Annotated in this window: 57 protein-coding genes and 1 tRNA gene (1 of these 58 cut by a window edge); 32 read left to right on the top strand and 26 right to left on the bottom strand. The window is 63.2% G+C overall.

Going from position 1 to position 55,663, the window contains the following annotated elements; all coding sequences use genetic code 11:
- On the bottom strand, positions 1-1,811 hold the 5' portion of the coding sequence (gene uvrA / locus VMA74_RS00520) for an excinuclease ABC subunit UvrA (protein WP_325363727.1). The gene continues 1,087 nt to the left of window position 1, outside the view; the window shows 1,811 of its 2,898 coding nt (coding positions 1-1,811); its start codon is at positions 1,809-1,811; the stop codon falls past the left edge of the window.
- A 173-nt stretch (positions 1,812-1,984) separates the two neighbouring features.
- Here uvrA and VMA74_RS00515 point away from each other — a divergent pair, with 173 nt between their 5' ends.
- The 10 genes from VMA74_RS00515 to VMA74_RS00470 all read left to right on the top strand — a co-directional run bounded on the left by VMA74_RS00515 (position 1,985) and on the right by VMA74_RS00470 (position 13,349).
- Positions 1,985-2,470: a DUF2059 domain-containing protein gene (locus tag VMA74_RS00515; RefSeq protein WP_325363725.1), complete on the top strand. Its 486-nt coding sequence runs from the start codon at positions 1,985-1,987 to the stop codon at positions 2,468-2,470.
- A 276-nt stretch (positions 2,471-2,746) separates the two neighbouring features.
- Positions 2,747-3,061 (top strand): 50S ribosomal protein L21, encoded by a 315-nt coding sequence (gene rplU / locus VMA74_RS00510; protein WP_325363723.1) that lies wholly within the window; start codon positions 2,747-2,749, stop codon positions 3,059-3,061.
- Between the two features lie 25 nt (positions 3,062-3,086).
- Positions 3,087-3,344 (top strand): 50S ribosomal protein L27, encoded by a 258-nt coding sequence (rpmA, locus tag VMA74_RS00505; RefSeq protein ID WP_192674984.1) that lies wholly within the window; start codon positions 3,087-3,089, stop codon positions 3,342-3,344.
- A 147-nt stretch (positions 3,345-3,491) separates the two neighbouring features.
- Entirely contained in the window at positions 3,492-4,562 is a 1,071-nt protein-coding gene (gene cgtA / locus VMA74_RS00500) for an Obg family GTPase CgtA (RefSeq protein ID WP_325363720.1), read from the top strand.
- Positions 4,563-4,737: 175 nt separating this feature from the next.
- Entirely contained in the window at positions 4,738-6,207 is a 1,470-nt protein-coding gene (locus tag VMA74_RS00495) for a DUF3375 domain-containing protein (RefSeq protein WP_325363718.1), read from the top strand.
- On the top strand, positions 6,194-6,868 hold the full coding sequence (locus VMA74_RS00490) for a DUF4194 domain-containing protein (RefSeq protein WP_325363716.1): 675 nt from the start codon (positions 6,194-6,196) through the stop codon (positions 6,866-6,868). The genes VMA74_RS00495 and VMA74_RS00490 overlap by 14 nt, the downstream gene beginning before the upstream one ends.
- A complete protein-coding gene (locus VMA74_RS00485; protein WP_325363714.1) occupies positions 6,858-10,268 on the top strand; it encodes an ATP-binding protein in 3,411 nt (1,136 codons plus the stop codon). The genes VMA74_RS00490 and VMA74_RS00485 overlap by 11 nt, the downstream gene beginning before the upstream one ends.
- Complete coding sequence (locus tag VMA74_RS00480; RefSeq protein WP_325363712.1) at positions 10,255-11,418, top strand: Wadjet anti-phage system protein JetD domain-containing protein; 1,164 nt, start codon at positions 10,255-10,257, stop codon at positions 11,416-11,418. Before VMA74_RS00485 ends, VMA74_RS00480 begins: the two co-directional genes overlap by 14 nt.
- 147 nt (positions 11,419-11,565) lie before the next feature.
- Complete coding sequence (locus VMA74_RS00475; protein ID WP_325363710.1) at positions 11,566-12,618, top strand: N(4)-(beta-N-acetylglucosaminyl)-L-asparaginase; 1,053 nt, start codon at positions 11,566-11,568, stop codon at positions 12,616-12,618.
- Positions 12,618-13,349: a copper homeostasis protein CutC gene (locus VMA74_RS00470; protein ID WP_325363708.1), complete on the top strand. Its 732-nt coding sequence runs from the start codon at positions 12,618-12,620 to the stop codon at positions 13,347-13,349. The genes VMA74_RS00475 and VMA74_RS00470 overlap by 1 nt, the downstream gene beginning before the upstream one ends.
- A 335-nt stretch (positions 13,350-13,684) precedes the next feature.
- On the opposite strand, the gene rpsT is transcribed toward VMA74_RS00470, so the two are convergent.
- Positions 13,685-13,948 carry a 30S ribosomal protein S20 gene (gene rpsT / locus VMA74_RS00465; protein ID WP_325363706.1) on the bottom strand — a complete coding sequence of 88 codons (264 nt, stop codon included), beginning with the start codon at positions 13,946-13,948 and terminating at the stop codon, positions 13,685-13,687.
- 201 nt (positions 13,949-14,149) lie between these two features.
- On the opposite strand from rpsT, the gene murJ reads away from it, so the two are divergent.
- The 10 genes from murJ (at position 14,150) to VMA74_RS00415 (ending at position 27,953) form a co-directional block, all read left to right on the top strand.
- Positions 14,150-15,742 (top strand): murein biosynthesis integral membrane protein MurJ, encoded by a 1,593-nt coding sequence (gene murJ, locus VMA74_RS00460; protein WP_325363741.1) that lies wholly within the window; start codon positions 14,150-14,152, stop codon positions 15,740-15,742.
- Positions 15,743-15,758: 16 nt separating this feature from the next.
- Positions 15,759-16,727, top strand: coding sequence for a bifunctional riboflavin kinase/FAD synthetase (locus tag VMA74_RS00455; protein WP_325363739.1), 969 nt, complete (start codon positions 15,759-15,761; stop codon positions 16,725-16,727).
- A 152-nt stretch (positions 16,728-16,879) separates the two neighbouring features.
- A complete protein-coding gene (gene ileS / locus VMA74_RS00450; RefSeq protein ID WP_325363704.1) occupies positions 16,880-19,762 on the top strand; it encodes an isoleucine--tRNA ligase in 2,883 nt (960 codons plus the stop codon).
- Positions 19,763-19,982: 220 nt separating this feature from the next.
- On the top strand, positions 19,983-20,471 hold the full coding sequence (gene lspA, locus VMA74_RS00445; protein ID WP_325363702.1) for a signal peptidase II: 489 nt from the start codon (positions 19,983-19,985) through the stop codon (positions 20,469-20,471).
- 402 nt (positions 20,472-20,873) lie between these two features.
- Positions 20,874-22,925, top strand: a complete 2,052-nt coding sequence (gene pgaA, locus VMA74_RS00440) for a poly-beta-1,6 N-acetyl-D-glucosamine export porin PgaA (RefSeq protein WP_325363700.1) — start codon at positions 20,874-20,876, stop codon at positions 22,923-22,925.
- Positions 22,926-22,927: 2 nt separating this feature from the next.
- Positions 22,928-24,796, top strand: coding sequence for a poly-beta-1,6-N-acetyl-D-glucosamine N-deacetylase PgaB (gene pgaB, locus VMA74_RS00435; protein ID WP_325363698.1), 1,869 nt, complete (start codon positions 22,928-22,930; stop codon positions 24,794-24,796).
- Positions 24,797-24,798: 2 nt separating this feature from the next.
- Positions 24,799-26,049, top strand: a complete 1,251-nt coding sequence (gene pgaC, locus VMA74_RS00430) for a poly-beta-1,6-N-acetyl-D-glucosamine synthase (RefSeq protein WP_325363696.1) — start codon at positions 24,799-24,801, stop codon at positions 26,047-26,049.
- Positions 26,046-26,495 carry a poly-beta-1,6-N-acetyl-D-glucosamine biosynthesis protein PgaD gene (pgaD, locus tag VMA74_RS00425; RefSeq protein ID WP_325363694.1) on the top strand — a complete coding sequence of 150 codons (450 nt, stop codon included), beginning with the start codon at positions 26,046-26,048 and terminating at the stop codon, positions 26,493-26,495. The genes pgaC and pgaD overlap by 4 nt, the downstream gene beginning before the upstream one ends.
- A gap of 41 nt (positions 26,496-26,536) precedes the next feature.
- Positions 26,537-26,866, top strand: coding sequence for a hypothetical protein (locus tag VMA74_RS00420; protein ID WP_325363692.1), 330 nt, complete (start codon positions 26,537-26,539; stop codon positions 26,864-26,866).
- A 232-nt stretch (positions 26,867-27,098) separates the two neighbouring features.
- Positions 27,099-27,953, top strand: a complete 855-nt coding sequence (locus VMA74_RS00415; protein ID WP_325363690.1) for a LysR family transcriptional regulator — start codon at positions 27,099-27,101, stop codon at positions 27,951-27,953.
- A gap of 43 nt (positions 27,954-27,996) precedes the next feature.
- Here the strand turns inward: VMA74_RS00415 and VMA74_RS00410 are convergent, their stop codons facing one another.
- Complete coding sequence (locus tag VMA74_RS00410; protein WP_325363688.1) at positions 27,997-28,557, bottom strand: lipocalin-like domain-containing protein; 561 nt, start codon at positions 28,555-28,557, stop codon at positions 27,997-27,999.
- A 168-nt stretch (positions 28,558-28,725) separates the two neighbouring features.
- Here VMA74_RS00410 and VMA74_RS00405 point away from each other — a divergent pair, with 168 nt between their 5' ends.
- Positions 28,726-28,959, top strand: coding sequence for a helix-turn-helix transcriptional regulator (locus VMA74_RS00405; protein ID WP_325363686.1), 234 nt, complete (start codon positions 28,726-28,728; stop codon positions 28,957-28,959).
- Positions 28,960-29,019: 60 nt separating this feature from the next.
- Here the strand turns inward: VMA74_RS00405 and VMA74_RS00400 are convergent.
- Positions 29,020-29,105 (bottom strand) — tRNA-Leu (locus tag VMA74_RS00400).
- 26 nt (positions 29,106-29,131) lie between these two features.
- Positions 29,132-29,719, bottom strand: a complete 588-nt coding sequence (locus tag VMA74_RS00395) for a cysteine dioxygenase family protein (RefSeq protein ID WP_325363684.1) — start codon at positions 29,717-29,719, stop codon at positions 29,132-29,134.
- Positions 29,720-29,829: 110 nt separating this feature from the next.
- Here VMA74_RS00395 and VMA74_RS00390 point away from each other — a divergent pair, with 110 nt between their 5' ends.
- Complete coding sequence (locus tag VMA74_RS00390) at positions 29,830-30,183, top strand: hypothetical protein (RefSeq protein WP_325363682.1); 354 nt, start codon at positions 29,830-29,832, stop codon at positions 30,181-30,183.
- On the opposite strand, the gene metX is transcribed toward VMA74_RS00390, so the two are convergent.
- The 12 genes from metX to VMA74_RS00330 all read right to left on the bottom strand — a co-directional run bounded on the left by metX (position 30,172) and on the right by VMA74_RS00330 (position 39,964).
- Positions 30,172-31,272, bottom strand: a complete 1,101-nt coding sequence (metX, locus tag VMA74_RS00385; RefSeq protein ID WP_325363680.1) for a homoserine O-acetyltransferase MetX — start codon at positions 31,270-31,272, stop codon at positions 30,172-30,174. The two genes, VMA74_RS00390 and metX, sit on opposite strands and share 12 nt — an antisense overlap.
- Before the next feature lie 109 nt (positions 31,273-31,381).
- Positions 31,382-32,431, bottom strand: coding sequence for a tetratricopeptide repeat protein (locus tag VMA74_RS00380; RefSeq protein WP_325363678.1), 1,050 nt, complete (start codon positions 32,429-32,431; stop codon positions 31,382-31,384).
- Positions 32,428-32,874 carry a cytochrome c-type biogenesis protein gene (locus VMA74_RS00375; RefSeq protein WP_325363676.1) on the bottom strand — a complete coding sequence of 149 codons (447 nt, stop codon included), beginning with the start codon at positions 32,872-32,874 and terminating at the stop codon, positions 32,428-32,430. Before VMA74_RS00375 ends, VMA74_RS00380 begins: the two co-directional genes overlap by 4 nt.
- The gene (locus tag VMA74_RS00370; protein WP_325363674.1) at positions 32,874-33,416 is read right to left on the bottom strand and encodes a DsbE family thiol:disulfide interchange protein; all 543 of its coding nucleotides are present in this window, start codon (positions 33,414-33,416) and stop codon (positions 32,874-32,876) included. The genes VMA74_RS00375 and VMA74_RS00370 overlap by 1 nt, the downstream gene beginning before the upstream one ends.
- Positions 33,413-35,386: a heme lyase CcmF/NrfE family subunit gene (locus VMA74_RS00365; protein WP_325363672.1), complete on the bottom strand. Its 1,974-nt coding sequence runs from the start codon at positions 35,384-35,386 to the stop codon at positions 33,413-33,415. The genes VMA74_RS00370 and VMA74_RS00365 overlap by 4 nt, the downstream gene beginning before the upstream one ends.
- On the bottom strand, positions 35,383-35,853 hold the full coding sequence (ccmE, locus tag VMA74_RS00360; RefSeq protein WP_325363670.1) for a cytochrome c maturation protein CcmE: 471 nt from the start codon (positions 35,851-35,853) through the stop codon (positions 35,383-35,385). Before ccmE ends, VMA74_RS00365 begins: the two co-directional genes overlap by 4 nt.
- A gap of 8 nt (positions 35,854-35,861) precedes the next feature.
- Entirely contained in the window at positions 35,862-36,059 is a 198-nt protein-coding gene (gene ccmD / locus VMA74_RS00355) for a heme exporter protein CcmD (RefSeq protein ID WP_325363737.1), read from the bottom strand.
- Positions 36,060-36,070: 11 nt separating this feature from the next.
- Positions 36,071-36,829: a heme ABC transporter permease gene (locus tag VMA74_RS00350; RefSeq protein WP_325363668.1), complete on the bottom strand. Its 759-nt coding sequence runs from the start codon at positions 36,827-36,829 to the stop codon at positions 36,071-36,073.
- A gap of 1 nt (position 36,830) precedes the next feature.
- On the bottom strand, positions 36,831-37,526 hold the full coding sequence (ccmB, locus tag VMA74_RS00345; RefSeq protein WP_325363666.1) for a heme exporter protein CcmB: 696 nt from the start codon (positions 37,524-37,526) through the stop codon (positions 36,831-36,833).
- Positions 37,519-38,154: a cytochrome c biogenesis heme-transporting ATPase CcmA gene (ccmA, locus tag VMA74_RS00340; RefSeq protein WP_325363664.1), complete on the bottom strand. Its 636-nt coding sequence runs from the start codon at positions 38,152-38,154 to the stop codon at positions 37,519-37,521. Before ccmA ends, ccmB begins: the two co-directional genes overlap by 8 nt.
- Positions 38,155-38,166: 12 nt before the next feature.
- Positions 38,167-38,601 (bottom strand): DUF3293 domain-containing protein, encoded by a 435-nt coding sequence (locus VMA74_RS00335; protein WP_325363662.1) that lies wholly within the window; start codon positions 38,599-38,601, stop codon positions 38,167-38,169.
- A complete protein-coding gene (locus VMA74_RS00330; RefSeq protein WP_325363660.1) occupies positions 38,594-39,964 on the bottom strand; it encodes an NAD(P)/FAD-dependent oxidoreductase in 1,371 nt (456 codons plus the stop codon). Before VMA74_RS00330 ends, VMA74_RS00335 begins: the two co-directional genes overlap by 8 nt.
- 172 nt (positions 39,965-40,136) lie before the next feature.
- On the opposite strand from VMA74_RS00330, the gene VMA74_RS00325 reads away from it, so the two are divergent.
- Positions 40,137-40,769, top strand: a complete 633-nt coding sequence (locus VMA74_RS00325; protein ID WP_325363658.1) for a hypothetical protein — start codon at positions 40,137-40,139, stop codon at positions 40,767-40,769.
- A 186-nt stretch (positions 40,770-40,955) separates the two neighbouring features.
- Here the strand turns inward: VMA74_RS00325 and phbB are convergent, their stop codons facing one another.
- The 7 genes from phbB to VMA74_RS00290 form a co-directional block, all read right to left on the bottom strand.
- Entirely contained in the window at positions 40,956-41,717 is a 762-nt protein-coding gene (gene phbB / locus VMA74_RS00320) for an acetoacetyl-CoA reductase (RefSeq protein ID WP_325363656.1), read from the bottom strand.
- Between the two features lie 70 nt (positions 41,718-41,787).
- Entirely contained in the window at positions 41,788-42,294 is a 507-nt protein-coding gene (phaR, locus tag VMA74_RS00315) for a polyhydroxyalkanoate synthesis repressor PhaR (RefSeq protein WP_325363654.1), read from the bottom strand.
- 77 nt (positions 42,295-42,371) lie between these two features.
- Positions 42,372-43,928: a DHA2 family efflux MFS transporter permease subunit gene (locus tag VMA74_RS00310; RefSeq protein WP_325363652.1), complete on the bottom strand. Its 1,557-nt coding sequence runs from the start codon at positions 43,926-43,928 to the stop codon at positions 42,372-42,374.
- Between the two features lie 95 nt (positions 43,929-44,023).
- Complete coding sequence (locus VMA74_RS00305; protein WP_325363650.1) at positions 44,024-45,208, bottom strand: HlyD family efflux transporter periplasmic adaptor subunit; 1,185 nt, start codon at positions 45,206-45,208, stop codon at positions 44,024-44,026.
- Between the two features lie 2 nt (positions 45,209-45,210).
- On the bottom strand, positions 45,211-46,746 hold the full coding sequence (locus VMA74_RS00300; RefSeq protein WP_325363648.1) for an efflux transporter outer membrane subunit: 1,536 nt from the start codon (positions 46,744-46,746) through the stop codon (positions 45,211-45,213).
- Positions 46,743-47,240, bottom strand: a complete 498-nt coding sequence (locus VMA74_RS00295) for a MarR family transcriptional regulator (protein ID WP_325363646.1) — start codon at positions 47,238-47,240, stop codon at positions 46,743-46,745. Before VMA74_RS00295 ends, VMA74_RS00300 begins: the two co-directional genes overlap by 4 nt.
- Positions 47,241-47,386: 146 nt before the next feature.
- The gene (locus tag VMA74_RS00290) at positions 47,387-48,154 is read right to left on the bottom strand and encodes a TatD family hydrolase (protein WP_325363735.1); all 768 of its coding nucleotides are present in this window, start codon (positions 48,152-48,154) and stop codon (positions 47,387-47,389) included.
- A 143-nt stretch (positions 48,155-48,297) separates the two neighbouring features.
- Between VMA74_RS00290 and VMA74_RS00285 the strand changes: the two genes are divergently transcribed.
- On the top strand, positions 48,298-48,768 hold the full coding sequence (locus VMA74_RS00285; protein WP_325363644.1) for a glycine zipper 2TM domain-containing protein: 471 nt from the start codon (positions 48,298-48,300) through the stop codon (positions 48,766-48,768).
- A gap of 81 nt (positions 48,769-48,849) precedes the next feature.
- Here the strand turns inward: VMA74_RS00285 and VMA74_RS00280 are convergent, their stop codons facing one another.
- Positions 48,850-49,284: a cell wall hydrolase gene (locus tag VMA74_RS00280; RefSeq protein ID WP_325363642.1), complete on the bottom strand. Its 435-nt coding sequence runs from the start codon at positions 49,282-49,284 to the stop codon at positions 48,850-48,852.
- Between the two features lie 443 nt (positions 49,285-49,727).
- Positions 49,728-50,531, bottom strand: coding sequence for a folate-binding protein (locus VMA74_RS00275; protein ID WP_325363640.1), 804 nt, complete (start codon positions 50,529-50,531; stop codon positions 49,728-49,730).
- Between the two features lie 147 nt (positions 50,532-50,678).
- On the opposite strand from VMA74_RS00275, the gene VMA74_RS00270 reads away from it, so the two are divergent.
- The 8 genes from VMA74_RS00270 to VMA74_RS00235 form a co-directional block, all read left to right on the top strand.
- Positions 50,679-50,846 (top strand): DUF1674 domain-containing protein, encoded by a 168-nt coding sequence (locus VMA74_RS00270; protein WP_325363639.1) that lies wholly within the window; start codon positions 50,679-50,681, stop codon positions 50,844-50,846.
- Between the two features lie 102 nt (positions 50,847-50,948).
- Entirely contained in the window at positions 50,949-51,344 is a 396-nt protein-coding gene (sdhC, locus tag VMA74_RS00265; protein ID WP_325363637.1) for a succinate dehydrogenase, cytochrome b556 subunit, read from the top strand.
- Positions 51,341-51,736, top strand: a complete 396-nt coding sequence (gene sdhD, locus VMA74_RS00260) for a succinate dehydrogenase, hydrophobic membrane anchor protein (protein WP_325363635.1) — start codon at positions 51,341-51,343, stop codon at positions 51,734-51,736. Before sdhC ends, sdhD begins: the two co-directional genes overlap by 4 nt.
- Positions 51,737-51,741: 5 nt before the next feature.
- A complete protein-coding gene (gene sdhA, locus VMA74_RS00255) occupies positions 51,742-53,529 on the top strand; it encodes a succinate dehydrogenase flavoprotein subunit (RefSeq protein WP_325363633.1) in 1,788 nt (595 codons plus the stop codon).
- A 15-nt stretch (positions 53,530-53,544) separates the two neighbouring features.
- Positions 53,545-54,327 (top strand): succinate dehydrogenase iron-sulfur subunit, encoded by a 783-nt coding sequence (locus VMA74_RS00250; protein ID WP_325363632.1) that lies wholly within the window; start codon positions 53,545-53,547, stop codon positions 54,325-54,327.
- Between the two features lie 106 nt (positions 54,328-54,433).
- Positions 54,434-54,682, top strand: coding sequence for a succinate dehydrogenase assembly factor 2 (locus VMA74_RS00245; protein ID WP_325363630.1), 249 nt, complete (start codon positions 54,434-54,436; stop codon positions 54,680-54,682).
- On the top strand, positions 54,654-55,085 hold the full coding sequence (locus tag VMA74_RS00240) for a protein YgfX (RefSeq protein ID WP_325363628.1): 432 nt from the start codon (positions 54,654-54,656) through the stop codon (positions 55,083-55,085). Before VMA74_RS00245 ends, VMA74_RS00240 begins: the two co-directional genes overlap by 29 nt.
- Positions 55,086-55,182: 97 nt before the next feature.
- The coding region (locus tag VMA74_RS00235) for an ABC transporter permease (RefSeq protein WP_325363626.1) at positions 55,183-55,663 on the top strand (481 nt) is incomplete at its 3' end.

Raw genomic sequence — 55,663 nt, 5'->3', positions numbered from 1 at the left:
CGTTCTTCGGGTATTTTGATTTCGCGTTTGCCGGACAAGTATTGGCCAGTGACCGAGCGCGGCGAAGCGAGAATGTCCTTCAGCGTGCCCTGCGCAACTACTTCACCGCCATGCACGCCCGCACCGGGGCCGATGTCCAGCACGTAATCGGCGGCGCGAATCGCATCCTCGTCGTGTTCGACCACGATTACCGTGTTGCCCAGGTCGCGCAGCCGCGTGAGCGTGCCGAGCAGGCGCTCGTTGTCGCGCTGATGCAGGCCGATCGAAGGTTCGTCCAGCACGTACATCACGCCGACCAGGCCGGCGCCAATTTGCGAGGCGAGACGAATACGCTGTGCTTCACCGCCCGATAGCGTATCGGCCTGGCGATCCAGGGTGAGGTAGTTCAGGCCCACGTCGTTGAGGAAACTCAGGCGCTCGCGGATTTCCTTGACGATCTTCACCGCGATCTCGCCGCGCCAACCGGTGAGCTTGAGTGTTTCGAAGAAGGCAAGCGCATCGTCGATGGAGCGCGCCGTCAGCACAGGCAGCGCCTGGTCGGCCACGAATACGTTGCGTGCCGAGCGGTTCAAGCGTTGGCCGCCGCATTCGGGGCACGGATGGTCGCTGATGTATTTCGCCAGCTCTTCGCGCACGGCTGGCGATTCGGTTTCTTTGTAGCGGCGTTCCAGGTTTGGCAGGATGCCTTCGAACGCGTGCTCGCGCGTGACCTTGCCGCCGCGCTCGGTCAGGTAGCGGAACTGGATCTTCTCCTTGCCGCTGCCGTACAACACGGCTTGCTGCACGGTCTTGGGCAGCTTTTGCCACGGCGTTTCCACATCGAAGCCGTAATGCTTGGCGAGCGACAGGATCAGCTGGAAATAATGCGCGTTGCGGCGATCCCAGCCGCGGACCGCGCCGGCTGCCAGCGACAGCTCCGGGTGATGCACCACGCGCTCGGGCGAGAACACCTGGGTGACGCCCAGGCCGTCGCAGGTGGGGCAGGCGCCCACCGGCGAGTTGAAGGAAAACAAGCGCGGTTCCAGTTCCGGCAGCGAGTAGTCGCATACCGGGCAGGAATAGCGCGAGGAATACAACTGCTCGCTCGCCTTCGGGTCGTCCATGTCGACCACGATCGCCAGGCCGTCGCCGAGCCTCAGCGCCGTCTCGAAGGATTCGGCCAGGCGCTGCTTGATGTCCTCGCGCGGGCGGAAGCGGTCGATCACTGCTTCAATGGTGTGCTTCTGGCGCAGGGTAAGCGGCGGCACGGCGTCCAGGTCGTATACGACGCCGTCCACACGCGCACGTACGAAACCTTGGGCACGCAACTGCTCGAACACCTGCACGTGCTCGCCCTTGCGCTCGCGAATCACCGGCGCCAGCAGCATGAAGCGTTTTTCCGGGTCCATCGCCAGGGTGGTATCCACCATCTGGCTCACCGTCTGCGCCTCCAGCGCAATGCCGTGGTCCGGGCAGCGCGGCGTGCCCACGCGGGCGTAGAGCAAGCGCAGGTAGTCGTACACCTCGGTGATGGTGCCCACGGTGGAGCGCGGGTTGTGCGAGGTGGATTTCTGCTCGATCGAGATCGCCGGCGACAGCCCCTCGATGTGGTCCACGTCGGGCTTTTCCATCATCGAAAGAAATTGCCGCGCATAGGCCGACAGCGATTCGACATAGCGCCGCTGGCCCTCGGCATAGATGGTGTCGAACGCCAGCGAGGACTTGCCCGACCCGGACAGTCCGGTGATCACGATCAGCCGGTCACGCGGCAGGTCCAGATCGATGTTCTTGAGGTTGTGCGTGCGCGCGCCGCGGATGCGTATGGTGTCCATCACGCCTGACTATTTGGGGGACCTCGCACTATAACAAGTGGCCGTAGCGGGGCCGCATGCGAGGGGCACAAGCCTGCTGACAGCGTTATGTCAGCAGGCCGGCTAGGCAGCAGCCAGACAGGCGACTATGCTCGCCCGCTACATTCCCGGGTGGCTTGAAGCGGAGGCTGTATATGGCTGGCAAGTGGATGACGGGCTTGGGGTTGTGCGCAGCGCTGGCGGCCGGTCCCGCCCTGGCGGCCCAGCCCTCCGAGGCGCAGGTGCGGGAACTGATGCAGGCGATGAATGCGTCCAGCCAGTTCGCCGCCATGAACGAGCAGATGGCCGAGGTAATGGGGCAGCAACTGCCCTGCGTACCGACCGACTACTGGAAGAGCTATATCGACAAGACCGGGACGGAGCAGCTGATCACCGCCATGATCCCGGCCTATCAGCACCATTTCACCGCCGACGAGGTGGAGGGCCTGATCAAGTTCTACAAATCCCCGCTGGGCGAGAAACTGGTGGCCCAGATGCCAGCCACCCTGGCCGAGGCGGCCCAGAGCGGCCAGCAATGGAGCCGGCAGCGTACCGCGGACATGTTTTCCGACCTGCAGAAGCAGGGCAAGCTGGGCGCGGACGGCCGCTGCCCCGCCACCGGCGGCGGCCATGGGAGCTAGGGATGCTCTGTTTAATCCACCGCAAGCCGCAGCGACCCTGTGAGTCCGCATAGCTTCGGTCCATCGCCTCGACGGACAGCCAGTCTGCCTTCACCGATGGCCCTGTGCCCTGCGAACTCACAGGGCCGCTGCGGCCTACGCTGAATTAAACAGAGCATCCCTAGGGGTCTGGTCAGTGATTGACCAGTAAATGGCCGCGTCGCTATAATCCGCAGTTCGCTACGCCCGTAATGGACGCGGCGAACCCAAGAGAATAACGACAGAAGGGCCATTCCCATGAGTTATGCAGTCATCAAGACCGGCGGCAAGCAATACCGCGTCCAGCAGGGCGACGTCCTGCGCGTGGAGCTCCTGAACGCCGAAGAAGGCGCCAGCGTGAATTTCGACCAGGTGCTGCTGGTCGGTTCCGGTGAGACCATCACCGTCGGTGCCCCGACCGTTTCCGGCGCCACCGTTTCCGCTACCGTGCGCAAGCATGGCCGCGCCGACAAGGTCCGCATCATCAAGTTCCGCCGCCGCAAGCACCACAAGAAGCAGCAGGGACATCGTCAGCATTTCACCGAAGTCGAGATCACGGGCATCAACGCCTGATCCGCCAATTCTGGAGTAATCAGTCATGGCACATAAAAAAGGCGTAGGTTCATCCCGCAACGGTCGCGATTCGAACCCGAAATACCTCGGCGTGAAGATCTATGGCGGCCAGGCCATCGAGGCCGGCAACATCATCGTCCGCCAGCGCGGCACCCAGTTCCATCCCGGCACCGGCGTTGGCCTGGGCCGTGACCACACGCTGTATGCGCTGGTCGACGGTAAGGTGGAGTTCAAGGTCCGCGGCGAGAACAATCGCAGGTATGTCAACGTCATCAAGGGCTAATGGGTCCTGATGATGCAGCGAAAGCCCCGCTTTGGCGGGGCTTTTGTTTTTTGGTCGTAAATCGTCAATCGGGAATCGTCACTCGTTAACGCCGACCCCCAACGTACGATTTACGATTCCCCACTTACGATTCCCGGCACTTAACCCATGAAATTCGTCGACGAAGCGATCATCAAAGTCCACGCCGGAGACGGCGGCAACGGCTGCGTCAGCTTCCGTCGCGAAAAATTCATCCCGTTCGGCGGCCCGAACGGCGGCGACGGCGGTTCCGGCGGTTCGGTGTGGCTGGTGGCCGACGAAGGCCTGAACACCCTGATCGATTTCCGTCATCAGCGCAGTTTCAAGGCGCAGCGTGGCGAGAACGGCATGGGCAGCGACATGTATGGCAAGGGCGGTGACGACACCACGATCCGCGTGCCGGTCGGCACCGTCGTCACCAATGTCGACACCGACGAAATCATCGGCGACCTCACCGCACACGGCCAACGTTTGCTGGTCGCGCAGGGCGGCAAGGGCGGTCTGGGCAATATCCACTTCAAGAGCTCGGTAAACCGCGCCCCGCGCAAGTCCACGCCGGGCACGCCCGGCGAAGTGCGCGAGCTGAAGCTGGAACTGAAGCTGCTGGCGGACGTGGGCCTGCTTGGTTTCCCCAATGCAGGCAAGTCCACCTTCATACGCGCCGTTTCCGCCGCCACCCCGCGCGTGGCCGACTATCCCTTCACCACCTTGCACCCGAATCTGGGTGTGGTCAGCCTTGGCACCGACCAGAGCTTCGTGATTGCCGACATCCCCGGTCTGATCGAAGGCGCCGCGGAAGGCGCTGGCCTTGGTATCCAGTTCCTGCGCCACGTGGCGCGCACGCGGCTGCTGCTGCAGATCGTGGACATCGCGCCGATCGACGGTTCCGATGTGGTCGAGCAAGTGCACGCCATCGAGCACGAACTGGAGAAGTTCGACCCCGAACTGCTGCAGCGCCCACGCTGGCTGGTGCTCAACAAGGCGGACGTGCTGCCGCAAGACGAGCGCCAGGCCGTGGCCGAGGACATCATCAAACGCCTGGCCTGGACGCAACCGTGGTTCCTGGTGTCGGCCATTGCGCGCGAGAACACCATGGCCGTATGCCAGCAAGTGCAGCGCTTCTTCGAGGCGCAGCATCAGGCGCACGAGGGGCGCACTGATATGCTGCCTGGCGATGTGCGCTTGCGCGGGGAGTCTTGAGCGCTACTCCCTCTCCCCTCCGGGGGAGGGCTGGGGTGAAGGGCGAACCTTGCGGTAAACGTTATAGATACGGTTCTTTGGAAGAGCAGCAAAATAACAAGCCGATGATGGAGTCTATGGCGAGCGTGGCCCCTCACCCCGGCCCTCTCCCCGCAGCGGAGAGGGAGAAAGAACAATGAAACTCCAAGCCCGCATCGCCACCTATCGGCGGCTGCGCGAAGAGCCACTCTGGCGCCTGCTTGCCGCCGATCACGCTCCCGAAATCATCGGCCTGCTGCAAACCCTGCTGCTGGATGGCGAGCGCAAGCTCAGCGCCTCCATCCTGTTCGAGCGCCTGCAGCATCATCTCGACGCCATCAACACCTCCGACCTGCCGCGCGAGCTGCCCCGCACCGCGCAGGCCTACGTGGCGGACTGGCTGGCGAAAGGCTTCCTGGAGCGCCGCCTGCCCGAAGGCGCTAGTGAAGAGGAATACGAACTCTCCGCGCAAACCGCGCAGGCGATCCGCTTCGTCAGCAGCCTGGATACGCCGCGCCTCGCCGCCACTGAAAGCCGCCTGTCGCTGGTGATCCAGCAACTGGTGCGCCTGGCCGAGCAGACCGAAACCGATCCCACCGCACGCCTGCAAGCGCTGTATGCGGAACGCGACCGCCTGGATGCGGAGATTGCGCGCGTCAGCACCGGCAAAGTCGCCGCCCTGGATGGCAAGCGCGCGCTGGAACGCGCACGCGAAGTGATCCAGCTGGCCGACGAACTGGCCGAAGACTTCCGCCGCGTGCGCGAGGACTTCGAACATCTCAACCGCGAATTCCGCGAACGCATCATCGACGACGAAGGCGAGCGCGGCGACGTGCTCGACCGCCTGTTCGAAGGCGTCGACGTGATCGCCGAAAGCGAGGCCGGCCGTAGCTTCAACGCGTTCTGGGCGCTGCTCAACGATGTAGAACAAAGCGCACAGCTTGATGCTGCGCTGGAAAGCGTACTGTCGCGGGGCTTCGCCAAAAAGCTGCAACGGCACGAACGCCAATTCCTGCGCGGCCTCACCGGCGTGATGCTGGAGCGTGGCGGCCACGTGCACGAGGTATTGCAGCAATTCGCGCGCAGCCTGCGCGGCTTCGTGCAAAGCCGTGGCTATCTGGAACAGCGCCGCTTGAACCAATTGCTGAAACAGGCGCAAGCCGAAGCCCTGCAACTGCGCGATTCGGTCAGCGTGCGCCAACGCACGCCATATACGCTGCAGCTCACCACCAGCCGCCTGCGCTCGCTCTCGCAATGGCGCCTGCACGATCCCCGCAACACCCAGGTGGACGGCAGCATCGTACGCAGCGAGGGCGCGGCGATTTCACTGGATAGCGTGGGCGAACTGGTCGCGCAATCGGAAATCGACTTCCGCAGCCTGCGTCGCGACTTGCACGAACTGCTGGCCGACCACGCCCAGCTTTCCATCGGCCAGGTGCTGGACCGCCGCCCCGCCGAGCAGGGCCTCGGCAGCGTGGTGGGCTACCTCTCGCTGGCGACGCGGCACGGCGTGCTGGCCAAAGATCAGCACGAGGCGGTGAGCTGGAAAGGCGGCGATGGCCAATGGCGCCACGCGCGCATTCCTTTGGTGTGGTTTCTGAAAGAGAAACGTCATGAACTTGCTTGAAGACGAACCCATTGCCATCGAGCCGGAGCCCAAGCCAGCTCGCAACGATAGCCTGTTCGACGGCGACACCGGCACGCTGCCGCTGGATGCGCGCCGCGCGCTTTGCCAACTGTTGAGCGGGCCGAGCATCGACGCAGGGCGGCATAGCCAGTTATGGCCTGCGGTGTTGCGTTTCGAAGCACAACTGCGCGCGCGTCTCAACGATTTGTTTCTGGAGCTGGTGATCGACCGCGACGCGGGCGTGGCCTTTACCCGCCAGGCCGACACAGGCGAGCTGGAGACGCCGGTGCTACTGCGTTCGTCACCACTCACTTTCATCGATTCGGTGCTGCTGCTGTATCTGCGCCAGCAATTGGCCGAAGCGGATGCGCAAGGCCATCGCGCCGTCGTGGAAGAAAGCGTGCTGGTCGACGCCTTGTCCGTGTATGAGAAGAATCTTTCCACCGACCGCGCCGGCTTCAACAAGCGCGTGGCCGCGTCGATCGCCAAGATGAAGGAAAACCACGTGCTGGAAAAACTGCGTGGCAGCGAGGATCGCTACGAAGTGTCGCCGGCCTTGAAGTTGTTGTTCTCGGCCGAGGACGTGCAATCGCTGGCGCAGATCTATCGCCAGTTGCGCGAAGCCGACGAGAACATGGAGGAGGGCGCGAATGAGCGCTAAGCCCAAGGCCGTGCGCAAGCCGGCAAAACAGGACACGACGCCGTCCTTGTTTGTGTCTGACCTGCCTGATCCGCGCGACGAACAGTTCCGCATGCGCCGCCTGCAGGTGCTCAACTGGGGCACCTTCAGCGGCTTGGTCGACATTCCCATCGCCGAACGTGGTTTTCTGTTCGTGGGCCGTTCCGGTTCCGGCAAGTCCACGCTGCTCGACGCGATGTCGGCCTTGCTGGTGCCGCCCAATCTGGTCGACTTTAACGCCGCCGCACGCGAAGCCGAACGCAGTGGCCGCGACCGCAGCCTGGTTTCCTACGTGCGCGGCGCCTGGGCCGATCAGCACGATGGCGAATCCGGCGAAATCGCCACGCAGTATCTGCGCAAGGGCAGCACCTGGTCCGCGCTGGTGCTGGAATACCGCAATGCACAGGATGAAACGGTAAGCCTGATCCGCCTGTTCTGGGTGGCCGGCAACAGTTCGGCCTCGGCGGACGTAAAGAAGCACTACATGGTGTGCGAGCGCGCGTTCGATGTCGCGACCGAACTGCAAGGCTTCGATCTGGATTTGCGCAGGCTCAAGGCGCGCCTCGGCGATGACGTGCATCACTTCGATACCTTCGCCGGTTACGCCGAACGCTTCCGGCGCCTGCTCGGCATCCAGAACGAGATGGCGCTGAAGCTACTGCACAAGACGCAGTCGGCCAAGAACCTGGGCGATCTCAATTCCTTCCTGCGCGGCTTCATGCTGGACGAGCCGGAAACCTTCGGTGCCGCCAGTCGCCTGGTCACCGATTTTGGCGAACTGGATGCCGCGCACAAGGCGGTGGTGATCGCACGCGAACAGGTCGATACGCTGGTGCCTGCACGCACGGCACACGAAACGCTTTTGACGCTGCGCCGTGACATCAGCAACCTGCGTGAATTGCATCTGTGCGTGGACACCTGGCGCGAGCAGCGTCGCCTGGTGCTGCTGGATGAAAAACTGGCCGAACTGCAGGTGCGCGACAAGGCCCTGGAAGGCGAAATCGCGCAGCGCCGGCAAACGCTGGAGAACCATGACCGCCGCCTGGCCGATCTGGAACAGCAGCGCCGCGAACAAGGCGGCGATCTGATCGATCAGCTCGAACGCGAACACGAACAGGTTTCCCGCGAGCGCGACGAGCGCATGAAGCGCCGCGACAAAGCGGAAAAAGCCTGCGACGAATTGAGTTGGAGCATACCTTCCACCGCGCAAGGCTTCGCCGAGATCGTCGGCCGCTCGCGCGAGTTGCTGGATGGCGCGCGCGATCGTGCCGCGGCCCTGGAAGAACAGATGGACGCGCTCAAGCGCGAGCGTGATCAAGCCAGTCAGCGCTTTACCACCGTACGCGCGGAAATCGATGCGCTCAAGCGCAATCCGTCCAATATCCCGGCGCCGATCCAGGCGATGCGCGCACGCTTGTGCAGCGAGCTGGGCTGGTCCGAAAACAGCTTGCCATTCGTAGGCGAGCTGCTGCAGGTCAAGACCGAGCATGCGGCATGGCGTGGCGCCATCGAGCGCGTGCTGCATGGCTTTGCGCTGTCGCTGCTGGTGGATGAGCGCCAGTACGCGGAAGTCTCCGCCTGGGTCAACAAGACGCACCTGGGCGGCAAGCTGGTGTATTACCGCGTGGGTCGTGCCGATGCGTTTGGCAGCCGCACGCTGGAATCCCGTTCGCTGGTGCATCGTTTGGACATTCGCGACCACGCACACCGCGACTGGCTTTCCCATGAGTTGGCGCGGCGCTTCGATTACACCTGCGTGGATTCGGCCGCCGCCTTGCGCCACGCCGAGCGCGCGCTGACCCGCGAAGGGCAGGTGAAACATCCCGGCGACCGCTACGAGAAAGACGACCGCCGCGCGGTGGACGATCGCCGCAACTGGGTACTCGGCTTCGACAACCGCGACAAGCTTGGCTTGTTCGAGCGGGAAGGGCAGGAGCTGGCGCAGGCCATCGCGCAAAGCGCCGCCGCACTGGACAAGCTGAAGGCCGAGCGTGACGCCGATGGCGACCGCCGGCTCGCCGCCGCCGCGCTGGCCAACCTGGAATGGGAAGAGATCGACGTCGCACCCAAGCTGCGCCGTCTGGGCGATATCGAAGACCAGCTCAAGCAATTGCGCGCCGGTGACGCCACGCTGCAGCAGATCATGCAGCAGCTCGACAATGAACGGATTGCGCGCGCTCGTGCCGCCAAGACCTTAGAAGATGCGGCCGCCGAGCGCCTTTCGCTGGGCCGCGATCGCAACGATGCCAGCAGGCGACGCGAATCCTGTTTGCAGTTGGCGAATGCCATGTCGCTTTCGTCGGCACAGTCGGTGGCACTGGCCGCGCGCTTGCCGGAGCATGCCCCGCTCACGCTGGACAATCTCGATCGCCAGATCAACCAGGTAAAAGACGGCTTGAATGACGCGCTCGCCGAGCATGCCGCGCGCGACAACGCCTTGGTCCAGGACATCGAGGAATGCTTCCGCAGCTTCTGCCGCAAGTGGCCGCAGGACAGTGCCGATTTCACGCCGAATATGGATTCGGTGGAAGGCTTTCTTTCTCGTTTGCGTCGTCTGGAACTGGACGGCCTGCCCAAGCACGAAGCACGCTTCTTCGAGCTGTTGCAAAGCCAGAGCAAGCAGAACCTGCTGGTGCTGCAGAAACACATGACCGAGGCGCGCAAGTCGATCGGTCAGCGCATGGACGAGGTGAACGAAAGCCTGGAGCGCGTGCCGTTCAACCGCGGCACCATCCTGCAGATCGAGCTGACCGATCGCGGCCTGCCGGAAGTGAAGGAATTCCAGCTGCAGTTGCGTGATGTGTTGTCGCATCACCAGACCGAAGACCGCGAGCGTGCCGAAGCCCAGTTCGCGGTGCTGCGCCAGCTGGTGGCAAAGCTGGCCGCCGACGATCCAGAGCACAAGCGTTGGCGCGAACATGTACTGGATGTGCGCCAGCACGTGGAATTCGTTGGCGTGGAGAAAGATGCCAATACGCTGGACACGGTCGAGGTGTATCGCAGCGGTGCCGGCAAGTCCGGCGGCCAGCGGCAGAAGCTGGCGACGACTTGTCTTGCCGCGGCATTGCGCTACCAGCTCGGCGGTGACGACGGCCACCTGCCGCGCTATGCGCCGGTGGTGCTGGACGAAGCCTTCGACAAAGCCGACAACGAGTTCACCGCGTTGGCGATGAACATCTTCGAGAACTTCGGCTTCCAGATGGTGGTGGCCACGCCACTGAAATCGGTGATGACGCTGGAGCCGTTCATCGGCGGCGCGTGCTTCGTCGACATCACCGGCCGCCATGATTCGGGCGTGCTGCTGATCGAATACGACGACAACAACAAGCGACTGGCGTTGCCGGAGAAAGCGCGCCAGGCGCAGGCCGATGCGGACGCCTGAGGAACTGCGCAAGCGGCTGGAAGCCCGCTGGAAGAACCAGCGGCGCAACTGGTTGCTGGGGCAGGGCGAGTGGCCATTGCCGTTCGGCACCGAGCCGCCGACGGAGGCGGACGTGCTGGCGGATTGGACGCGCTTCGATCGCTGGCTGGCGCAGTGGCGTGAGGTTTCGCATGCAAGTCGCGGTGTGGTGCGTTATGAAACACGCATTTGGCCGCGCGTCGGCGAACAGCATGTCCCCTGTGCTTGGCAGTTCGACAGTCCTGACGCCGCCGCGGCAGAGCTTGGGCAAGCAGTGCGCTGGTCACAGGCGAAGCGGCGCTTCGATGAGCTGGCGACATGGGCAAGCAGCGAATCGTGGCGAATGGAACTGTCGCGTCATTTCGATGTGCTGGCTGACTTCAGTGATGCGGAGTTCAAGCGTCTGTGCAAGGTGGTGATCTGGTTGCGCGAGCATCCTTGCGCGCATCTCTATCCGCGCCAGCTGCCGGTTCCCGGCATCGACAGCAAATGGGTGGAATCGCGGCGTGCCGTGGTTGCTTGCTGGGTCGCCGCGTTGCGCGGCATGTCCGCTACCGGTGATTTCTTCACCGTCACTGGTTTGCGCGCCGCGCCCGATCGTCTGCGCATGCGTTTGCTCGACAAGCAGCTCAGTGCGCAGCTTGGCGGGCTATCCGATATCGAAGCGCCAGCCGGCGAGTTCGTGGATTTGAATCTGCCAGCCCAGCGCGTGTTGATCGTCGAAAATCTCGTCACCGGCCTTGCCTGCGAAGCGCTGCCCGGCACGGTGGTATTCATGCGTCGCGGTTACGCCGTGGAGGCCCTGGCGAAACTTCCGTGGCTGACGGCGCTACCAGTGTTTTACTGGGGTGATATCGACACGCATGGCTTGGCCATTCTCAATCGTTTGCGTGCATACCTTCCGCAGACACGTTCCTTGATGATGGACGAGTCGACGTTGCTCGCCTTCAAGGTGTTGTGGGGCAGGGAGGAGGCACAGCATGCGGCCGTCATGCTACCCAACCTCAACGATGCTGAGCAGCTTCTCTACCACGCACTGCGCGAAGGCGAGTATCGCCAGGTGCGCTTGGAGCAGGAGCGCATCGCTTGGGATTGGGCCTGGCGCCACGTCACCGGTGCTTGCCAGATGTAGGTTGGGGTGAGCGCACGCGAACCCCAACACCGCCATGCACGACATCACCGCCATGTTGGCGGTTCGCATGCGCTCACCCCAACCTACGCCCGTGCGCACAGGCGGCTTATCCGTCATCATCCAGCTCTGCTACACCAGGAGATGCCCATGACCGATCGCCGTAATTTCTTGAAGACCACCCTGCTCGCAACATCCGCCCTGGCGTTGCCCAAACTCTCGCGCAGCGCCGCCACGCTCGCGGGCTCCGTCCCCGGCAACGTCGGCGCACGCGTCGTCTCCACTTGGGATTTCGGCATACCGGCCAACCAGGCCGCCTGGGCGGTGCTGGGCAAGGGCGGCAGGCCACTGGATGCCGTGGAAAAAGGCGTAATGGTGCCCGAATCGGATCTGCACAATCACAGCGTCGGTCGCGCGGGTTATCCCGATCGGGACGGCCACGTGACACTGGATGCCAGCATCATGGACGGCGATGGCAGTTGTGGCGCGGTGGCGGCGATCGAACATATCGGCCACCCTATCCAGGTGGCGCGCAAGGTGATGGAAAACACGCCGCATGTGCTGCTGGTGGCCGACGGCGCGCTGGAATTCGCCTTGCAGCAGGGCTTCAAGAAAGAACATCTGCTTACGCCCGAATCCGAAAAGGCCTGGCATGGATGGCTGAAGCAGGCCAAGTACACGCCGGTGGCCAACAGCGAGAACATTGATTACCACCGCAGCCTGCAGAACCTCGGCATGCCTGGCGGCAAGAACAATCACGACACCATCGGCATGCTGGCCGTGGATGCCAACGGCCGTCTTGCCGGCGCCTGCACGACGAGCGGGATGGCGTGGAAGATGCACGGCCGCGTGGGCGACAGCCCGATCATCGGTGCGGGTCTGTATGTCGACAACGAGGTGGGCGGCGCCACGTCCACTGGCGTGGGCGAGGAAGTGATCCGCAACGCCGGCAGCTTCCTGGTGGTGGAATTGATGCGCCAGGGACGCAGCCCGCAGGAGGCCTGCGAGGAGGCCGTGCGCCGTATCGTGAAAAAACGCCCGGAGGCGACGAAGGATATGCAGGTCGGCTTCCTCGCCTTGCGGCGCGATGGCGAGTGCGGCGCGTACGCCATCCAGAAGGGCTTCACTTATGCCGTCTGCGACAAGCAGCAACAAGATCGCCTGCTGGCATCGCCCAGCCTCTACCAGACCACCTACAGCTGATGTCCCAACAACCCTTGCTTGAAATTGCCGCCGGTTCGCTGGCTTCCGCCGTGGCTGCGCAGGAAGGTGGCGCGGATCGCGTCGAGCTGTGCAGTAGCTTGGCCGAAGGCGGGATCACGCCCTCATGCGGCATGTTGGCCGTCGTACGAGAGCGGGTGCGCATTCCCGTGTATGTGCTGGTGCGGCCGCGCGCAGGTGATTTCCTGTACGACGAAGCCGACTTCGAGATGATGCGGCGTGATATCGAAACCTGCGTCAGTCTGGGTTTTGACGGCGTGGTGATCGGTGCGCTCGATGCGGATGGCCATGTCGATTTGCGTTGCCGCGAACTGGTGCGCGCCGCCGGCCGGCTGGGTGTGACCTTCCACCGCGCGATCGATGCCAGTGCGGATCTGGGCCGTGCATTGGACGACATCATGGCGCTGGGCTGCGAGCGTGTGCTCACCTCGGGGGGATGTGCGACCGCGTTGGCTGGTGCGCAGGTCATTGCTGGCCTGGTCAAGCAGGCCGGCGATCGGATCAGGATCATGGCCGGGGCAGGCATTCGCTCCGGCAACCTGGCCGAAGTGGCGCGGTTGACTGGAGCGCACGAGTTTCATGGCTCGGCGCGGATGGTGGTGAAGTCTTCCATGCGCTATCTCAATCCGGCGCTGAAGGACCTAGCGCCGGATATCGAGCAGAGCAGCTTGGATGAGGTGCGGGCGATGAAGGCGCAGCTCGCTTCGTTCTAGCCGCTAGCGTGCAGGTAGATGGCACCCATTTAGCAGTGCGGCCTCACACTCGCCAGGAGCTGTTCCCTTCCCTGCGATAGTAGGGGAGGGCTACGTGGGGTGCGAGCGCAGCGAGCGGCAGGAGCCTGACGTCGCTGCGGCGTGTTTGTTGCGATCAGAGACCTCATGGCGGTATTCGGCTGCACGCTAAAGCCCAAGCAACCCCCCCCCGGCCCTCCCCTACTATCGCAGGGGAGGGAGCTGATCTAGGCGGACTCGGAGGCGGGGCTAAATCCCAGGCACAAAAAAGCCGGCGTCTCCGCCGGCTTTTTCGCCAACCCGTATGCCACTAGCGCTTAGGCCAGCTCGTGGATCTTGGCATTCAGGCGGCTCTTGTGGCGGGCGGCCTTGTTCTTGTGGATCAGGCCGCGGGCGGCGTAGCGATCCATCACCGGCTGGGCCACGGCGAAAGCCGCTACGGCACCTGCCTTGTCCTTGGCCTCGATGGCCTTGACGACTTTGCGCAGGGCGCTGCGAACCATGGAACGGGCGCTGACGTTGCGCAGGCGGCGCTGCTCGGACTGGCGCGCGCGCTTCTTCGCGGACTTGATGTTGGCCAAGGTAGAACTCCGGAATGAATATTAGGGCTGGAAAAAGGCGGCAATTATGGCGTCAATTTGCCGATAGGTCAAGTGGTTAGGGTTTCCGCCTTGGTCCCCTTTCCGCAGGGAGAGTGTGACGCGTTTTCGCGGCCCGTGCACTACTGCCAAACTACGCACCGCTTGACTCAGGAGCCGCTCCCCCGCATGAAATCCCCCAGCATGTTACGCGGGCTGCTTTCCTTCAGCAGCATGACCATGGTTTCGCGTGTGTTGGGGCTGCTCAGGGATATCTCGATCAGCCACGTGTTCGGCGCCAACCTCGCCACCGATGCGTTCTGGGTGGCGTTCCGCATTCCCAACTTCATGCGCCGCATGTTCGCAGAGGGGGCGTTCTCCACCGCCTTCGTGCCGGTCTTCACGGAAGTGAAGGAGAAGGGCACGCACGCCGAACTGAAGGAGCTGATGTCACGCGTGGCCGGCACCTTGGGTGGCGTGCTGCTGGTGGTGGCGGCGCTGTGCGTATTGTTCGCACCGCAGGTCGCGACGGTATTCACGCCGGGTGCGGTGGACGAGCCATACAAGTTCACGCTTACGGTGGAGTTGCTGCGGCTTACGTTTCCGTTCCTGTTGTTCGTCTCGCTGACCGCGTTGGCGGGCGGCGCGCTCAACAGCTTCCATCGGTTCGGCTTGCCGGCGCTGACGCCGGTGATTCTCAACCTGTGCATGATCGCCGGCGCATGGTGGTTGTCGCGGCGCATGCAGACGCCCATCCTGGCGCTGGGCTGGGCGGTGCTTGCCGCGGGTGCGTTGCAGCTGTTGTTTCAGCTCCCCGCGTTGCGCAGCCTCGACCTGCTGACCTGGCCGCGCTGGGGCTGGAACCACCCGCCGGTGCGGCGGATCATGCAGCAGATGGTGCCGACCTTGTTCGGCTCGTCGGTATCGCAGATCAATCTCTTGTTCGACACGGTAATCGCCTCGCTGCTGATTTCCGGTTCGCAGACCTGGCTGTCGCAAGCCGATCGGTTTCTGGAATTGCCGCTGGGCGTGTTCGGCGTGGCGCTGGGCACGGTGATCCTGCCTTCGCTGTCGCGCCACCACGTGGCGACCGATCACGAAGGTTTTTCCAAGGCGCTCGATTGGGGCCTGCGCACCACCCTGCTGATTGCGGTGCCGGCGATGTTCGGATTGATGCTGCTGGCCCAGCCACTGGTCGCCACGCTGTTCCAGAACGGGCAGTTCCGGCCGTTCGATACGCGCATGACCACGCTGTCGGTGACAGCGCTGAGTTTCGGCGTGCCGGCCTACGCGCTGGTGAAGGTGCTGTTGCCGGCGTTCTATGCGCGCAAGGACACGCATACGCCGGTGCGCGCCGGCGTCGCGTCGCTGCTTTCCAACATGCTGCTCAATGGCGTGTTTCTGCTGGCGTTGTATGCGCATTGGGCGCCGCCTGCGTTGAAGGCCGGGCCGTTGCTGGAGGGTCTGTCGAAGGTGCCGGGTTTGCATCTGGCGTTGGGTATGGCCAGTGCGGTGGCCAGCTATATCAACCTGGCATTGCTGTGGCGCTGGCTGCGACGGGCGGCCATCTATCAGCGACAACCCGGCTGGGGACACCACCTGACGCGGCTGGCGCTGGCTTGTGCGGCGATGGTGCTGGTGTTGTTGCTGGGTCGCTGGTATTGGCCGGACTGGACGCAGTTGCAGGTGATCGGGCGCGTCTGGCGATTGGCGGTGCTGGTCGGTGGCGGCGGTGCGACTTACGTCGCGGCGCTGTTCGCCGCTGGCTTTCGTTTACGCGATTTGCATCATGAGTGAACGCTATACTGGGCGGATGATGAAACTGTCCCGGGACGTCGCGGGGCCGTGCCTGGCCCCCGGCGGCAGTGTGGTTGCGGTCGGCGCTTTCGATGGCCTGCATCGCGGCCATCAAGCCTTGCTCAGCGAAGTGCGCCAGCGTGCGCAGGCGCTCGGCTGCATGCCGATCGTGGTGAGTTTCGAACCGCTGCCGCGTGCTTTCTTCTCCAAGGAGCCGGTACCGCGCTTGTCCAGCGTGCGCGAGAAGCTGCTGGGTTTTGCCGCCGCGGGTATGGCGCACACGCTGCTGCTGCGCTTCAACCAGGCGTTGACGGCGATGTCGCCGGAAGATTTCATCCAGCGCGTGCTGATCGACCGGCTCAACGTGCGCGAGGTGTGGGTAGGCGCGGATTTCCGCTTCGGCCACAAGCGCGCCGGCGATGTCGCCATGCTGGAACGCATCGGCAAGGCGCGCGGCTTCGCTGCACACACCATGCCGGCCGTGCTGCTGGACGGCGAGCGCGTCTCGGCCAGCCGGGTGAGGGCGCTGCTTGCGGCCGGCAATTTCGGCGCCGCCGCACCGCTGCTGGGCCGGCCGTTCGTGATCGAGGGCAAGGTGGAATACGGCAACCAGCTCGGCCGCGATCTGGGCTTCCCCACGGCCAACATTCACTTGCGCGAGCGTGTCACCCCGGTAGACGGCATTTTCGCCGTGCGCGTGGGCCTGGGCGAGGGCGAATGCAGCTGGCCGGGCGTGGCCAGCCTGGGTGTGCGGCCCACCGTCAACGAAGTGGCCGAGCCCCTGCTGGAAGTGCACCTGTTCGATTTCGAGGGTGATCTCTACGGCCAGCGCATGGCGGTGGAGTTCGTCGCCAAGCTGCGCGACGAGATGAAATTCGACGGACTGGACGCATTGAAGGAGCAAATGCGGCATGATGCGCGTTCCGCTCGGGAGATCCTTGGGATGAACCCGGCGTTGATCGACGCGAACCAGGCCACATCATGAGCACCATGCCCGCCGTAGCCACCACAGCGATCATTATTATTTGACGAGCTCTCGCCGAAGCGCGTGCGCTTGCCGCCGCGCGCGGCAAGCACCGAGGCTTCGGTTCCCCCAGGGCATCGAAGCGGAACCACCGTAAACACGGCGCCCGAACGATGACCCAGGACTACAAAAGCACCATCAACCTGCCACAGACCACCTTCCCGATGCGCGGCGACCTGCCCAAGCGCGAGCCGGGCTGGCTGGCCGAATGGGAAAAGGCGGATCGCTACGCGCAGATTCAGGAAAAGGCCAAGGGCCGTCCGCTGTTCGTGCTGCATGATGGCCCGCCATATGCCAACGGCGCGATCCATCTGGGTCACGCGATCAACAAGATCCTGAAAGACGTAGTGGTGAAGTCCAAGCTGCTCGCCGGCTTCCACGCGCCGTACGTGCCGGGCTGGGATTGCCACGGCATGCCGATCGAAATCCAGATCGAAAAACAATTCGGCAAGGAATTGCCCACGCTCGACGTGATGGCCAAGGCGCGTGCCTACGCCAACGCGCAGATCGACAAGCAGAAGTCCGACTTCAAGCGCCTGGGCGTGCTGGGCGAGTGGGATCGTCCTTATCTCACCATGGCGCCGCAGAACGAGGCCGGTGAAATCCGCGCGCTGGCCGAGCTGCTGCGTAAAGGCTACATCTATCGCGGCTTGAAGCCGGTGAACTGGTGCTTCGATTGCGGCTCGGCGCTGGCCGAAGCGGAAGTGGAATACGAGGACAAGGTCGACATCGCGATCGACGTCGGTTTCGTGTTCGACGATCCGGCGGCCGTCGCCAAAGCGTTCGGCCTGGAAAAACTGCCCAAGCCCAACGGCCAGATCGTGATCTGGACCACCACGCCCTGGACCATACCCGCCAACCAGGCGCTCAACCTGCATCCGGAATTCAGCTACAGCCTGGTCGACACGGCCAAGGGCTTGCTGATTCTCGCCACCGAGCGTGTGGAGGAATGCCTGAAGACGTATGGCCTGGATGGCCAAATCATCGCCTCCGTGCCAGGTCAGTCATTGGGCGATTTGAAGTTCCGCCATCCGCTGTACGCAGTCGATCCGGGTTATGCGCGCCTGTCGCCGGTCTACTTCGGCGACTATGTCACCTTGGATACCGGCACCGGCGTCGTGCACTCTTCGCCGGCTTACGGCGTGGAAGACTTCCAGTCGTGCAAGGCGCACGGCATGAAGGATGCCGACATCCTCAATCCGGTGATGGGCAACGGTGTCTATGCCTCCTGGCTGCCGCTGTTCGGCGGCATGTTCCTGTGGAAGGCCAATCCGAAGATCGTCGAAGCGCTGGATCAGGCCGGCTCGCTGCTGCACCAACACAAGTACGCGCACAGCTACATGCACTGCTGGCGCCACAAGACACCGATCATCTATCGCGCCACTTCGCAGTGGTTCGCGGGCATGGACATCACCCCCAAGGACGGCGGCAAGACGCTGCGCGAAGTGGCGCTGGAAGGCGTCGAAGCCACGCAGTTCTTCCCGGCCTGGGGCAAGCAGCGCCTGCACAGCATGATTGCCGACCGCCCCGACTGGACCTTGTCGCGCCAGCGTCAGTGGGGCGTGCCGATGGCCTTCTTCGTCCATCGCGAAACCGGCGAGCTGCACCCGCGTACGCCGGAATTGCTGGAAGAAGTCGCCAAGCGCGTCGAGCAAGGCGGCATCGAAGCCTGGCAGATGCTCGATCCGGCCGAACTACTGGGCGCCGATGCCGAGCATTACGAAAAGAATCGCGACACGCTGGACGTGTGGTTCGATTCCGGCACCACGCATTGGCATGTGCTGCGTGGCTCGCATGCCGACGTGCAGGCGTTTCCGGCCGATCTTTACCTGGAAGGCTCGGACCAGCATCGCGGCTGGTTCCATTCTTCGCTGCTCACCGCGTCCATGCTCGACGGCAAGCCGCCGTACAAGCAGTTGCTGACGCACGGCTTCAGCGTCGACGCGCAGGGCCGCAAGATGTCCAAGTCGCTGGGCAACGGCATCGAGCCGCAGGACATCATGAACCGCATGGGCGCGGATATCCTGCGCCTGTGGGTGGCGTCCACCGATTACCGCTACGAGATGTCCTTGTCGGAGGAAATCCTCAAGCGCGTGTCGGATATGTATCGCCGTATCCGCAACACCGCGCGCTTCCTGCTCGGCAATCTGGATGGTTTCGATCCGGCCAGGCACATGGTGCCGGTGGAACAAAGCCTGCTGCTCGACCAATGGGCGATCGGCCAGGCGCATGAAATGCAACAAACGGTGATCGCCGCGTACGAGCGCTACGACTTCCCCGAAATCGTGCAGCGCGTGCAGAACTTCTGCACCACCGAGATGGGGGCGTTGTATCTGGATATCACCAAAGATCGCCTCTACACCATGCCGACCGACAGCCATGGCCGGCGCAGTGCGCAGAGCGCGATGTATCGCATCCTGGAGGCAATGGTGCGCTGGCTGGCGCCGGTGCTGTCCTTCACCGCGGAAGAAATCTGGCAGCACATGCCGGGTGAGCGCGGCGAAAGCGTGTTGTTCGAAACCTGGTACGACGGCCTGGCGAATACGCCGGGTTCTCCTGCGCAGCGCCGCTACTGGTCCGAGCTGCTGGCGATTCGCGATACCGCCTCGCGCGTGCTGGAAGAAATGCGCAAGAACGAGAAGCTCGGTGCGGCGCTGGAGGCGGAGCTGACCCTTCATGCCGACCCCGAGCTGATCCAGCGCTACACGGCGATGGCGGATGAGTTGCGCTTTTTCTTCATCACGTCAGATGTGAAGCTGCAGGCGGCATCCAAGGTAGACCCCCTGGTTGGTCAAGACGGTGAGAGTGCGCAGGTCAATGTGGCGGATGTCGACGGCAAGACGGCATGGGTGAGGGCGGCGGTGACGCTGGCGCCCAAATGCATCCGCTGCTGGCATCGCCGCGATGACGTCGGCAGTCATCCGGAGCATCCGGAAATCTGCGGGCGTTGCGTGGGCAATGTGGAAGGGCCGGGCGAGGATCGGCGTTGGTTCTAAATCCGCCGCGAACCAACTCCCTCCCCTGCGATAGTAGGGGAGGGCTGGGGTGGGGTTGCTTGTGCTTTAGCGTGCAATTGAATCTCGTCATGGTTCTGATAACGATGGCTGCGACGTACGGCCCCGGCCGCTCGCTGCGCTCGCACCCCACCCCAACCCTCCCCTGCACGCAGGGGAGGGGGCAAGATCCCGCATTGCCATGTGATTCCTGAGAACATCCATGCACCCCAAACCCAACGCACTCCCCTGGCTCCTGCTCTCCGCCTTGCTGATCGCCCTCGACCAGCTCACCAAGTGGTGGGCACTCTCGGCATTGCAGCCGCCGGGCCTGCCGCATCCGGTTATTCCCGGCTTCCTCAACTGGACGCTCGCCTTCAACACCGGCGCCGCCTTCAGCTTTCTCGCGCAGGGTAGCGGCTGGCAGCGCTGGTTTTTCGTGGTGCTGGCGGTGGCGATCACCGTGGCGCTGGTGGTGTGGCTGATGCGCACGGCGCGACGCGAGTGGCGCACCGCCTTGCCGCTGTCGCTGGTGATCGGCGGCGCACTAGGCAACTTGATCGACCGCCTGCACGCCTCGCAGGTCACCGACTTCATCCAGGTTTATTACCGCGACTGGTACTACCCCACGTTCAACGTGGCCGATTGCGGCATCACGGTAGGTGCGGTGCTGTTGATCCTGTTCGGCCTGCGTTCGTCATCCCATCGATAACCGCCAGGTACTCGGCCGGTGAATCGGAGGGGACGAAAGTGACATAAACAGTCGGCTGCCCCTGTTTGGTTGATGTGATGTACATCACATTTTAACCGGGTACTCGATAACGGTAAGGCGGTCGTCCGTTAGCAGTTATTTGCATGGAAAACAGCTAATTACATCAGGCTCGTCGCGTTATGGCGCGCATCTATTCACGCGTAGGCCATCCGCGGGTGGCGTCTTTGTCACGTGAGAATTCCTCAACCGCCTGATGGCCTGATTCTTGCCCCTCTATACCTGTAAGAGGGAGTTCGACGGAGCAGGGGGGTAAGCGGCTTCACCGAACTGAATATTTTCACGTTGGACGCGAGGAGCAGTCTGGCGATGGAAAAGTGCGTTCAAAAAAGCAGGGAATCGGCGGTGCGAGCAGCCGCGTTGCGGCGCGCGACGCTGGCCGTCTTCGTCACGCTGGCCTTGTGCGCGACGGGTAAAACGCTGGCCGCTCAGGATGCGCCCGATCGCGAAGCGCTGTTGACGCAGGCGCGCGCCGAGCACGCCGAGGGACATCGCATCGAGGCACTCGCCCATTGCCAGGAAGTGCTGGCGCACTGGCCCGACGATCGCCGTGCGCAGTTGCTTGCCATCCAGTTGCTGTCGGAACTGGGCGGCTCTGCGCGCGCGAAGGAACTGGCGGCCACGCTTTCGCCGCCGCTCAGCCCGGCCGAGCGCGAACGACTGCAGGCCGACTACGCCTCGCATGAGGTGCGTTGGGCCAAGGGCATCCCTGCCGATGCCACGCAGCCTTATGCGGATGACGACAAGGCCATCGAAGATATACGGCGCATCGCAAATGACGCCGGCGCGCCGGCGAACATCCGCAGGCGCGCGCAGCTCGATCTGCTGGTAGCGCTGGACCAAGGCGACCGCGCGCACGAAGTACTGTCCGAATACGCGCAGATGAAGCAGCAAGGCGTGCCACTACCGCCTTATGCGGAGCGTGCGGTGGCCGACGCCATGATGCAGGAGCACCGGCCCCGCGAAGCGATGGGGCTCTACGAAGACAGCATTCGCCGTGATCCCGGTCCCTATCAGCCTGGTGACGCTGATCCACGTATCGGCCTGGCCTCCGCGTATTTCGATGCGGGGCGCACGCACGAAGCGCTCGCCACGATCGACCAGCTGGCCGCCAAAGAGCCTCGCTGGCTGCACACGCCGGGCGTTCGCGGCGTCGGGCAGAACCCGCGCAAGGTCGATGCCGACTCCAACGCCATCCAGTTGCACGAAGACGCGGGCGAGCTGGCCGACGCCTACGCGCACCTTGCCGCGATGTGCGCCGAAGCGCCCGGCAATGTGGACCTGCGCCGCCAGTTGGCCATGGCGGAACTGGCGCGTGGCTGGCCGCGCCGCGCGGCAGAAACTTTGAAGATCGCCGATGCGCTCGAAGACGAACACGACGCCAACGCCAACCTGGACGATGCGGATGTAAGGAGCGCCGTATACGACTACGCGGGCGCACAGACGGCACTCGGCCAGGCGCAACAGCAAGCCGGCCGCAGTGGCCGCGTGCAGGATGCGCTGCAGGCATGGGATCGCCAGCGCGGCTGGCAGTTCGACCTCACGCACGACAACGGCTGGGGCAACAGCCCGGACTATGGCGATCGCGACCAGGAAACACTGGCGACGCTGGCCAGTCCGCTGATCGACGATCATTGGCGCGTGCTGGCATTGGCACGGGCATCGTCCGCCGCTTTACCCGAGGGTCACGTCGCGAGGGATCGCGGCGGCCTCGGTCTGCAAGGCTTCATGCCGAATCTGTCGTTCTACGTGCAGGCGCTGCCCGCGGTGGATCGCTATGTGCGGCGCACGGATATCGAAGCCGGTTTCAACTGGGCGATCAGCGATCAGTGGTCGTGGTCTTCCGACTGGGCCAGCGCCGGCGCGGATATTCCGCTGCGTGCGCAGTACTACGGCATCACCGGCAAAACCTTCAGCACCGCCGTGCAGTGGCGCGCGAGCGAACTGACGTCCGCCCGCCTGGCGGTGTATCGCGACGCATTCACCGACGGCAACCTGCGCAAGGGCTGGCTGGCGGATGCCGTGCAGCGGCTGCATACCGGGCCGAACCTGAGCTTCGATGGCGGCGTGGAAATCGGTGGCTCGACCAATAGCGAAACCAATCGCCCATATTTCAATCCGTCATGGGATCGCTCTTACGCGCTGACCGGTGTGTTGCAGAACGTACTCAACCAGTACGACAGCCGGGTCTGGAGTGAGCGTTTCGATGTCGCGGTCGGTCGCTACGGGGAACGCAATTTTGCAACCGGCTGGATGGCCAGCGCGCGCTACGGGCAACTCTTCCAGCCGCATGCCGGCCTGCGTTTCGGCTGGGGCGTGAGCTGGCACTGGCAACCCTACGACGGCCGGCACGAATCGCGTGTCGTGCTCGACGTATCCATGCATTGGGGAGAGTAGCGATGCGCCTGGCCCTGCTCGCCGTGCTGCTGCTGATCGTTGCGCCGCTGGTCCGCGGCAACGAGTTCGTACCGGATGCATCCCTGATCGTGCTCACCTATCACGACGTGCGCGACGACGTCGGCTTGCAGGGCGATCGCGATCCGGACGCCACCAGCACCGATCACCTGATCGAGCATTTCGACTGGCTGAAGGCCAACGGCTATCACGTGGTGAGCCTCGATCAGGTGATCGAGGCGCGCCAGGGCGGGGCGCCACTGCCGCCGCACGCCGTGCTGCTTACCTTCGACGATGGGCTGGAGAGTTTCTACACGCGCGTGTATCCGTTGCTGCGTGCCTACCACTATCCGGCGGTGTCGGCCCTGGTAGGTTCGTGGATGGATATGCCACCGGGCCAGAAGATGCCGTACAACGGCGGTCCGTGTGCCCGGGATTGCTTCCTGAGCTGGGCACAGGTGCGTGAAATCCAGCAGTCCGGCCTGGTGGCATTCGCCTCGCACACCTGGGATCTGCACGAAGGCATCATGGCCAATCCGCAAGGCAATCAGCTGCCCGCGGTGGTGAGCCTCGAGTACGACCCGCGCACGGCAAGCTACGAAAGCGTTGCCGCCTATACCGCACGCTTGCGCAAGGATTTGCAGCACAGCGCCGAGGAAATCGAGCACGCCACCGGCCACCGGCCACGCGCCATCGTGTGGCCCTACGGCGCCTACAACCAGATAGCGACGCAGGTGGCAGCCAGCGAAGGCATGGGCCTTTCCTTCAGCCTGGACGATGCCATCCCCGTTTCGCCGGACGATCACACGCTGCCGCGTCTGCTGGTCAGCGGCAACATCAGCGCCAATCGGCTTGGCTGGTTGATTCGCCACCGCGCGCGCGTCGAACCGGTACGTGCGGTGCAGGTGGATCTGGACTACGTCTACGATCCGGATCCGGCGCAACAGGAACGCAATCTTTCGCATCTGCTCGATCGCATCCGCCGCATGCATCCCAGCCAGGTATGGCTGCAAGCCTATGCCGACCCGAAAGGCGATGGCGTGGCGGAAGCCATGTATTTCCCGAATCGCCATCTGCCGATGCGCGCGGACCTGTTCTCGCGTGTGGCCTGGCAACTACGCACGCGCGCACAAGTGCGTGTATACGCGTGGATGCCGGTACTCGCCTTCCGTTTCCCGGATGCGCCGAACTTGCCCTCGCTGGGCGGTGAACCGAAGCCGGGTGGCGATCACTATCGCCTTGCGCCGTGGGACCCGCGGGTACGGCAATGGATCGGCGACGTTTACGAAGACCTTGCCATGCACGCCGATGAAGCCGGGCTGTTGTTCTCCGACGACGCCTATATCCGCGACACGGACCAGCTCGGCCCATGGTCGAACATGACGCCTGCGCAGCGCACCACGGCGTTGATCGATTTCACCAATGCGTTGACAGCGCGCGTGCGGCGCTGGCGACCGGAGGTGAAAACGGTGCGCAACATGTATGTGCGGCCGATCATGGATCCGCAATCCGAAGCGTGGTTCGCGCAAAGCCTGCCCGCGTTCCTGGCCAACTACGACCTCACCGCCGTCATGGCCATGCCGCAACTGGACCAGCAGGCGGATAACGAGAGCTGGTACCGCGCACTGGTTGCGCGAGTGGCTGATGCAGGTCCGCATGCGCTGGATCGCACATTGTTCGAACTGGCTACGCGCGACTGGCGCACGGGCCGCGCGATCACCGATGAAGACGTCGACGCGCGCCTCCGCCTGCTGCAGATCGCAGGCGCGCGGCACCTCGGTTACTACCCGGATGACTTCATTCGCAACCAGCCACAGCTGGAAGCGGTTCGTCCGGCGATCTCGATCGCCGATTACCCCTACCCGGAGCGATAACGATGATCAGTCACGCGCTCCATGACTTGCTCGGGTTCGCCTTCTTCTATCCGCTGGCGATGTCGCTGATCTGGATGAGCGGCGGCCTGATCTATTTCTTCCGCTGGGAACGCAGGGAGCCGTCGCGCGTGAAACCGCCGCCGCTGCCTGCGTACCCCTTGGTGTCCCTGATCGTGCCTTGCCACAACGAAAGCGCGCATGTGCGCGAAACCATCGAGCAACTGGCCACGCAGACGTATCCGGCGTTCGAGATCATCGCGGTGAACGATGGTTCCACCGACGACACCGGCGCACAGCTCGATCAATTGCTGAAAGAGATTCCGGAACTGCGCGTACTGCATTTCGCCACCAACCGCGGCAAGGCCAGCGGTTTGCGCGCGGCAGCGCTTGCGGCCCAGGGCGACTACCTGGTGTGTGTGGACGGCGATGCCCTGCTCGATTCATATGCCACCCATTGGCTGGTGATGCACATGCTGGAAAGCCCGCGCGTGGGCGCGGTCACCGGCAATCCGCGCATCCGCAACCGCTCCACCTTGCTGGGCCGGCTGCAGGTGGGCGAGTTCTCCTCGATCATCGGTTTGATCAAGCGTGCGCAGCGCGTGTACGGGCGTATCTTTACTGTCTCCGGCGTGATCTCCGCGTTCCGCAAGTCTGCCTTGCACGATGTCGGCTACTGGAACACCGATATGGTGACCGAAGACATCGACGTGAGCTGGCGCTTGCAGATGCGGCACTGGGAGATTCGCTACGAACCCAATGCGCTGTGCTGGATCCTGATGCCCGAAACGCTGCGTGGTTTGTGGCGGCAGCGCCTGCGTTGGGCGCAGGGCGGTTCGGAAGTGCTGCTGCGCTATGGATTGAAGCTCTTGCACTGGCGACAGCGGCGCATGTGGATGGTGGCGCTGGAGTATCTGGTGAGCCTGGTGTGGTCGTTCGACATGGCCGGCATCATGCTGCTGTGGCTGCTCGGCCTGGTCCTGCCGTTGCCGGCATCGCTGCACGTTCCCACCTTCGTCCCGCAATGGAACGGTGTGGTGCTCGGCATGGTGTGCATGGCGCAGTTTCTCATCAGCCTGCTGATCGACCGCCGTTACGAAGCGCGCGTCGGCCGCAACTACTACTGGATGATCTGGTATCCGCTGGTCTACTGGATGCTGACCACCGCCACGTCCGTCGTGGCGTTGCCCAAGGCGATCCTGAAGCGCAAGGGCACGCTGGCGATCTGGACCAGTCCTGACAGGGGAATCCAATGAAAGCCGATTTCATCATCAACCGGCCACACCGCCAGTCGCCGCTGCAACGCACCCTGTTCACTCTCATCACGATGGTGGCGTGGACGCTCTGGATATCGCTGTGGCTGCCCTTGCTCACCTTGATCGCCTGGCTGCTCGGCGTGGAAGACGCCTTCAAGCAGTTGGGCCTGATGCATCCGCTGCATGCCGCCAACGATCTGAGCATCGTGCTGTGCGTGGCGATCGTCTGCGCGCTGTTGATGGGCTCGTGGTCGCAGTACAACCGCGTGCGTTTTGCGGGCAAGCAGCGGCGCCGTGGCAATCGCGCCGTGGAGCTCGCAGAGATGGCGCCCGTGCTGGCGGCATCGCTGGACACCGCGCGTCGCCTGCGGGCGCGGCAGCGGTCGGTCGTTCACTTCGCGCCGGATGGATGGATGCTTCTCGATGCCGATGGTGAATCGGATTGAGCGGGTTTTGGTTCAACTGGATTATCGATAGAGGAAGGGTTATGAAGTTGACCTTGGCTGTGCTACTGGTCGTCTGGGCCGTGTGCTCATCCATGTCCGCACGGGCGGATGACGATGGAATGGTTTACGGCGCGGGCAATGCATCCTGCGGCGATTGGGTTGAAGCGAGGAAGACAGGGGATTTCTTCAACTACACGCCGCTAGTCGACTGGACGCAGGGCTTCATCACGGCCGCCAGCATGGCCGGCTTTCGGTTGAAACAGGCGGATGGAACTGCCGTCAGAAGTTTTCTGGACGAATATTGCGGACGCAATCCGAGCGAGAAGATAAATGACGCTGCGTATCATCTGACGATGACGTTGCGGTACTGATTCGCCAACCTGTTTCCATTCGGCGATACCAACGGCATCGTCGGCGTCACTGCGATCGCCCTGTGGGTGTGTGCAAGACCGGGCCGGAAGCGCCGGCACATCGACGAAGCGCTGTTCGCGCGCATTGGCCGGATTGGCGTTCAAGCCGGGCGGGAGCGCAAGCGTTTAGCCCATGCATGGCCAAACGCCATGGATGTATATTCCAGCGATTGCAAAACGTTGTGATGAAACCATGAAAGCGCTGGATCTCGACGCCGTCAAAGCGTTTGTGTTTATTGCCGATTTGCAGAGCTTCACGCGCGCCGCGGAGGTGCTCGATACCACCCAGTCCGCGCTCAGCCTGAAGCTGCGGCGCCTGGAAGAACAGCTCGGCCGGCGCTTGCTGGAACGTACGCCACGGCAGGTGCGCCTGTCCGCGGAGGGCGGCATTTTTCTCGATGCGGCGCGCTCGCTCGTCGGCGCGCATGAGCGCGCCATCGCTTCGTTCCAGGTCGAGCAGCGGCGGCTGACGATCGGCATCAGCCAACTGATCGTCGGCAGCGAGCTGCCGGCGTTGTTGCGCCGCATGAATGAGCACGATCCGCACCTTTTGATCGAGATGCGCGTGGCCGGGTCGCGCGAAGTGATGCAGGCGTATGAGGAAGGCACGCTTGATGCCGCGCTGGTGCTGCAGGCGGACAATCGCCGCAACCAAGGCGAAACCATCTTCACCGAAAATTTTGCCTGGATCGGTGCCGTAAACTGGGAGCTTCGCCCTGGCCAGCCTTTGCCGCTATCCACGCAAGGCGAATCGTGCGGCATCCGTGCCGCGGCCGTGCGTGCGCTGGACCAGGCCGGTATCGCGTGGACCGAAGTGTTTATCGGCAAGGGCGCTGCGGTGGTCGGTGCCGCCGCGGCAGCAGGATTGGCGATCGCGGTGATGACGCGGCGTACGGCGCCCAGTGGCACCACCGATGTCGGTCCGGCATTGTCGCTGCCGTCGCTGCCTAGCCAGGATGTGGTGCTGTACACGGCGCTCAACGATCACCGCTCGCGTAACGCCATGCGTACCTTGACCATGGCGTTCAAGAACCTTTCGGCGGCATAGCGATTCACGGCCCGGCCTACGCCGGGGCCGCGGGCTGCCCGCTTTATTCCATTCGTTGCCAGGTCACTTCGCCATGCGCGCCCTGCGACGCACCACTGCTGGGCTTGGCCACGACATAGGTGAGCTGATTGCCGTTGAGGGTGTAGCTGGTCTTGCTGCTACGGCCATTCCAGTTGGGAAAGGATGCCTGTTCGATGTGCGTCACCATCCGGCCGCCCTGAATGCTGATGCTGCCGAAGTGCGCATTGCTGTCCAGCGAAGCGGCGCGATATTCCGCCGGCGTACCTTTCGACTTGTCACCGGTGGCGAATGGCGTACGTTGCACGCGAGCGATCTGCATCATGTAATGGCCCTTGGCGTCGATCATCCACATGCCCTGCGGATGCGGCCCGTACAATTCGACGCGATGCCCATCGGGATACACGTTGTCACAACGCACCAGCGTCCACGTGCCGACCAGCCACGAGGGGACGGCCATGGACATGCTGGCTGCGTCGGATGTCTGTTGCGCCTTTTCCTGCGCCGACGTGGCGGCCTGAACAGCAGGCGCCGCCAAGGCGAACGCCGCGACGCCCAATACAAAAAACCTTTGATACGAATGCATGGGGATTCCTTTTGAGATGCACGTGGGACGTGAGCACTCTATTCCCGCATCGGTTCGTGCAAAACGGGGTGGAATCGTATTTCAGTGATTGCGGTTCGACATGGTTGTCCGTTGGCTGGGCAATCAACTGACGTGCGCAGCTGAAGTTACAGAGTTCGACCGACTGTGATGCTTGCATTCAAGCTCAGCAAGCTGATCGACCAGCGCGGACTCAGCCAGACGGAGGTGGCAGCCATCACGGACATGACGCAGCCGAAGGTGTCCCAGGTTCGCCGCTGCAAATTGCAGAACATCTCGCTTGAACGGCTGATGCGAGCACTGGTCGCCTTCGATCAACACGTTGAGATCGTGGTATCTCCAGCGCGGCGTGCACACGTGCCGGGCATCCGCGTAGCAGCTTGATCAGCGGATTGGCGCAGATAGCTTAAAAACAAAGGCCGCGAAAGCGGCCTTCATGTCACTTGGTACCGGTGATAGGACTTGAACCTACACTCTGTCGCCAGAAGCGGATTTTGAGTCCGCCGCGTCTACCATTCCGCCACACCGGCAAGTGCGAACGCCTATTATGCCGGTTTCAGTTCACCGGGTCGAGACTCAGCTGGCGGTCCTGGCGTTCGTAGCAGCGGTCGCCGTCCTTGGGCTGGAACACGGCGCAGTGGGTCATGTTGCCGGAGTAGATGTGCAGGCTCACCGCGATGGCATCCTCGCTGGGGTTGCGGATGGTGTGGTATTCGTGCGGCGGGATCAGGCTGCCGGCGGAGCCCGGGCCGGCCTGGATGGAGCCGACCGGCTGGAAGCGGTACGTGTCGTTCTGGTCGCCGGCGGGCAGGCGTTCGTATTGGACCACCTCCAGCGCGCCGCTACAGACGCCTTCCACGCACCACATGCCGCAATGGTCGTGGATGGGGGTGCCTTGGCCGGGGCCCCAGGTCATGGCCACCACGCAGTACCCGTATTCGTCGCTGTGGTACAGCTCGCGGCGTGCGTAGCGGTCCTCGGCGGTCTCGAAGACGCACGCGGGCAGCACGATTTCCTGGCCCTGGATCAACTTGCACAGGCTGTTGCGCAGGCTGTCGGTGATGGCGGGGGTGGAGGCCTTGGCGACAGCCGTGTCGATCGCCTGAATGAGTTTCCGACAGCCGGGGAATTCGGTGGTGAGCATCGATGGTCTCGATCAATCTGAAAGGCTTGCCACCCGTGCAAGCCAGGGCCTTGACGCCGGCTTGAAGCTTCTCTGCTAGCCTTCCCTCAAATTGCCGAGGGGAGCGTCACATGGGTGTGATGGTGATTGTAGCGTACCGTCCGAAACCGGGGTGCGCGGAGGAGCTTGAGGCCCTGGTTCGCGAGCACGTGCCATGCCTGCGCACGCTGGGACTGGTCACCGACCGGCCCGCCCAGGCGATGCGCGGACTGGACGGCATCATCGTCGAGGTGTTCGAGTGGAAGGACGGCGCCATCGAGGAGGCCCATACCAGTGCGCGCGTGGTCGACCTGTGGGAGCGTTTTGCGGCCGTCTGCGAGTACGTGCCGCTGCGCGAGCTGCCGGAGGCGGAAAAGATGTTCGCCGAGTTCAGGTCGCTGGAGTTTCCGCTTGAGACGCACGTCCCGACGCCATTACAGGCGTGAGAGAAATCCGCCGATCGCGCGGCTGTAATTCTCGATATCCACCAGGAAGGCATCGTGGCCTTGCGGCGAGTCGAGCGCCACGAAGTCCACTTTGGCGCCGGCGGCCTCCAGGCCTTCGGCAATCTGCTCCTGCTGCTCCAGCGGAAACAGGATGTCGGTGCTGACGCCGATCACCAGCGCCTGCGCGATGTGGATGCGCTTCAATCCTTCCAGCACGCTGCCATTGCCGTACTCGGCGATGTCGAACCAGTCGCTGGCGCGCGAAAGATAGAGATAACTGTTGGGATCGAAGGTGCGCACGAAGCGCCGCGCATGGCCTTCGAGATAGGACTCCACTTGGAATTCGACACCGAAGGGCTGTTCTTCGCGCTGCTCGGGATCGAGCCGGATGCGCGCGAAGCGGCCGTTCCATTCCATCGCGGAACGGTAGGTGATCACGCCAAGTTTGCGCGCGATGCTCATGCCGATGTCCGGATAGCGCTCGGTGTTGTAATGGCCGCCATTCCAGTTCGGATCGAGCCGGATGGCTTCGCGTTGCAGCGAGCGGATGGCAATGGCAAAGGGTTGCGCTTGCGGCGCAGTGTCCACGCTGATGTGCGCGCGCACGCTACCGGGGTGCAGCACCATGTAGCCGAGCGCGCTCATGCCGCCCATCGAACAGCCGATCAGGCAGGCGAGCTGCTCGATGCCCAGGCTGCTGATCAGTGCGTGGGCGGCATTGGCTACATCTTCCAGCGAAAGGTCGGGAAAGCTGAGCCGATATGGCTGGCCGGTCGCCGGATCGATGGACGCGGGGCAGGTGGAACCTTTGTCGCTGCCCAGCGAATTCACGCAGATCACGAACCAGCGGTGGGTATCGATCGCCTTGCCGGGGCCGAGCATGTCTTCCCACCAGCCATGCGAAGGGTCCTGTGCGTTGGATGCGGCATGCGCACTCGGCGACAGGCCGGTGAAGATCAGCACGGCGTTGTCGTGCGCGGCGTTCAAACTGCCCCAGGTTTCGTAGGCAATGTGTGCATGATGCAAGCTGCCGCCGCGTTTCATGGCGAACGGGGAGGGCAGGCTGAAGTATTGGCGTGCGTCGCTCATGTAGGCCTGCGGAGTGGTTCGAACGGCGTGTTGTACTGGATTCGGGCCTGCGCCGGCATGACGATCAGGACATCAGACAGCACGAAACGGCATAAACGCTAACCGATTTTCAATCATGCACTTTGTCGATGACGACTTTCACCGGCGTCCTGCTATCCACATCGACCGTGCCGCCGTCGCCTTCCAGGTCCCCCGCCTGCGGCATGGCATTGCCGCTATGGCTGATGCGCGCGCCGATCACCACGCGCGGCACCGAGGAGAGTTTCATCGACGGCAACATGCTCATGGCATCGGTCAGCGTGACGGTGGCGGGCAACTGCCTGGCATCGAGCCGGGTCACGGCCAGCGGCATGGGCGGGCCGTTTTTCGCGCGGGCGTAGACGAACAGTGTATCGCCGGCGGCAAGTTTGGCCTTGAGCGCGGGCGCCACGCTCACGTTTACCTGCAAGGCAGGCCCGGACGACGGCGGTGCCGCCATGCTTGAGGAAGCAACCGGCGCGCCGGCGCGCGCGTCCGCCATGGCGATCTGCTGCGCAACCGCCTGGGCGACGGTGGAGCCCGCCTGCAGCATGGGCTGCAGGGTGCGCCAGGTGGATGCGGCTTCGGCAAAGCGGCCTTGCTGGAAATCGCTGATGCCCAGCAGCCACAGTCCGCGCTGGTTATCCGGTTCCAGCTGCACGGCGCGTTCCAGCAATGCGCGTCCTCGATCGCTGATGTGGTGGTCTGGGCTTGCGGTGGAGTCGGCCTGCGCCCAGCCGACCATGGCAGTGGTGTTGTCCGGCTTGAGCTTCAGCACCTGTTCGTAGGCGTCACGCGCCTGGTCCGGCTGCTGCATGTCCATATCAGCTTGCGCCAGCAGCAGCCAGCCTTGCACGTCGTTCGGTTGTGCGGCCAAGTGCGCGCGCAGTTCGTCCAGCGCCTTGTTGACGTCGGTAATCGTCTGCGTCTGGGTGGGTACGCCATTGAGCGCAACCGGTGTGCCGATGCGCCAATACAGCAGCGCCGCCCCGATCGGAACGACCAGCGCGATGCACAGCATCAGCACGAACAGGCTGCGCGGGCGGCCTGCTTGCCGCCCATGCCGCAACAACGGCAGCAACAGCAACGCCAGCGCCACAGCGATCATCACTGCGGCGGCCATGTAGAAAAGCGGTTTCACCAATCGTCCCCGTTCTCGGTGGGTGCAGCGGCGGCGGGGGCGCCGGACCGGCTGCGTTTGCGGATAGTGTTGGCAACCACCAGGGCGCCGGCGATCAGGATCAATAGCGGGCCGAACCACAGCAGCCAGGTGCGGTGATTGACCGGCGGGTCGTACAGCACGAAGTCGGAATAGCGGTCAACCAGGTACTGCTTGATCTGCGCGTCGTTCTTGCCCTGCTGCATCAGCTCGAACACCTTGTGGCGCAGGTCGCGCGCGAAGTCGGCGTTGGAGTCGGCCAGGTTTTCGTCCTGGCAGACCAGGCAGCGCAGTTCACTGGTGAGATGCTGGAAGCGCAGTTCTTCGGCGTGGTCGCGGAAGGGCAGCGGATCGATGGCTTGCGCCGCTGCGATCCCGGCGAAAGTGACGAGCAGCAGAACGGCAGTGCGCAGAAGCTTCGCCATTACGGCGCCTCCTTCTGCAACGCCTCGATCGCCGGCTTGAGCTGCTGCGCAATCACCTCCGGCGTCAGCGGGCCGATGCGCTTGTAGCGGATCACGCCCTTGCCGTCGATCAGAAAGGTTTCCGGTGCACCGTACACGCCGAAGTCGATCGCGGTATGGCCGCTGGTGTCGGCGATCACCATGTCGTAGGGATTGCCGTGTTGCGCCAGCCAGGCTTTCGCGTCCTGGGGATCGTCCTTGTAGTCGTAGCCGATCAGCGGAACGCCGAGGTCTTTGGATTCGGCCATCAGCACCGGATGCTCTTCGCCGCAGGCGAAGCACCAGCTGGCGAACACGTTCACCAGGTAAGGCTTGCCCAGCAGCGATTGCTTGCTCACCGTCTTGGCCGGCGTGTCCAGCATGGGCAGTGCAAAGTCGGGCGCCGGCTTGTTGATCAGCGGCGAAGGCACGGCGGTGGGATCGTGCGCGCTGTTCCACCAGATGCCGAAGCCGAGCAACGCCGCCAGCAGCATGAACGCGAAGAACGGCAGCAATCGGCTCATGCCTGCGATTCCTGCAGCGTGGCGGTGACGGCCTGCGTGGCTTCCACCTCGCGCTTCACGCGGAAGCGGCGGTCTGCGGCGCTGACGAAGCCGCCCAGCATCATGAACAGGCCACCGCCCCAAATCCAGCGCACGAACGGCTTGGTATACAGGCGCAAAGCCCACGCGCCTGACACGTGGTTCGGGTCCATGGGCTCGCCCAATGCCACATAGATGTCGCGGGTAATGCCCGGATCGATGGCCGAGGTGGTCTGCACCTGTTCGTGTGCGTAGGTGCGTTTCTGCGGATGCATGACAGCTACCGGCGCGCCGTTGCGGGTCACCGTCACCACGCCTTGTTCCGCGGTCCAATTCGGACCGGTGGTTTGGCTTACGCCGTCGAAACGAAATTCATAGCCGCCGACGGTGGCGACTTGTCCTGGCGACAGGCGCACGTCGCGCGTCACGCTCAGCGACTCGGACAGCATCACGCCGATCAGGAATACCGCGACGCCAAAGTGCGCCAGCAGCATGCCGGCCATCTCGGCGGGATAGCGGCGCCCGCGCGACATGTCGCGCCAGCGCTTGACGATGTACAGCACCACGCCGACGCCCACCCACACGGCGCCGGCCACGCCGGCGATGGCCTTCAGCTGGCCTTGTACGAAGAACGCCGCGATCACCGCGCAGGCCGCCGCGGCGATGGCTGCGCGCACCAGCACTTGCTTGAGCACGGGCGCTTCGCTGTTGCCCCAGCGCAGGTAAGGGCCGAACGGCAGCAGCAGCACCACGGGGAGCATCAGCAAGGGAAACAGCAGGCCGAAGTAGGGCGGTCCGACCGAGATCTTGCCCAGGTTCAAGGCATCACCCAGCAGCGGGAATAGCGTGCCTAGCATCACCATGGCCGCGGCCACGGTGAACATCAGGTTGCCAATCAGGATCGCGCTTTCGCGCGAGACCAGCGCAAACGCCTTGCCGCCAGCCACCTTCGGCGCGCGCAGCGCATACAGCAGCAAGGAGCCGCCGACCACCACGGCGAGAAAGCCGAGGATGAAGGTGCCGCGGCGCGGATCGGAGGCAAACGCGTGCACCGAGGTGAGAATGCCCGAGCGCACCAAAAACGTGCCCAGCAGCGACAGCGAGAAGGCGAACAGCGACAGCAGGATGGTCCACGCACGCAGCGAGCCGCGTTTCTCCGTGACTGCCTGTGCATGGATCAGCGCCACACCCACCAGCCACGGCATGAAGCTGGCGTTCTCCACCGGGTCCCAGAACCACCAGCCGCCCCAGCCCAATTCTGCATAGGCCCACCAGCTGCCGGCGACGATGCCGCAGGAAAGAAATCCCCACGCGGCGTTGGTCCACGGCCGCGCCCAGCGCACCCAGCTTTGTTCCATGGAGCCACCAAGCAAGGCGGCAATGGAAAACGCGAACGCCACCGAGAAACCCACATAACCCATGTACAGCACGGGTGGATGGAAGGTCATGCCAGGGTCTTGCAGGACCGGATTGAGGTCCGCGCCGTCCGGCGGCATCGGCAGCAGGCGCGCGAAGGGGTTGGAGGTGAACAGGATGAAGCACAGAAACCCGGTCGAGATGATGCCGAGCACGCCCAGCACGCGCGCCAGAAACGCATCCGGCAGGCGGCGGCTGAACAGCGTGAGCGCCACGGTCCACACATTGAGGATCAGCACCCACAACAGCATCGAGCCTTCGTGCGCACCCCACACCGCGGCGATGCGGTAATACCAGGGCAGTTGCAGATTCGAATTGTCGGCCACGTACTGCACGGAAAAATCAAAGCGCAGAAACGCCGATACAAGAATCACGAACGCCAATGCCACGAACACCGCTTGCCCGGTCGCAGCCGGACGCGCCACCGCCATCAAAGCACGGTTGCCGCGCCACGCTCCGATCAGTGGCAGCACGCTCTGCGCCAGCGCGAGAAACAACGCAAGAATGAGTGCAAGCTGGCCGAGTTCGGGGGTCATGGCTGCGGCTTATCCTGATTGGCGGTTTCATCGATATGCTTGCCGGCATGCGCCTTGGCCATTGCATCCTTCAGCTCTTTCGGCATGTAGGTTTCGTCGTGCTTGGCCAGCACTTCGGTAGCGATGAAGCGGGCGCCATCCATATGGCCGGTGGTGATCACCGATTGGTTCTCGCGAAACAGGTCCGGCAGGATGCCGTTGTATTCCACTGGCATCGCGCCGCCTGCATCGACCACGGTGAAGGTGACTTTCAGCGAATCGCTGCTGCGCTGGATCGAACCGGCCTTGACCATGCCGCCAAGGCGGAAGGTCTTGTAGGACGCCGCTTCCCCTGCCTGCACCTGGCTCGGCGTAAACAGGTAATTCATGTTTTGCTGTAGCGCGTAGACCACCAAGGCTGCCGCCACGATCACGGCAGCGAGAATAGCGAGGATGATGGTTAGCCGGCGTTGACGCGTGGGGTTCATGGATACGCTTAGGTTGAAGCTGCAGAAGGTCGGTTCGTGCGCTCTTTGCGCGCATCCTGCCGCGCCATGCGTGCGCGCAATTCGCGCAACAGCCGGCGGCGGCGAAGCAGCGGCGCGAGCCAGTCGATCAACAGCACGATGAAGAACACGCTATAGGCCGGCCACACATATACCGCATAGCCGCCCATGGCCAGGAAGGATTGCAAGGATGCAGCATTCATCCGCGCACCTCGTGCTCGGCAATCTGCCGCACCCAATCCTTGCTGCCTTCCAGCGACAGCAGATCGGCACGCGCACGGCCGCACAGGCTGGCGATGTAATACAGCTTGGTGGCAACCACCATGGTGAGCAGCGGCCATACCATCGACGGCGCAATGGTGGACGGACCGAGCAGCCTGATGGTGGAACCCTGGTGCAAGGTGTTCCACCAGTTCACCGAGAAATGCACGATCGGCACGTTGACGATGCCGATCAAGGCGAGAAACGCCGCTGTGCGTGCGCCCTGGCGGCGATCCTCAAACGAGTGATACAGCGCAATCACGCCCAGGTACAGGAACAGCAGCACCAATTCGGAGGTCAGTCGTGCATCCCAGGTCCACCACGTGCCCCACATGCGCACGCCCCACAACGAACCGGTCACCAGGGTGATGAAGGTGAACGCAGCGCCGATCGGCGCGGACGCCATCGCCACCACTTCGGCCAGCTTGATGCGCCATACCAGCGCGATGAAGGCGGCAACACCCATTACCCCGTAGATGAACAGGCTCATCCAGGCACAGGGCACGTGGATGAAGATGATGCGGTAGTCATCGCCCTGCTGGTAATCCGGTGGCGCCAGCACCAGGCCGCCGTACAGCGCGAGGAGGCCCAGAAGCAGGGCCAACGCAATCGCCCATGGCCGCAGCGTGCCGGCAAAGCGATAGAACACCGGCGGCGAGCTGAGTTTGTGCAACCACAGGGGGATCCAGTTGGCCATGCTACGAATCCAGGGCAATTCGAAGTGCAGCCGCGCAAGCCAGAGGGGCGAGCACCACGGCCAGGACGAGCGCTGCGCCCAGCCACGCAATGGGAGCGATCCACGGCAGCCCTTCCTGGGCGGCTGCCAGTGCCCCGGCGGCGAAGATCACCACCGGCACGCAGAGCGGCAGCAGCATCAAGGCCAGCAGCATACCAGAGCGCCGCGTGCCGGCCGTGAGGGCGACCAGGATGCCACCCAGCAGGCTCAGCAGCGGGGTGGCGAGCAGCAGGGCCGCCAGCAGCACGGGCATCACCGCGGCCGGCAGATGCAGCATGCCGGCCAGCATCGGCGCCACCACGATCAGCGGCAGGGCGGTGGCCAGCCAATGCGCGAGGATTTTCATGCCCAGCATCAGCGCCAGCGGTTGCGGCGCCAGCATCAGCTGTTCGAGCGAGCCGTCTTCGATATCGCTGCGGAACATCGCATCCAAGGCCAGCAGCATGGCCAGCAACACTGTCACCAGCACGACGCCACCGGCGATGCGTTTGAGCAAGGCGCTTTCCGGTCCCAGCGCGAAGGGGAACAGCGAGGTGACGATCAACGCATACAGCACGGGCAATACCATGTCGCCGCGCTGGCGCCAGGCCAGCGTGAGGTCGCGGCGCAATACCGCCGCGCAAGCGTGGGCAAGACCCGGGCGCCGCGTATCAAGCATGCAAGCGAATCCGCTGCGGCTCGCCGCCGTGGAACTGCACGGCGCCATGGCTGGTCACCAGGGCCGCGCCGCCGTGCGCGATATGCGCTTCCAGCAAGGCATCCACCAGTTCGATGCCGGTGCGATCCAGGTTGGCGTAGGGTTCGTCCAGCAGCCATAGCGTGGCCGGAATCAGCAGCAAGCGCGCCAGCGCCACGCGCTTCTTCTGGCCGGCGGACAGTTTGCGTACGGGTTCATACTCGTATCCGGTCAATCCAACCTGGGTGAGTGCACCATCGATGCCGCTCTGGTTGCGATGGCCGTGCAAGCCGATGGTGAACGCCAGGTTTTCCCGCGCACTCAGCTCCGCCTTCAAGCCAAGGTGGTGGCCAAGGAACACCACTTCGCCGCTGCAGCGGTCCCAGGTGAGCGGCGCGCCGCGCCACAGCAGCTCGCCTTCCTCTGCGCGCAGCAAGCCGGTGAGGATGCGCATCAGGGTGGTCTTGCCGCTGCCATTGTCGCCTTCGATCAGCATCAGCTCGCCGGCATGCAGGTGGAAATCCAGCGGGCCGAACACGGGTTCGTCCTGGCGCTGGAAGGCGAGGGCGCGGGCTTCGAGCAAAGGGGTATGGGAAGTCATCGCCGGCATTGTGCGGAGGACTTATCCAGCTTGTCCACGCGGCGGCTCGCCGCTGGTCAGCCGCAGCCGGGCATGGCCCGCAGCCAGGCCATGCACGTAGGCGTTTTGCTGGAATTGCTGCGCCAGCGCATCGGTTTCCGCCAGCGCCGGACCGACCACGAAAAAGCTGGGTTCGCGCCAATCCTCGCCCACACCGATGGCGGGTCGGATGGTTACCGTGGATGGCAGCTTGCGCAGGGTGTCGAGCAGGCTGTGTTGCGCAGCACGGTTTTGCGTGCGCGGCTGTACCCGTGAGTAAGGGTTCCATGCGGTGATGAAGGCCCAGCTGTGCGAACCAATCCAAGCGCGCAGGGGTTCGGGCACCGGCGTGTCCACCTGGATGGACACGAAGCCGCCCCGCGCCAGGCGTACACGGTAATCCGTGCTGCGGTAGGCGATGATCAGCGCGCTATCCATGGTGTAACGGCGGCAGCGGTGGCAGGGTGGCGCGCAGTGCTTTCACCGCAGCATCCAATGGCACGTTTTCAACCTCGGTGGCGCCGCGCAGCAACTGCTCCAGCAGCATGTCCTGCGCGCGCCCGCGTTCGTACGCATAGGCGTACGGCAGGTGCGTGAAGGTGACCATGCGGTAGCGCGCCATGAAATGCTGCGGCGCGCGTTCGGCCAGCCGCGCGCCGAGTTCACGCTTGGCGAGATAGTGTGGATCGGCGACCGAATCGCGCATCTCGATGTAGTTCTCCAGTGCCATCGCCGCGATCGCGTCGGCATTGGGTTTGCGGATGCGCTGGAATTCGGCGAAGGCGTCGGCGGTGTCGCGGCCCGATTCGGCCAGCAGATCGGCGAGCGCGACGGTGTCTTCGAAACCGCAATTCATGCCCTGGCCGTGGAACGGCACGATGGCATGCGCCGCATCGCCGATCAGCACGGCGCGGCCGTCGATATGCCAGTGGTCCAGGTAGAGCGTGGAAAGCGTGCCGACCGGGTGACTGTCGTAATCCTCGGCGAAGTCGGGAATCAGCGGCAGCAGGTCCGGGAAGTCCTGCTGGAAAAATGCGCGGGCCGCGGTTGCATCCGGCAAGGTATCGAAGCTGGGATGGACGCCGTGCACGGGCAGGAACAGCGTGACCGTGAAGCTGCCTTCGGTATTCGGCAGCGCGATGCACATGTAGCCACCACGGGGCCAGATATGCAGCGCATGCGGTTCGATGGCGAAGCGCTGGGCGCCGGACGCCGGGGGAATCTCCAGCTCCTTGTAGCCGTGGCCGAGCGGTTCCACGCGTTGGCCGAGCGGCTGGTAATCGTTCATCGCCGCCCGTAAGGCGGAGCCGGCGCCATCGGCGCCGATCACTATCGATGCATGATGCCGATGCTGTACGCCGTAGTCGTCGACCAGCGTGATGTGCTGCGCATCAAGATCGGCCGCCGCGAGGCCTTGGCCGAAATGGAACGTCACGCCTGCCGCTTCCGCCGCATCCAGCAGCAGCATGTTGAGGCCACCGCGGGACACCGACCAGATCACTTCACTGTCGTCCACGCCATAGCGCTGCAGACCGGAGGCGCCGTTGATGGGATGCACCATGCGGCCACGCATCATCACTGCACGTTGCAGCACGTCTTCCGCCAGGCCGGCGGCGCGCAGCGCCTGCAAGCCACGTTCGGCGAGGGCGAGGTTGATCGAACGTCCGCCGGTGAAACCCGCACGCCGCGGATCGGGCCGCTTTTCGAACACCTCGACCTTGAACCCGCGTCGAGCCAGAAGCTGCGCGAGCAGCGTGCCGACCAAACCGCCGCCGATCAGGGTGATTGTTTGCTGCGTCATGCTGCGTGCCGTGTAATGGAGCGCATCACTGTTCCGTAAGTGGCTGTTTATGGCAAGTACCCGATAGCGATGCATATTGCCCGGCGTTTTGGCAGGAGCAGCTATATCTACCGCACAGGAAACGAAGGGAGCTTTTAGAGTCGATGCTAATTCAATAAATGGAGGTATTCCCATGCACGTCGGCAGTGTTGATGCAAATAGCGGTGTAATGACTGGTGGTTCGTGGCCTTCCGCACCGAATGGCGGGAGTCAACCACAAACACCTGCTCCGCCGCAGATTCAGCCGCGCTCGTTTGATGATGGCCAGAAGAAATACTCGTCTATGCCGAATCAGGAAACGCAGCCTCAAGCGGGGACGGGCGTGGAAGAGGGCGAGGAGGCGGGGGCTTCGAATGGAAATCAAGTTGGCGAGAAAGTAGAGCAAGCCCTCAGGCAAGCACTGCAAGACAAGGACAAAACCGGTGCCCTAAAAATACTCAAAGAGTATCGCCAATACCTTATGCAGCAGCTGAGCAATCATGCGCCGAAAGCTGGTGAGCAGAGCATGCAAGGTGGGAAGAGCGCGCAAGGTGGCCAAAGCCCACAAGGTGGTCAACCGCCACAAGGCGCTCAACCTCCACAAGGCGCTCAGCCCCCACAAGGCGGTCGAGGTGGGGATGTGCAGGGATTAATAGCAGCTATCGCGAGTGCCGACCCTAGTGAGGCGCTGGATGCTACCGACAAGCTCATTGCGTTGCTCGAAGGGGCGGGTGAGGCGGGGGAGGATCAAACGGATAGTCCACCCTCCTCGGCAGGGGGCGGTTAAGAGTTGGTTTCGCGGTGATGGCGAGTTTCAGATTGCTGACGAACCCCGCGTTTTCTGGAACGCGGGATTTTCTGTATCAGGCGACAGCCAAGGTAGTGTCGAAGCGGCGGAAGATGTCGTGGGGCAGCGGGCTGAGTAGCTAAGAACCGTTATGGGTTCTGCTGCGTGATCCGGGAAAGAGGGCGTTTAAAAGCTCATGAAGTACCCGCCATTCACCGGCAGGTTTGCGCCGGTGATGTAATCGGCATCATCGGCGGTGAGAAACACGATGGCACGGGCGATATCCCCTGGTGTGCCGAGCCGGCCTACCGGAATGTCGGAGATGATCCGTTGCCGAATCTCCTGCGGCACCGCAGCCACCATCGGCGTATCGCAATAGCCGGGCGAAACCGTGTTGACCGTAACGCCCTTGCGCGCCGTCTCGCGCGCCAGCGCCATGCTGAAACCATGTACGCCGGCCTTGGCGGCGGAGTAGTTGGTTTGCCCGAACTGGCCGGTCTGGCCGTTCACGGAACTGAGGTTGACGATGCGGCCGAAACCGCGCGTCGTCATGCCCTCGACCACCTGGCGGCAGGTGTTGAATACCCCATCGAGATTGACGCGCATCAGTTCGTGCCAATGCTGCGGATCCATCTTGCGCAAGCTGGTATCGCGCGTGATGCCGGCGGCGTTCACCAGGATGTCGACAGGGCCGATGTTGAGCTCCACATGTTCGACGAGCGAACCGCACGCCTTGAAATCGCTGACGTCGCAGGGTTCGAAACGGATGGCGCCGTTGAAGGCCGCGGTATGCACGCGAAAAGCTTCGATGCGATCGCTGCGGGTGGCCAGGTCCACCGCGACCACCATGCGTCCGACTTGTGCGAGTTGCAGGCAGATCTCGGTGCCGATGCCGCCGATCCCGCCGGTGACCAAGGCGACACGCGGGGCGGACTTCGACAAGCTCATGACGGATTTCCTTCAGCACATGCCGCGCGGCAGCACGTGTTGTGCTGCAGCGGCAGCGTGCCCGAGAAGATCAGGGTTTCTTGGTGGTGGTGCCGCCGCGGCCGGCTTGGCCGGGGGCCGGCGTGGCGGCCTGCGAGGCGGCATCCATGAAGCCCCGCTGCATGTTCTTCCACGCATCCATGTTGCGTTCCGTCAGCTCGTTCAACAGCGCCCACGGGGTTTGCCCCATCATGCTGTTGAGCTGGTTGCGGAACTGCTGCTGCTGGTCGAGGAACACTTGCAGGCTGCGCTCCAGGTACGGTCCCATGAATCCCTGCAGGGAATCGCCGTAGAAACGAATGATGTGGCTCAGGAGCTGGGGCGACAGCATCGGCTGGCCCTTCTCTTCGTGCTCGGAAATGATTTGCAGCAGCACGGAGCGGGTCAGGTCCTCGCCGCTTTTGGCGTCGCGGACCTCGAAGGTTTCACCATCCAGAACCAGCTGGCGGACCTCTTCCAGCGTGATGTAGCTGGAGATCTCCGTATCGTAGAGCCGACGGTTCGGGTACTTCTTGATGATGCGGATTGTTTGTGCCATGCACACAAACTAGCAGAAGGTATTGCGTCGCACCAGTCAGGGTTTACCTTTTTATGCTGCACGATCGAGTGCAGCAATCAATGCCCCGCCGAACCACCACCCGTGCTGCCGAACGGCGGCCGAGCGAACCAGAGCACCGGCAGCAGCACGATGAACAGAATGGCGCAGCCGTAGAAAATGTCGTTAACCGCCAGGGTATAGCCCTCCCGGTTGATGATTTGATCGATATAAGCGATGCGTTGCGTTGCCCCGAAACCCATCTGCGAAAGTTGCTGCAGATACTGCGCAGCACCGGGCTGGGCCGGATTAACGTACTCGGTGAGGCTGGCGTGGTGAGAAATAGCCCGGTGCTGCCACAGCGTCACCATCACGGCCGTGGACACGCTGGAACCGAGCGTACGGAAGAAGTTGGACAGTCCCGATGCGCTGGCGATTTCCGAGGCAGGCAAGCCCGAGAGATAGATCTGGTTGAGCGGGATGAAGAAACAGGGAATCGCCAGCCCCATCACGAAGCGCGGCACCACCAGCGTGGCGAAGGAAGCACTGCTGTCGAAGGTGGAAAACCAGTACGAGGTCGCCGCGAACACGATGAACGACCAGCTCACCAGTAAACGCAGGTCGACCTTGCTCATGTTCCGACCAACGATCGGCGAGAGCAGGAAGGCCAATACGCCCACCGGCGCGGCGGCCAATCCGGCCCAGGTGGCGGTGTAACCCAGCGTGGTCTGCAGCCACAGCGGAAACACCACGTTGATGCCGAAGAAGGCGAACATGCCCAGCGAGAGGCTGAGCACGCCCACGGTGAAATTGCGCTGCTTGAACAGGCTCAGATCGATCACCGGATGTTTGGCGTGGATTTCCCACACCACCAGGAAGGTGAGGCACACCAGTGCGATCAGGCCCAGGGTGAGGATCAGCGGCGAGGCGAACCAGTCATGATCGTTGCCGTTGTCCAGCATGAACTGCAGGCAGCCCACGCCGGCCACCAGCAACACCAGGCCCACGATGTCGATCGGCGCCTTCATCGTTTTGGTTTCGCGCTTGTGCAGCAGCGTCCAAGTGATGATGCCGGCCAGGATGCCTACCGGCAGGTTGATGTAGAAAATCCACGGCCAGGAGAGATTGTCGGTAATCCAGCCGCCCAGGATCGGCCCGAAGATCGGCGCCACCACCACCGTCATCGCCCACATGGCCAGTGCGATGCCTTGTTTTTCCTTCGGGTAGCTCGATAGCAGCAAGGTCAGCGAAAGCGCCACCATCGGGCCGGAACCGGCGCCCTGCATCAGGCGCCCGAACACTAGCATCGGCATGCTGGTGGACAGGCCGCAGAACATGGAAAAGATCACGAACAGCGTGACCGATGTGACAAAGGTGCGCACTTCGCCGAAGCGGCGCGCCACCCACCCGGTCAGCGGCTGCATGATGGCGCTGGCCAGCGAATAGGAGCTGATTGCCCAGGTGCCTTCGTTCGGGCTCACCGCCAAGCTGCCGGCGATGTGCGGCACCGAGACGTTGACGATGGTCATGTCCAGCACCTCCATGAAGGTGCTGAACGCAACGGCGATGGTCAGCAGGACCAGCGGCGTTCCGTGCAGTGGTTTCAGGGGTGGGGCGTTGTCGGGTGTGGCAGCCATGATGGCCTCGCGGTCTTGCTTTCCAGGTCCGCATCCCCGCGTGCGCGGGAACGAGGGCAATCAGCGTTACGGACGTAGCAGCGGATGCCTTGGCATCACTCCCCAAGATTGGCGCGAATGATCTTCTCCGCCTCGGTATCGGCCTGAGCGGCGACGTGGTCATACACCGAGGTTTCTGCCGGCGGTTGCGCGGGTGCGGAAGCAAGCGCCGGGCCCTGGTCGTTGCTGATGTCGACCGTCACGTCGGTCGAGAGCCCGACGCGCAGCGGATGCTTGTCCAGCTCGTCGTTGTTGAGCGCGATACGTACCGGCACGCGCTGTACCACCTTGATCCAGTTGCCGGTGGCGTTCTGCGCCGGCAACAGCGAAAACACACTGCCTGTGCCTGCTCCAAGGCCGATCACCTTGCCGTGGTATTCGACGCTGCCGCCGTACAAGTCTGTGGTGATCTTCACCGGCTGGCCGATACGGATATGGCGCAGCTGGTTTTCCTTGAAGTTCGCATCGATCCACAGATCGTGCAGCGGCACGATGGTCATCAGTTGCTGGCCGGGAGAGATGCTGGCGCCGAGTTGCACGCTGCGCTGCGCAACGTAACCGCTCACCGGTGCCACAATCGTATTGCGCTGCGCGGCAATCCAGCTAGCACGGAAGTTAGCACGTGCCTGCATTACAGCCGGGTTGTTGGCGACGTCGGTGCCTTCCACAGCAGCGCGTGCCGATTGCGCCTGCGCCTTCGCAGCATTCAGCGCGGCTTGCGCTTGTGCCACGCTGTCGCGCATGTGCTGCACGATTTCCGGCGATTCGGCCTGGGCGGCCACCAGTGGCAGATGGCGCTTCAGATCGGCTTCTGCCTTGCGCAGATCGACTTCACGCGCCGCTACGGTGGCATCCGCTTCGTTGACCGAGTCGTTCTGCTGGCGAACCTGGCGCACTGCTTGCGCCAGCGCGCTGCTGGTCTGGCGCAGGCGCACGTCGGCATCGGTGGGGTCAAGTTTTACGAGCACTTGTCCGGCGGTGACGTGTTGCGTGTCATCGGTAAGGATGGCGATGACAGTGCCGGGAACTTGTGAGGAAAGCGCGACCTGATTGCCGCCCACGTACGCATTGTCGGTGCTCTCGCGGGTCGAAAATACGAAGAACCACAGCAGGAACCAGGCCAATCCGGCGAGCACGAAAACAAGCGCCACGATCAGCAGCGCGCGGCTGCGCTTGGCGGGATTCTTCGCGGCCAGGCCGCTGTCGTTGGCGTCCTTGAGGGTGGACTCGGCGGCGCTCATGGTCAGGGGGCTCCTGCGGGATTCGAAGTGGGGGAGGAAGCGGCGGCGGATTGCACGGCCTTGCTGTCGATGTCGGAGCGGTAGCCGCCGCCCAGCGCCTTGATCAACGCCAGATCGGTACTGATCGCCTGCGCCTGCAGGCTGATGGCCTGGTCACGCTGTTGCAGTAGCTGCGCCTGGGCGTTGAGGCTTTGGCGTGCATCCTGAGTGCCGCGTGCGGTGCGTGCCTGCGCGTTGGCCAGCAGTGCCTTGTCGGCTTTTATCTGCGCGGCCTGCTTTTCGCGGCGCGCGGCAATCTGCTGTGCGGTGACGGCTTGCGTGGCGACGTCGCGCGCGGCGTCCGTCACCGCTACGTTGTAATCCGCGATGGCGGCATCGAGCTGGGCGCGGCTGGCGCCATAGTTCGCCTTCAGCCGGCCGCCTTCGAAAATCGGCAGATGTACTGCGGGCGTGATGCCGAACACGCGGCTACCGGCGGTGAACAGATTGCCCAGATCGCCCTTGCTGCCGGTGGTAAGGCCCCCGAAGCTCGGTGCGCCCTGGTCCGTGCTGGAAAGGCCTGCCATCGCCTTGATGCTGAAGTCGGGGAAATAATCCGCGCGCGCTACATCGGTCTGTTTGAGCGCGGCTTCCACGCGCCAGCGGCTGGCGGCGATGTCGGGGCGGCGGGCGATCAGGTCCAGGTGCGCGTTATCGGGAATCGCGCCTTCGAGTTCGGGCAGTGCGCGTGGTTCCAGTGGCGGCAATTGCGCCGGCGATACGTTCACCAGGGCGGCGAGCACCACCTTGCGCAGTTGGATCGAGCCTTCCAGCGTGGCTTGCATTTGCTGTGTACTGGCAAGCTGCGCGCGCGCCTGTTGGACGGTATCGGGCAGGTCCACGCCTTGTCGTACGCGCAGTTCGGCAATGTGCAGCAGGCGCTGTTGCACGCCGACTGCCTGCCGCGTGAGTGCGAGACGGTTTTCATCGGCCAGCAGGCCGAAATACGCGTCCGCCACAGCGTTCTGAATGGTGAGCATGGCGGCGCTGCGTTCCGCTTCGGCGGCATGCGCCTGATCGAGCGCGGCCTCGATCGCGGCGCGCTTCTTGCCCCACCAGTCGAAATCGTATTCGAGCTGCACACTCAGGTCGGCCTGGTTGTACCAGTTGAAACCGAGCAGGGATGGGGGGATCAACCCATGGTCGCTCATGCGCTGGCGCGTAAGCTGGCCGTTGGCGTCGATGGTAAGGCCAGCTTGCGCTGCGGCGACGCGCACCGATTGTTCGGCGGTTTTCACGCGCGTCCGTGCCTGCTCCAGGTCGGGCGACTGCTGCATGACCAGCGCCATCACCCGGTCGAGCTGTGGATCGTGGTACACGCGCCACCATTCGGCGGCGGGCCACTCCGCGCCTGCGGTGGTCGGCAAGCCGGCTAACGGCACGTCGTCACGCAGGACAGGATGCTGCACTTTGGTCGGGATATGGCAGCCGGCAAGACTCAGTACGGCCATCAGCACAAGTGGACGGAGCCGTGCATACGGAAAGGATGAAGCGTTCATGGCGAATCACCCGCTACGTGTTCGAGGTTGCTGAGGTTGTGCGCCAGCTTGCGCAGCAGTCGGTTCAAGGTGCTGCGCTCGCTCTGGGTGAAGCCGTCGAAGAGCAGTTTCAGGCGCGGCAGCATGGCCGGCAGCATCTTCTGCACGAAGCGCTTGCCAGCTGGCGTGATCTGCATGACGACGCGGCGGCGGTCCTCGACGCTGGGGCCGCGCGTGATGAGTCCGCGTTTGACCAGCGCGTTGGCAATACGCGTCATGTTGGTGACGCCCAGCGAGGTGAATTGGCACACCTCGCTGGGCGTGGAAGCGCCGCCGGGGTGCGCAAATATCGCAATAAGCGTGCGGAATTCGCTGTCGTTGAGCTTGTGCGGGCGCAGCTTGTGTTCGAGTTCCGCCTGCAGGCGTTCGGCGATCAGCAGCATGATCCGGCACAGCCCGACGTCGGCCGGTACCTCGGGCATGGCTTTGCGCACGCCGGCGATGCCCTCGTCCATGCACTTGATTTTGTCGCTCAGAAACATTTCATCGGTGCATATTTCACTGGTGAAATAAAATGATGCGTTGCAATCTGGGTTATTGCAAGTGCCAGGGGTACGCATTTTGCACACTGCGCCACCATCTCTGGTGGTGGCTATCGCGGTCAGGCGATGGCGAATAGCCGCTTTACGTTTGCTGTCGTGGCGGCAGCGACCGTTTCAGGCGCTTCGCCGCGCAAGGCGGCAACGCATTGGAGAACCTCCGCAACGCGTGCCGGTTCGTTGCGCTCGCCACGGTGGGTCGACAGCGGCTGGTCGGGTGCGTCGCTCTCGAGCAACAGGTATTCGATCGGCATGTTGGCGACGATGCGCCGCAAGCGCTGGGCGCGTTGGTAAGTCACCGGGGCGCCGATGCCGATATGAAAGCCAAGCTTCCACAATTGCTCGGCCTGCTGCTGGCTGCCGGCAAAGCTGTGCACGACACCACGCAAGCCGCCGATGCGTCGCAGGGTGGAGGTGACTTCGTCCATCGCTGCGCGCGCATGCAGGATGACGGGGAGATCAAACGCCTTCGCCAACTGGAGCTGTTGCAGAAAATAATGGTGCTGATCCTCGGCGCTGAGTTCTTTGGCATGAAAATCAAGGCCGATTTCGCCCACCGCGACAGGATGCTGCGCCGTAAGCCAATGCGACAGCATCGCGATATGTTCCGGCCGATGCTGGTGCATGAACAGGGGGTGCAGGCCATAGGCGGGGAACAGTCCGCTGCCTGCAGTACACAACCCCTGGATGCGCGGCCAACTGGCGGCGTCGACACCGGGGATCACTTGCAGTGTTACGCCAGCATTACGGGCGCGCTCGATGGTGGCGTCGCGATCGCTGTCGAACGAGGCGTCATCCAGGTGCACGTGGCTGTCGGCAAGCGTAAGCATGGCTGTCATGATGCGTTATCCTGGGGCTGTTCTGATAGACGCGAAACGGTCTAGCCGTCATTCAGCGTATGGGCGCTTCAATGCGCCACATCAAGTCTCGCCGGGCGGCGCGCTTGCGCACATCAAATACACAGGAGGTCGTCATGAGAAATAAATCATTCAAATTCGGTGCGGTGGCGGCAGTGCTGATCGCCGTGGCGGCTTTGTCGGGCTGCCAGACGCAGCCGACCACCTATCAGACGAGCTACGGTTATCGTGGTTGCCAGAACTGCGGTGTGGTGCAGCAGGTGCAGCAGATCTACATCCAGCAGCAGGGTAGCAACAACAGTGGCCTGGGTACGGTGATCGGTGCGGTGGCTGGCGGCCTGCTGGGCAGTACCATCGGTCATGGGCGCGGCAATACGGCGGCCATCGTGGGCGGTGCGGTCGTCGGCGGCGTGGTGGGTAACAAAGTCGGCCAGGCGAATAGCCAGCCTGCCGGTACGACGCCGGCTTGGCAGATCGTGGTGCGCATGGATAACGGCCAGTACGCCACGGTGACCCAGGTTGCCAATCCGGGTGTTCGGCCCGGCGATTATGTGGTGATCAGCAACAATCAGGTTTACCCGCGCTGATTTTTTTCAAATGGACGTCTGGACGTCCAAAAGAAAAAAAGGCCCTCTTTCGAGGGCCTTTTTTATGCTTTTGCGTACGTGTCAGTTGATCGAGTAGAACTTGTGGTCGCCGATCGTAATGGCGCGCTGGTTGCGTGACCAGTTCGGCGCCACCGAGACCGTGGCGAAGTGGTCCGCGTGCGGTACGAACAGGCGGCGTTCGTCGACGGGAAGGCCCCAGTTCTGGATCGACTTGCCGGCGATGTCCCAGGCTTTCTGGAACGCTACGACATTATCGATTTCCTGGTTGGGCGACGTGGTCGATAGCGCGAATTGATGCGGCGCCTTGACCACTTCGCACACCGTACCACCCCACTGACCGCGTTCGCGCCGGCGCATGGCGACTTCCGCCACGGCCATTTGACCGACCGTCGACTGGCTACGTGCTTCCAGGTAGACGGTGGTTGCCAGACAAGTCTGGTCTGCGAGCGGTTGGGGCAGTACGGACATTAGCCACAACAACATGGAAAGTTTCATATCTGCCTCCAGCTTGCTGTACGTGCTGGCACACATGCGTGCCAAAACGCCGTTGCGATGGACGGGCGGGCAGGCCGTTCCATCTGGATCTATCGCTTGCGTCGAAACTCGAGGCGCAAACGCTTGTTAACCGCTGTAACGCGGTGGAATCGATCGACATGTCCGATGTCGACCGGGAAAGCTTTCGGCTATTTACGCTGCGTGCATAAGGCACCTGATGCAGCGTGTTCGCGCATACGGCGAGTTGTACTCCGGCATTCTTCTTGCCGGGTCGCGCCGATCCGGACCCCTCCGGTTCGTCGCGTATGTCGGTACCCTGTGGGCTGGTGGGTGCCGGAAAAAGTTTGGCGGAATCTAGTGGGCCGCGGTCGTCTTTGCAAGTGCCAGCGCAGCGAGATTCACACTACGCTCACCATGCTGGCATAGCAAGCATGATGTAAACGTCAAGCTGGCCAAGTATTTAGCAGTCGCACGGCAACGCCTTCATCACTCACGATATGTCCATCATGTTGTCCGAATTGTTCAGCCGTTTCGTCAGTCATGACAGCCAAAGCTTCCACTTGGTCTTCGTGTGCGATGACGTCAAGTAAACGCATGAACTCGCGATGCTCGCGTTCAATCGATAAACCGTCTTCTGCGTGCTTCGACAGCGCAACATGATGCAGATGCCGTTTGTTTCCGCCGCGATAGTGCAAGCGCGCAACGATTTCCTGTCCGGGGTAACAACCTTTGTCGAGTGCGACGGCACCAAGACGATGCAGCGATAAAGAAGGCGGAAGCCATTCGTTCAATGCGCTGTTTGGAAGCCATGCCCAGCCTTCGCGCAATTGTTGCAATTGCCATGCGTCGTCAACTTGCAGGTTGGTGCCGAACAGCATGGTATGCGTTCCGCATCCAAGACAAATGACATCGTCGCGCATGTCGACTTCGTGCAAGGGTGTGGCCGTGGTGCCTGAAAGCAATCCTTCCAGGATAGAAAGCTTGATGCGCGAACGAAACACGAAGCGGCGCAATGCTTCGACAAAATCGATTGCATTGCCCCCGCGTAAAATCACCAGCAAACGGTCTTCGCCGATGCGTGCAAGATGAAACAGATTGCGCACGCGCCCTTGTGCATCGAGCCAGCTGCTGAATTGCCAGCGCCGGTTTGCCAGCGCGGTGACCTGGCTGGTGAACTGGCTGTGTGCGAACGCGATGGCGTCCGGGCCTTCGATGACAATGGCGTGGGCGGAATGATATGTCGGCATGCGCGTTGGAGTGGGGGTGGCAGGGACTTGATGCAAGTGGTTCGCAAGCACCTGTCTTGCCTATCTTGCTTGCCTGCAACGCCCGGCGCCCGGCGTCAACTGGTTGTGCCGCTATGCGGCAAGTATTACGCTTTTGACGATACGAACATGCCCGACACGTCCTCCAAACCCGCAACGCCGAACGAACCCGCCAAGCAAGAGCGGGCAGCAACGCCCGTTCCGCCCATGCCGGGCAAGGACCAAAACGAGCGGCCTGCGCCGGATCCCACGCGCTACGGCGATTGGGAAAAGAATGGGCGCTGCATCGACTTCTGATGCCGTTGCGCCATCCGCGCACGACATTGATGCCGGTGCGAAGCACAGGCAAGGGGGCGGTGGTAGTACGGGCATCAGCGATTCCACCCCAGGATAGCCGCCATGGCAGAGACGCAACGACCGGTTTCACCGCATCTACAGATATATAAGTGGCAAGTGCAGATGGTTACCTCCATCCTGCATCGCGCCACCGGCATTGCCCTGTCCGTGGGCGCTTTGATCCTCGTGTGGTGGCTGATTGCCCTGGCTGCCGGCGAAGACGCCTTCAACCAGTTCAAGGTCTGCATGGGCAGCCCCATCGGCATGGTCCTGCTGATCGGCTGGACCTGGTCGTTCTTCTATCACCTGTGCAACGGCATCCGTCACCTGGTGCAGGACGCGGGCGCCGGCTACGCCATCGTGCAGTTCGTGCGCTCCAGCTGGGGCGCGGTGATCGTCAGCTTGCTGCTTACGCTTATTGTTGTCGGCTACGCGCTGTCTGCCGGAGGTGCCGCATGAGTGCGAACGCGAAAGATTTACGCCATCCGCTGAAGCGGGCGCGGGGCCTGGGTTCGGCTCAGTCTGGCGTCGGGCACTGGTGGACCCAGCGCACGACCGCCACCGGCCTGGTGGTGCTAGGGCTGTGGTTCGTGGTGCTGGTGCTGGGTCATTTGCATAGCGACTACGCCACGATGCGCGCCACGGTGGCCAAGCCGTGGAATGCGGTGCTGCTGATCGCCTTTCTTTTCACTATGTTCTGGCACGCCGTGCTCGGCTTGCAGGTGGTGGTTGAAGACTATGTGCATACCCGCTGGAAGGAGATCTTCCTGCTGGTGGCCATCAAGTTTATCGCCGTGTTGAGCGTGCTGGCTGGCACGCTGGCCGTGCTGCGCGTCGCACTGGGAGCCTGAGCTCGATGGAAGCCTACAAAATTCAGCAGCACAAATATGACGTGATCGTGGTAGGCGCCGGTGGTGCCGGCCTGCGCGCCACGTTCGGCCTGGCCGAGAAGGGCCTGAAGGCCGCGTGCATTACCAAGGTGTTTCCAACTCGTTCGCATACCGTCGCTGCACAGGGCGGTATCGCCGCTGCGCTCGGCAACATGGGCGAGGACGACTGGCGCTTCCACTTCTACGACACCATCAAGGGGTCGGATTGGCTGGGCGACCAGGATGCGATCGAATACATGTGCCGTGAGGCCATTCCCTCGATCCTGGAACTGGAACATTACGGCGTGCCGTTCTCGCGTACCGACGACGGCCGCATCTACCAGCGCCCGTTCGGGGGCATGACCACGCACTACGGCAAGGGCACCGCCCAGCGCACCTGCGCCGCAGCGGACCGTACCGGCCACGCGATCCTGCACACGCTGTACCAACAGGCGCTGGCGCATGACGCCACCTTCTTCATTGAATACTTCGCCATCGACCTGATCTTCGACGAAGAAGGTGTATGCCGCGGCGTACTGGCGCTCGACATGAACGAGGGCACGCTGCATGTCTTCCGTGGCCAGGCCGTGGTGCTGGCTACCGGTGGCTACGGCCGTGCCTACTTCAGCGCCACGTCGGCGCACACCTGCACCGGCGACGGCGGCGGCATGGTGCTGCGCGCCGGCCTCGCGCTGCAGGATATGGAATTCGTGCAGTTCCATCCCACTGGCATCTACGGCGCCGGCTGCCTGATCACCGAAGGTGTGCGCGGCGAGGGTGGCTATCTCACCAACTCGAAGGGCGAGCGCTTCATGGAGCGCTACGCACCGAGTGCGAAGGACCTTGCCTCGCGCGACGTGGTCAGCCGCGCCATGACGGTGGAAATCCGCGAAGGCCGCGGCGTGGGCGAACACAAGGATCATGTGCATCTGAACCTGATGCACCTGGGGCCGGAAGTGATTCACGAGCGCCTGCCGGGCATCGCCGAATCCGCCCGCATCTTTGCCGGTGTCGACGTCACCAAGGAACCGATCCCGGTGCTGCCGACCGTGCACTACAACATGGGCGGCATCCCGACCAATTATCACGGCGAAGTCGTGCAGAAGAAGGGCGACGACGTCGATGCCGTGGTGCCGGGCCTGTTCGCCATCGGCGAGGCGGCCTGCGTGTCGGTGCATGGCGCCAATCGCCTCGGTTCCAACTCGCTGCTCGACCTGGTGGTGTTCGGCCGCGCGGTGGCGCATCGCTGCGCCGAAATCATCAAGCCGGGCGCCGCGCACAAGGACCTGCCGGCCAGCGCGCTGGACAAGGCGCTGGCGCGTTTCGACGGCCTGCGCAATGCCAGCGGCGGTACGCCTACGGCGAAGATCCGCCTGGACATGCAGCGCACCATGCAGCAAGACGCCGCCGTGTTCCGTACCGGCGAAACGCTGCAGGCCGGCTCGAAGAAGATCTCCGAGGTGTATGACTCCTTCAAGGACGTACGCGTCAGCGATCGCTCGATGGTGTGGAACTCCGACCTGATCGAAACGCTGGAGCTGTCCAACCTGCTCGGCCAGGCCGTGGCCACCATGCACTCGGCCGAGCAGCGCCAGGAAAGCCGCGGTGCGCATGCCCGCGAAGATTTCCCCGAGCGCGACGACCACACCTGGATGAAGCACAGCCTGGTGAAGGTCGACGAAGCAGGCAAGACCAGCTTTGATTTCCGTCCGGTGCATATGTACACGCTCACCGGCGATGTCGAAGTCGTGCCGCCCAAAAAGCGCGTCTATTAATCTGGAGAGGCAATCGTGGCCGAGTTCACGCTACCGAAGAATTCCAAGATCCAGCCGGGCAAGCACTATCCGGCGAAAGACGCGAAGAAACCGCGTACGTTCCGCATTTATCGCTGGTCACCGGACGATGGCCAGAACCCGCGCATCGATACCTATGAAGTCGATCTGGCCGCTTGCGGCCCGATGGTTCTGGACGCACTGCTGAAGATCAAGAACGAGATCGATCCCACCCTCACGCTGCGCCGTTCGTGCCGCGAAGGCATCTGCGGTTCGTGCGCGATGAACATCGACGGCACCAATACGCTGGCTTGTACCCGGTCCATCGAAGAATGTGCCTCGGGCGATGTGAAGATCTATCCACTGCCGCATATGCCAGTGGTGAAGGATCTGGTGCCAGACCTCACGCACTTCTACGCGCAGTTCGCTTCGATCCGTCCGTGGTTGCGCACACAGAGCGCGGCACCGGATCGCGAGCGCCTGCAATCGCCGGAAGACCGCAAGAAGCTCGATGGTCTGTACGAATGCATCTTGTGTGCCTGTTGTTCGACCAGTTGTCCGAGCTACTGGTGGAACGGCGATCGCTATCTTGGTCCTGCCGTCCTGCTGCAGGCCTATCGCTGGATCGTCGACTCGCGCGACGAAGACACCGGCACGCGCCTGGACGACCTGGAAGATCCGTTCAAGCTCTACCGCTGCCACACCATCATGAACTGCGCACGCACTTGCCCGAAGGGGTTGAACCCGGCGAAGGCGATTGCGGAGATCAAGAAGCTGCTGGTGGAGCGGCGCTCGGCCTGATCGGTCTCGCGTGATGGTCAGTCACATCGCCGTCATTCCCGCTTTCGCGGGAATGACGGCCTCGACCGGCAGGGTGCTGCGGTGGGCAAAGTGAAAGGTTCAATAGATGGATGAGGGCCGCCTCAAACGCCTGCGCTGGCGCACCCGCCGCGGCACCCGTGAACTGGATGCGCTTTTCGGCGGCTGGCTGGAAACCTCGTTCCCTGCGGCTGACGCCGCCCTGCAACAAGCCTTCGACGAATTGCTCGACGTGCAGGACCCGGACCTGTGGGACTGGGTGATGGGCTATGCCAGGCCGCTACGTGCTGACTGGCAGGCGATCATCGATGACATCCGCGCCCGCCATCGGCTTTGAATACCGGCCTTCGCGCTGGGTGCCGCGCCTGTTCGCGGGCATCACCGGCCTGGCGATGCTGGCCATAGTCCTATCCGGTTTGCCCTTGTTTGCCTGCATGGTGCTGTGCACGGCCTCGGCAGCGGCTTGCAGGTATGCCGTGGGCCGTTTGTCATTGCCGATCTACGCGGTGGGGTGGGCCAGCCAAAGTGGCTGGACGTTGCGAGGGCTGGACGGTGGGGACGAGGTGGCCAACCTGCTGTCTTTTCGAATCATCCGCCAGCTGGTGCTGCTTCGGTTGGCCAGCGGCCGCTACGGCAAGCTCACGCTCTGGCTGATGCCCGACAACCTCGATGCGGATACCCGGCGACGCCTGCGCATGCGCTTGGCCGTCATGCGCGAAGCCGCCGAGGAACCGGCCTGACAGTTGCCGCCTTGTCGCGCTTCGGGCACTCTGCGCGCGCGGCGCGGTCTCACGGATTCCTACGGCCTCCCGCCCATTCCCCACAAGCGAAGCCTCCATGTTCCGACCGCTCGAGCTTTTCATCGGCCTGCGCTACGTCCGTGCCAAGCGGCGCAATCAGTTCATCTCCTTCATCTCCACCGTATCCATCGTTTGCATCACCATCAGCGTAATGGCGCTGATCACGGTGATGTCGGTCATGAACGGCTTCGACTTTCAGCTGCGTTCGCGCATCCTGGGCGCCATTTCGGATGCCACCGTATCGGGCCTTCCGGGCGAACCGGTGCGGAACTGGCAGTACGCCATGCAGCAGGTGAAAGCCAATCCGCATGTGCGCGGCGCGGCGCCTTATGTGGAGATTCAGTCCTTCCTGCAAGGACAGCGCTCCAGCGGCGCGATCATTCGCGGCATCGACACAGCGCAAGAGCCGAACGTGTCGGACATCAACAAGCACATGATCGCTGGCTCGTTCGATTCGCTTACGCCGGATGGCTGGAACATCATTCTTGGAAAAGATCTCGCGCTGCAGCTCGGCGTCA

It is taken from the genome of Dyella sp., assembly GCF_035508675.1.
Taxonomy (GTDB): Bacteria; Pseudomonadota; Gammaproteobacteria; order Xanthomonadales; family Rhodanobacteraceae; genus Dyella_B.
This window is presented reverse-complemented; position numbering and strand designations above follow the sequence as displayed.

What these genes read in the sequence shown, in the direction of transcription:
- VMA74_RS00515 (WP_325363725.1), top strand. Translation starts at nt 1,985, where the DNA reads ATGGCTGGCAAGTGGATGACGGGCTTGGGGTTGTGCGCAGCGCTGGCG.
- rplU (WP_325363723.1), top strand. Translation starts at nt 2,747, where the DNA reads ATGAGTTATGCAGTCATCAAGACCGGCGGCAAGCAATACCGCGTCCAG.
- rpmA (WP_192674984.1), top strand. Translation starts at nt 3,087, where the DNA reads ATGGCACATAAAAAAGGCGTAGGTTCATCCCGCAACGGTCGCGATTCG.
- cgtA (WP_325363720.1), top strand. Translation starts at nt 3,492, where the DNA reads ATGAAATTCGTCGACGAAGCGATCATCAAAGTCCACGCCGGAGACGGC.
- VMA74_RS00495 (WP_325363718.1), top strand. Translation starts at nt 4,738, where the DNA reads ATGAAACTCCAAGCCCGCATCGCCACCTATCGGCGGCTGCGCGAAGAG.
- VMA74_RS00490 (WP_325363716.1), top strand. Translation starts at nt 6,194, where the DNA reads ATGAACTTGCTTGAAGACGAACCCATTGCCATCGAGCCGGAGCCCAAG.
- VMA74_RS00485 (WP_325363714.1), top strand. Translation starts at nt 6,858, where the DNA reads ATGAGCGCTAAGCCCAAGGCCGTGCGCAAGCCGGCAAAACAGGACACG.
- VMA74_RS00480 (WP_325363712.1), top strand. Translation starts at nt 10,255, where the DNA reads ATGCGGACGCCTGAGGAACTGCGCAAGCGGCTGGAAGCCCGCTGGAAG.
- VMA74_RS00475 (WP_325363710.1), top strand. Translation starts at nt 11,566, where the DNA reads ATGACCGATCGCCGTAATTTCTTGAAGACCACCCTGCTCGCAACATCC.
- VMA74_RS00470 (WP_325363708.1), top strand. Translation starts at nt 12,618, where the DNA reads ATGTCCCAACAACCCTTGCTTGAAATTGCCGCCGGTTCGCTGGCTTCC.
- murJ (WP_325363741.1), top strand. Translation starts at nt 14,150, where the DNA reads ATGTTACGCGGGCTGCTTTCCTTCAGCAGCATGACCATGGTTTCGCGT.
- VMA74_RS00455 (WP_325363739.1), top strand. Translation starts at nt 15,759, where the DNA reads ATGATGAAACTGTCCCGGGACGTCGCGGGGCCGTGCCTGGCCCCCGGC.
- ileS (WP_325363704.1), top strand. Translation starts at nt 16,880, where the DNA reads ATGACCCAGGACTACAAAAGCACCATCAACCTGCCACAGACCACCTTC.
- lspA (WP_325363702.1), top strand. Translation starts at nt 19,983, where the DNA reads ATGCACCCCAAACCCAACGCACTCCCCTGGCTCCTGCTCTCCGCCTTG.
- pgaB (WP_325363698.1), top strand. Translation starts at nt 22,928, where the DNA reads ATGCGCCTGGCCCTGCTCGCCGTGCTGCTGCTGATCGTTGCGCCGCTG.
- pgaC (WP_325363696.1), top strand. Translation starts at nt 24,799, where the DNA reads ATGATCAGTCACGCGCTCCATGACTTGCTCGGGTTCGCCTTCTTCTAT.
- pgaD (WP_325363694.1), top strand. Translation starts at nt 26,046, where the DNA reads ATGAAAGCCGATTTCATCATCAACCGGCCACACCGCCAGTCGCCGCTG.
- VMA74_RS00420 (WP_325363692.1), top strand. Translation starts at nt 26,537, where the DNA reads ATGAAGTTGACCTTGGCTGTGCTACTGGTCGTCTGGGCCGTGTGCTCA.
- VMA74_RS00415 (WP_325363690.1), top strand. Translation starts at nt 27,099, where the DNA reads ATGAAAGCGCTGGATCTCGACGCCGTCAAAGCGTTTGTGTTTATTGCC.
- VMA74_RS00410 (WP_325363688.1), bottom strand. Translation starts at nt 28,557, where the DNA reads ATGCATTCGTATCAAAGGTTTTTTGTATTGGGCGTCGCGGCGTTCGCC.
- VMA74_RS00405 (WP_325363686.1), top strand. Translation starts at nt 28,726, where the DNA reads ATGCTTGCATTCAAGCTCAGCAAGCTGATCGACCAGCGCGGACTCAGC.
- VMA74_RS00395 (WP_325363684.1), bottom strand. Translation starts at nt 29,719, where the DNA reads ATGCTCACCACCGAATTCCCCGGCTGTCGGAAACTCATTCAGGCGATC.
- VMA74_RS00390 (WP_325363682.1), top strand. Translation starts at nt 29,830, where the DNA reads ATGGGTGTGATGGTGATTGTAGCGTACCGTCCGAAACCGGGGTGCGCG.
- metX (WP_325363680.1), bottom strand. Translation starts at nt 31,272, where the DNA reads ATGAGCGACGCACGCCAATACTTCAGCCTGCCCTCCCCGTTCGCCATG.
- VMA74_RS00375 (WP_325363676.1), bottom strand. Translation starts at nt 32,874, where the DNA reads ATGGCGAAGCTTCTGCGCACTGCCGTTCTGCTGCTCGTCACTTTCGCC.
- VMA74_RS00370 (WP_325363674.1), bottom strand. Translation starts at nt 33,416, where the DNA reads ATGAGCCGATTGCTGCCGTTCTTCGCGTTCATGCTGCTGGCGGCGTTG.
- VMA74_RS00365 (WP_325363672.1), bottom strand. Translation starts at nt 35,386, where the DNA reads ATGACCCCCGAACTCGGCCAGCTTGCACTCATTCTTGCGTTGTTTCTC.
- ccmE (WP_325363670.1), bottom strand. Translation starts at nt 35,853, where the DNA reads ATGAACCCCACGCGTCAACGCCGGCTAACCATCATCCTCGCTATTCTC.
- VMA74_RS00350 (WP_325363668.1), bottom strand. Translation starts at nt 36,829, where the DNA reads ATGGCCAACTGGATCCCCCTGTGGTTGCACAAACTCAGCTCGCCGCCG.
- ccmB (WP_325363666.1), bottom strand. Translation starts at nt 37,526, where the DNA reads ATGCTTGATACGCGGCGCCCGGGTCTTGCCCACGCTTGCGCGGCGGTA.
- ccmA (WP_325363664.1), bottom strand. Translation starts at nt 38,154, where the DNA reads ATGCCGGCGATGACTTCCCATACCCCTTTGCTCGAAGCCCGCGCCCTC.
- VMA74_RS00335 (WP_325363662.1), bottom strand. Translation starts at nt 38,601, where the DNA reads ATGGATAGCGCGCTGATCATCGCCTACCGCAGCACGGATTACCGTGTA.
- VMA74_RS00330 (WP_325363660.1), bottom strand. Translation starts at nt 39,964, where the DNA reads ATGACGCAGCAAACAATCACCCTGATCGGCGGCGGTTTGGTCGGCACG.
- VMA74_RS00325 (WP_325363658.1), top strand. Translation starts at nt 40,137, where the DNA reads ATGCACGTCGGCAGTGTTGATGCAAATAGCGGTGTAATGACTGGTGGT.
- phbB (WP_325363656.1), bottom strand. Translation starts at nt 41,717, where the DNA reads ATGAGCTTGTCGAAGTCCGCCCCGCGTGTCGCCTTGGTCACCGGCGGG.
- phaR (WP_325363654.1), bottom strand. Translation starts at nt 42,294, where the DNA reads ATGGCACAAACAATCCGCATCATCAAGAAGTACCCGAACCGTCGGCTC.
- VMA74_RS00310 (WP_325363652.1), bottom strand. Translation starts at nt 43,928, where the DNA reads ATGGCTGCCACACCCGACAACGCCCCACCCCTGAAACCACTGCACGGA.
- VMA74_RS00305 (WP_325363650.1), bottom strand. Translation starts at nt 45,208, where the DNA reads ATGAGCGCCGCCGAGTCCACCCTCAAGGACGCCAACGACAGCGGCCTG.
- VMA74_RS00300 (WP_325363648.1), bottom strand. Translation starts at nt 46,746, where the DNA reads ATGAACGCTTCATCCTTTCCGTATGCACGGCTCCGTCCACTTGTGCTG.
- VMA74_RS00295 (WP_325363646.1), bottom strand. Translation starts at nt 47,240, where the DNA reads ATGGACGAGGGCATCGCCGGCGTGCGCAAAGCCATGCCCGAGGTACCG.
- VMA74_RS00290 (WP_325363735.1), bottom strand. Translation starts at nt 48,154, where the DNA reads ATGCTTACGCTTGCCGACAGCCACGTGCACCTGGATGACGCCTCGTTC.
- VMA74_RS00285 (WP_325363644.1), top strand. Translation starts at nt 48,298, where the DNA reads ATGAGAAATAAATCATTCAAATTCGGTGCGGTGGCGGCAGTGCTGATC.
- VMA74_RS00280 (WP_325363642.1), bottom strand. Translation starts at nt 49,284, where the DNA reads ATGAAACTTTCCATGTTGTTGTGGCTAATGTCCGTACTGCCCCAACCG.
- VMA74_RS00275 (WP_325363640.1), bottom strand. Translation starts at nt 50,531, where the DNA reads ATGCCGACATATCATTCCGCCCACGCCATTGTCATCGAAGGCCCGGAC.
- VMA74_RS00270 (WP_325363639.1), top strand. Translation starts at nt 50,679, where the DNA reads ATGCCCGACACGTCCTCCAAACCCGCAACGCCGAACGAACCCGCCAAG.
- sdhC (WP_325363637.1), top strand. Translation starts at nt 50,949, where the DNA reads ATGGCAGAGACGCAACGACCGGTTTCACCGCATCTACAGATATATAAG.
- sdhD (WP_325363635.1), top strand. Translation starts at nt 51,341, where the DNA reads ATGAGTGCGAACGCGAAAGATTTACGCCATCCGCTGAAGCGGGCGCGG.
- sdhA (WP_325363633.1), top strand. Translation starts at nt 51,742, where the DNA reads ATGGAAGCCTACAAAATTCAGCAGCACAAATATGACGTGATCGTGGTA.
- VMA74_RS00245 (WP_325363630.1), top strand. Translation starts at nt 54,434, where the DNA reads ATGGATGAGGGCCGCCTCAAACGCCTGCGCTGGCGCACCCGCCGCGGC.
- VMA74_RS00240 (WP_325363628.1), top strand. Translation starts at nt 54,654, where the DNA reads ATGACATCCGCGCCCGCCATCGGCTTTGAATACCGGCCTTCGCGCTGG.